The 53,461-nt window shown below is 69.7% G+C and carries 56 protein-coding genes (2 of these 56 cut by a window edge); 26 read left to right on the forward strand and 30 right to left on the reverse strand.

From position 1 onward, the window contains the following. A protein-coding gene (locus AC1RAA_RS19585) for a PepSY-associated TM helix domain-containing protein (protein WP_492730128.1) crosses the window boundary here: on the forward strand, nt 1–843 show its 3' portion. Its footprint begins 810 nt before the window's first position; only the last 843 of its 1,653 coding nucleotides appear in the window; its start codon lies off the left edge, out of view; it ends in the stop codon at nt 841–843. Next, nucleotides 843–1,190: a DUF3325 domain-containing protein gene (locus AC1RAA_RS19590; RefSeq protein ID WP_492730130.1), complete on the forward strand. Its 348-nt coding sequence runs from the start codon at nt 843–845 to the stop codon at nt 1,188–1,190. The genes AC1RAA_RS19585 and AC1RAA_RS19590 overlap by 1 nt, the downstream gene beginning before the upstream one ends. A gap of 7 nt (nt 1,191–1,197) precedes the next feature. Here AC1RAA_RS19590 and AC1RAA_RS19595 read toward each other — a convergent pair whose 3' ends face one another. From AC1RAA_RS19595 to AC1RAA_RS19610, 4 genes are read right to left on the reverse strand one after another with little or no spacing between them, the layout of a single operon-like run. Beyond that, the gene (locus AC1RAA_RS19595) at nt 1,198–2,589 is read right to left on the reverse strand and encodes an aminopeptidase P N-terminal domain-containing protein (protein WP_492730132.1); all 1,392 of its coding nucleotides are present in this window, start codon (nt 2,587–2,589) and stop codon (nt 1,198–1,200) included. A 6-nt stretch (nt 2,590–2,595) separates the two neighbouring features. Beyond that, entirely contained in the window at nt 2,596–3,540 is a 945-nt protein-coding gene (locus AC1RAA_RS19600) for a hypothetical protein (RefSeq protein ID WP_492730134.1), read from the reverse strand. Continuing rightward, nucleotides 3,537–4,265 (reverse strand): nucleotidyltransferase family protein, encoded by a 729-nt coding sequence (locus AC1RAA_RS19605; protein ID WP_492730136.1) that lies wholly within the window; start codon nt 4,263–4,265, stop codon nt 3,537–3,539. Before AC1RAA_RS19605 ends, AC1RAA_RS19600 begins: the two co-directional genes overlap by 4 nt. Nucleotides 4,266–4,279: 14 nt before the next feature. Further along, nucleotides 4,280–4,669, reverse strand: a complete 390-nt coding sequence (locus tag AC1RAA_RS19610; RefSeq protein ID WP_153281429.1) for an S-adenosylmethionine decarboxylase family protein — start codon at nt 4,667–4,669, stop codon at nt 4,280–4,282. Nucleotides 4,670–4,818: 149 nt separating this feature from the next. Here AC1RAA_RS19610 and AC1RAA_RS19615 point away from each other — a divergent pair, with 149 nt between their 5' ends. Beyond that, on the forward strand, nt 4,819–6,924 hold the full coding sequence (locus AC1RAA_RS19615) for a transketolase family protein (RefSeq protein WP_492730138.1): 2,106 nt from the start codon (nt 4,819–4,821) through the stop codon (nt 6,922–6,924). A 63-nt stretch (nt 6,925–6,987) separates the two neighbouring features. Beyond that, nucleotides 6,988–7,989, forward strand: coding sequence for a type I glyceraldehyde-3-phosphate dehydrogenase (gap, locus tag AC1RAA_RS19620; protein WP_056575024.1), 1,002 nt, complete (start codon nt 6,988–6,990; stop codon nt 7,987–7,989). A 70-nt stretch (nt 7,990–8,059) separates the two neighbouring features. Here gap and AC1RAA_RS19625 read toward each other — a convergent pair whose 3' ends face one another. The 3 genes from AC1RAA_RS19625 to AC1RAA_RS19635 all read right to left on the reverse strand — a co-directional run bounded on the left by AC1RAA_RS19625 (nt 8,060) and on the right by AC1RAA_RS19635 (nt 9,668). Next, a complete protein-coding gene (locus AC1RAA_RS19625; protein WP_492730140.1) occupies nt 8,060–8,659 on the reverse strand; it encodes a hypothetical protein in 600 nt (199 codons plus the stop codon). 15 nt (nt 8,660–8,674) lie between these two features. Beyond that, the gene (locus AC1RAA_RS19630) at nt 8,675–9,265 is read right to left on the reverse strand and encodes a hypothetical protein (RefSeq protein WP_492730142.1); all 591 of its coding nucleotides are present in this window, start codon (nt 9,263–9,265) and stop codon (nt 8,675–8,677) included. A 94-nt stretch (nt 9,266–9,359) separates the two neighbouring features. Continuing rightward, the gene (locus AC1RAA_RS19635; protein WP_062473527.1) at nt 9,360–9,668 is read right to left on the reverse strand and encodes a putative quinol monooxygenase; all 309 of its coding nucleotides are present in this window, start codon (nt 9,666–9,668) and stop codon (nt 9,360–9,362) included. A 208-nt stretch (nt 9,669–9,876) separates the two neighbouring features. Between AC1RAA_RS19635 and AC1RAA_RS19640 the strand changes: the two genes are divergently transcribed. Continuing rightward, nucleotides 9,877–10,167, forward strand: a complete 291-nt coding sequence (locus tag AC1RAA_RS19640; protein WP_062473524.1) for a YciI family protein — start codon at nt 9,877–9,879, stop codon at nt 10,165–10,167. A gap of 30 nt (nt 10,168–10,197) precedes the next feature. Here AC1RAA_RS19640 and AC1RAA_RS19645 read toward each other — a convergent pair whose 3' ends face one another. Then, nucleotides 10,198–11,271: a pirin family protein gene (locus tag AC1RAA_RS19645; protein ID WP_492730143.1), complete on the reverse strand. Its 1,074-nt coding sequence runs from the start codon at nt 11,269–11,271 to the stop codon at nt 10,198–10,200. Nucleotides 11,272–11,419: 148 nt separating this feature from the next. Next, entirely contained in the window at nt 11,420–11,836 is a 417-nt protein-coding gene (locus AC1RAA_RS19650; RefSeq protein WP_095747343.1) for a VOC family protein, read from the reverse strand. A gap of 165 nt (nt 11,837–12,001) precedes the next feature. On the opposite strand from AC1RAA_RS19650, the gene AC1RAA_RS19655 reads away from it, so the two are divergent. Beyond that, nucleotides 12,002–13,582 carry a CYTH and CHAD domain-containing protein gene (locus tag AC1RAA_RS19655; protein WP_492730145.1) on the forward strand — a complete coding sequence of 527 codons (1,581 nt, stop codon included), beginning with the start codon at nt 12,002–12,004 and terminating at the stop codon, nt 13,580–13,582. On the opposite strand, the gene AC1RAA_RS19660 is transcribed toward AC1RAA_RS19655, so the two are convergent. Genes AC1RAA_RS19660 through AC1RAA_RS19670 form a run of 3 tightly spaced genes read right to left on the reverse strand, consistent with a single transcriptional unit; the run spans nt 13,579 to nt 15,877 of the window. Then, the gene (locus AC1RAA_RS19660) at nt 13,579–14,418 is read right to left on the reverse strand and encodes a DUF6216 family protein (protein ID WP_159274190.1); all 840 of its coding nucleotides are present in this window, start codon (nt 14,416–14,418) and stop codon (nt 13,579–13,581) included. The two genes, AC1RAA_RS19655 and AC1RAA_RS19660, sit on opposite strands and share 4 nt — an antisense overlap. A 14-nt stretch (nt 14,419–14,432) precedes the next feature. Continuing rightward, complete coding sequence (locus tag AC1RAA_RS19665; protein WP_062473516.1) at nt 14,433–14,909, reverse strand: FKBP-type peptidyl-prolyl cis-trans isomerase; 477 nt, start codon at nt 14,907–14,909, stop codon at nt 14,433–14,435. Nucleotides 14,910–14,947: 38 nt separating this feature from the next. Beyond that, nucleotides 14,948–15,877 (reverse strand): LysR family transcriptional regulator, encoded by a 930-nt coding sequence (locus AC1RAA_RS19670; protein WP_492730147.1) that lies wholly within the window; start codon nt 15,875–15,877, stop codon nt 14,948–14,950. 139 nt (nt 15,878–16,016) lie between these two features. Between AC1RAA_RS19670 and AC1RAA_RS19675 the strand changes: the two genes are divergently transcribed. The 11 genes from AC1RAA_RS19675 to AC1RAA_RS19725 all read left to right on the forward strand — a co-directional run bounded on the left by AC1RAA_RS19675 (nt 16,017) and on the right by AC1RAA_RS19725 (nt 26,669). Beyond that, nucleotides 16,017–16,610 carry an NADPH-dependent FMN reductase gene (locus tag AC1RAA_RS19675; RefSeq protein WP_492730149.1) on the forward strand — a complete coding sequence of 198 codons (594 nt, stop codon included), beginning with the start codon at nt 16,017–16,019 and terminating at the stop codon, nt 16,608–16,610. Then, a complete protein-coding gene (locus AC1RAA_RS19680) occupies nt 16,607–17,461 on the forward strand; it encodes a pirin family protein (protein ID WP_492730151.1) in 855 nt (284 codons plus the stop codon). Before AC1RAA_RS19675 ends, AC1RAA_RS19680 begins: the two co-directional genes overlap by 4 nt. A 96-nt stretch (nt 17,462–17,557) precedes the next feature. Beyond that, the gene (locus AC1RAA_RS19685) at nt 17,558–18,763 is read left to right on the forward strand and encodes a M20 aminoacylase family protein (protein WP_492730153.1); all 1,206 of its coding nucleotides are present in this window, start codon (nt 17,558–17,560) and stop codon (nt 18,761–18,763) included. Between the two features lie 39 nt (nt 18,764–18,802). Beyond that, nucleotides 18,803–19,777, forward strand: coding sequence for a tripartite tricarboxylate transporter substrate-binding protein (locus tag AC1RAA_RS19690; protein WP_307695287.1), 975 nt, complete (start codon nt 18,803–18,805; stop codon nt 19,775–19,777). 448 nt (nt 19,778–20,225) lie between these two features. Next, on the forward strand, nt 20,226–21,368 hold the full coding sequence (locus AC1RAA_RS19695; RefSeq protein WP_095948363.1) for a branched-chain amino acid ABC transporter substrate-binding protein: 1,143 nt from the start codon (nt 20,226–20,228) through the stop codon (nt 21,366–21,368). A gap of 15 nt (nt 21,369–21,383) precedes the next feature. Next, nucleotides 21,384–22,319, forward strand: a complete 936-nt coding sequence (locus AC1RAA_RS19700) for a 4-hydroxyproline epimerase (RefSeq protein ID WP_492730155.1) — start codon at nt 21,384–21,386, stop codon at nt 22,317–22,319. Between the two features lie 11 nt (nt 22,320–22,330). Beyond that, on the forward strand, nt 22,331–23,434 hold the full coding sequence (locus AC1RAA_RS19705; RefSeq protein ID WP_492730157.1) for an NAD(P)/FAD-dependent oxidoreductase: 1,104 nt from the start codon (nt 22,331–22,333) through the stop codon (nt 23,432–23,434). Beyond that, a complete protein-coding gene (locus tag AC1RAA_RS19710) occupies nt 23,431–23,679 on the forward strand; it encodes a (2Fe-2S)-binding protein (protein ID WP_492730159.1) in 249 nt (82 codons plus the stop codon). The genes AC1RAA_RS19705 and AC1RAA_RS19710 overlap by 4 nt, the downstream gene beginning before the upstream one ends. Beyond that, the gene (locus tag AC1RAA_RS19715; protein WP_492730161.1) at nt 23,676–24,950 is read left to right on the forward strand and encodes an FAD-dependent oxidoreductase; all 1,275 of its coding nucleotides are present in this window, start codon (nt 23,676–23,678) and stop codon (nt 24,948–24,950) included. The genes AC1RAA_RS19710 and AC1RAA_RS19715 overlap by 4 nt, the downstream gene beginning before the upstream one ends. After that, a complete protein-coding gene (locus AC1RAA_RS19720) occupies nt 24,947–25,663 on the forward strand; it encodes a GntR family transcriptional regulator (protein ID WP_492730163.1) in 717 nt (238 codons plus the stop codon). The genes AC1RAA_RS19715 and AC1RAA_RS19720 overlap by 4 nt, the downstream gene beginning before the upstream one ends. A gap of 79 nt (nt 25,664–25,742) precedes the next feature. After that, nucleotides 25,743–26,669, forward strand: a complete 927-nt coding sequence (locus tag AC1RAA_RS19725) for a fatty acid desaturase family protein (RefSeq protein ID WP_492730165.1) — start codon at nt 25,743–25,745, stop codon at nt 26,667–26,669. A gap of 4 nt (nt 26,670–26,673) precedes the next feature. On the opposite strand, the gene AC1RAA_RS19730 is transcribed toward AC1RAA_RS19725, so the two are convergent. Then, nucleotides 26,674–27,564, reverse strand: coding sequence for an EamA family transporter (locus tag AC1RAA_RS19730; protein ID WP_492730166.1), 891 nt, complete (start codon nt 27,562–27,564; stop codon nt 26,674–26,676). A gap of 89 nt (nt 27,565–27,653) precedes the next feature. Between AC1RAA_RS19730 and AC1RAA_RS19735 the strand changes: the two genes are divergently transcribed. Beyond that, nucleotides 27,654–28,541, forward strand: a complete 888-nt coding sequence (locus AC1RAA_RS19735) for a LysR family transcriptional regulator (RefSeq protein ID WP_369630696.1) — start codon at nt 27,654–27,656, stop codon at nt 28,539–28,541. A gap of 12 nt (nt 28,542–28,553) precedes the next feature. Here AC1RAA_RS19735 and AC1RAA_RS19740 read toward each other — a convergent pair whose 3' ends face one another. The 5 genes from AC1RAA_RS19740 to AC1RAA_RS19760 form a co-directional block, all read right to left on the reverse strand. Further along, on the reverse strand, nt 28,554–28,877 hold the full coding sequence (locus tag AC1RAA_RS19740; RefSeq protein ID WP_492730168.1) for a hypothetical protein: 324 nt from the start codon (nt 28,875–28,877) through the stop codon (nt 28,554–28,556). 91 nt (nt 28,878–28,968) lie between these two features. After that, the gene (locus AC1RAA_RS19745; protein ID WP_167395080.1) at nt 28,969–29,139 is read right to left on the reverse strand and encodes a hypothetical protein; all 171 of its coding nucleotides are present in this window, start codon (nt 29,137–29,139) and stop codon (nt 28,969–28,971) included. A 94-nt stretch (nt 29,140–29,233) separates the two neighbouring features. After that, nucleotides 29,234–30,676 (reverse strand): ATP-dependent RNA helicase DbpA, encoded by a 1,443-nt coding sequence (gene dbpA / locus AC1RAA_RS19750; protein WP_070063311.1) that lies wholly within the window; start codon nt 30,674–30,676, stop codon nt 29,234–29,236. A 124-nt stretch (nt 30,677–30,800) separates the two neighbouring features. Further along, entirely contained in the window at nt 30,801–31,070 is a 270-nt protein-coding gene (infA, locus tag AC1RAA_RS19755) for a translation initiation factor IF-1 (protein WP_062482563.1), read from the reverse strand. Between the two features lie 553 nt (nt 31,071–31,623). Then, nucleotides 31,624–32,877 carry an MFS transporter gene (locus AC1RAA_RS19760; RefSeq protein WP_492730170.1) on the reverse strand — a complete coding sequence of 418 codons (1,254 nt, stop codon included), beginning with the start codon at nt 32,875–32,877 and terminating at the stop codon, nt 31,624–31,626. Nucleotides 32,878–32,963: 86 nt separating this feature from the next. Between AC1RAA_RS19760 and pdxR the strand changes: the two genes are divergently transcribed. Further along, entirely contained in the window at nt 32,964–34,430 is a 1,467-nt protein-coding gene (gene pdxR, locus AC1RAA_RS19765) for a MocR-like pyridoxine biosynthesis transcription factor PdxR (protein WP_492730172.1), read from the forward strand. 9 nt (nt 34,431–34,439) lie between these two features. Here the strand turns inward: pdxR and AC1RAA_RS19770 are convergent, their stop codons facing one another. Continuing rightward, on the reverse strand, nt 34,440–34,916 hold the full coding sequence (locus AC1RAA_RS19770) for an Lrp/AsnC family transcriptional regulator (protein WP_070063380.1): 477 nt from the start codon (nt 34,914–34,916) through the stop codon (nt 34,440–34,442). Nucleotides 34,917–35,036: 120 nt separating this feature from the next. Between AC1RAA_RS19770 and AC1RAA_RS19775 the strand changes: the two genes are divergently transcribed. After that, on the forward strand, nt 35,037–36,335 hold the full coding sequence (locus AC1RAA_RS19775) for an aspartate aminotransferase family protein (RefSeq protein WP_492730174.1): 1,299 nt from the start codon (nt 35,037–35,039) through the stop codon (nt 36,333–36,335). Here AC1RAA_RS19775 and AC1RAA_RS19780 read toward each other — a convergent pair. Further along, a complete protein-coding gene (locus AC1RAA_RS19780) occupies nt 36,332–37,384 on the reverse strand; it encodes a sugar phosphate isomerase/epimerase family protein (RefSeq protein WP_159274174.1) in 1,053 nt (350 codons plus the stop codon). The genes AC1RAA_RS19775 and AC1RAA_RS19780 overlap by 4 nt on opposite strands. A 105-nt stretch (nt 37,385–37,489) precedes the next feature. Here AC1RAA_RS19780 and AC1RAA_RS19785 point away from each other — a divergent pair, with 105 nt between their 5' ends. Further along, entirely contained in the window at nt 37,490–38,377 is an 888-nt protein-coding gene (locus AC1RAA_RS19785) for a gamma-glutamyl-gamma-aminobutyrate hydrolase family protein (protein ID WP_095948354.1), read from the forward strand. Between the two features lie 165 nt (nt 38,378–38,542). On the opposite strand, the gene AC1RAA_RS19790 is transcribed toward AC1RAA_RS19785, so the two are convergent. The 3 genes from AC1RAA_RS19790 to AC1RAA_RS19800 are packed head-to-tail and all read right to left on the reverse strand — an operon-like array spanning nt 38,543 to nt 42,588. Beyond that, nucleotides 38,543–40,057 carry a class I adenylate-forming enzyme family protein gene (locus AC1RAA_RS19790; RefSeq protein ID WP_492730176.1) on the reverse strand — a complete coding sequence of 505 codons (1,515 nt, stop codon included), beginning with the start codon at nt 40,055–40,057 and terminating at the stop codon, nt 38,543–38,545. Nucleotides 40,058–40,076: 19 nt separating this feature from the next. Beyond that, nucleotides 40,077–41,717 (reverse strand): acyl-CoA dehydrogenase family protein, encoded by a 1,641-nt coding sequence (locus tag AC1RAA_RS19795; RefSeq protein ID WP_492730178.1) that lies wholly within the window; start codon nt 41,715–41,717, stop codon nt 40,077–40,079. Between the two features lie 37 nt (nt 41,718–41,754). After that, complete coding sequence (locus tag AC1RAA_RS19800) at nt 41,755–42,588, reverse strand: thioesterase family protein (RefSeq protein WP_492730181.1); 834 nt, start codon at nt 42,586–42,588, stop codon at nt 41,755–41,757. A gap of 72 nt (nt 42,589–42,660) precedes the next feature. Between AC1RAA_RS19800 and AC1RAA_RS19805 the strand changes: the two genes are divergently transcribed. Continuing rightward, nucleotides 42,661–43,293 (forward strand): TetR/AcrR family transcriptional regulator, encoded by a 633-nt coding sequence (locus AC1RAA_RS19805; RefSeq protein WP_307582320.1) that lies wholly within the window; start codon nt 42,661–42,663, stop codon nt 43,291–43,293. A 9-nt stretch (nt 43,294–43,302) separates the two neighbouring features. On the opposite strand, the gene AC1RAA_RS19810 is transcribed toward AC1RAA_RS19805, so the two are convergent. From AC1RAA_RS19810 to AC1RAA_RS19820, 3 genes are all read right to left on the reverse strand, one after another. After that, nucleotides 43,303–43,479 (reverse strand): hypothetical protein, encoded by a 177-nt coding sequence (locus tag AC1RAA_RS19810; protein WP_167481182.1) that lies wholly within the window; start codon nt 43,477–43,479, stop codon nt 43,303–43,305. Nucleotides 43,480–43,573: 94 nt separating this feature from the next. After that, complete coding sequence (locus AC1RAA_RS19815; RefSeq protein ID WP_492730183.1) at nt 43,574–44,455, reverse strand: N-formylglutamate amidohydrolase; 882 nt, start codon at nt 44,453–44,455, stop codon at nt 43,574–43,576. Between the two features lie 12 nt (nt 44,456–44,467). Next, complete coding sequence (locus AC1RAA_RS19820; protein ID WP_062480391.1) at nt 44,468–45,430, reverse strand: tripartite tricarboxylate transporter substrate binding protein BugE; 963 nt, start codon at nt 45,428–45,430, stop codon at nt 44,468–44,470. A 109-nt stretch (nt 45,431–45,539) separates the two neighbouring features. Here AC1RAA_RS19820 and AC1RAA_RS19825 point away from each other — a divergent pair, with 109 nt between their 5' ends. Continuing rightward, nucleotides 45,540–46,475 (forward strand): LysR substrate-binding domain-containing protein, encoded by a 936-nt coding sequence (locus tag AC1RAA_RS19825; protein ID WP_492730583.1) that lies wholly within the window; start codon nt 45,540–45,542, stop codon nt 46,473–46,475. Nucleotides 46,476–46,488: 13 nt separating this feature from the next. On the opposite strand, the gene AC1RAA_RS19830 is transcribed toward AC1RAA_RS19825, so the two are convergent. Both AC1RAA_RS19830 and AC1RAA_RS19835 read right to left on the reverse strand, forming a co-directional pair. Next, complete coding sequence (locus AC1RAA_RS19830) at nt 46,489–47,469, reverse strand: tripartite tricarboxylate transporter substrate binding protein (RefSeq protein ID WP_492730185.1); 981 nt, start codon at nt 47,467–47,469, stop codon at nt 46,489–46,491. A 6-nt stretch (nt 47,470–47,475) separates the two neighbouring features. After that, a complete protein-coding gene (locus AC1RAA_RS19835) occupies nt 47,476–50,445 on the reverse strand; it encodes a DNA topoisomerase III (RefSeq protein WP_492730187.1) in 2,970 nt (989 codons plus the stop codon). Nucleotides 50,446–50,529: 84 nt separating this feature from the next. Between AC1RAA_RS19835 and AC1RAA_RS19840 the strand changes: the two genes are divergently transcribed. The 3 genes from AC1RAA_RS19840 to AC1RAA_RS19850 are packed head-to-tail and all read left to right on the forward strand — an operon-like array spanning nt 50,530 to nt 52,285. After that, nucleotides 50,530–51,258, forward strand: a complete 729-nt coding sequence (locus tag AC1RAA_RS19840) for an SET domain-containing protein (protein ID WP_492730189.1) — start codon at nt 50,530–50,532, stop codon at nt 51,256–51,258. Between the two features lie 2 nt (nt 51,259–51,260). Beyond that, nucleotides 51,261–52,076, forward strand: a complete 816-nt coding sequence (locus AC1RAA_RS19845) for a biotin--[acetyl-CoA-carboxylase] ligase (protein WP_062480383.1) — start codon at nt 51,261–51,263, stop codon at nt 52,074–52,076. An 8-nt stretch (nt 52,077–52,084) separates the two neighbouring features. Beyond that, on the forward strand, nt 52,085–52,285 hold the full coding sequence (locus tag AC1RAA_RS19850) for a sporulation protein (RefSeq protein ID WP_159274165.1): 201 nt from the start codon (nt 52,085–52,087) through the stop codon (nt 52,283–52,285). 5 nt (nt 52,286–52,290) lie between these two features. On the opposite strand, the gene AC1RAA_RS19855 is transcribed toward AC1RAA_RS19850, so the two are convergent. Both AC1RAA_RS19855 and AC1RAA_RS19860 read right to left on the reverse strand, forming a co-directional pair. Continuing rightward, complete coding sequence (locus AC1RAA_RS19855; RefSeq protein ID WP_492730192.1) at nt 52,291–53,016, reverse strand: HEAT repeat domain-containing protein; 726 nt, start codon at nt 53,014–53,016, stop codon at nt 52,291–52,293. Then, on the reverse strand, nt 53,013–53,461 hold the 3' portion of the coding sequence (locus tag AC1RAA_RS19860; RefSeq protein ID WP_062480377.1) for a sensor histidine kinase. It continues 994 nt past the right edge of the window; the window shows 449 of its 1,443 coding nt (coding positions 995–1,443); its start codon lies beyond the right edge, outside the window; the stop codon is at nt 53,013–53,015. The genes AC1RAA_RS19855 and AC1RAA_RS19860 overlap by 4 nt, the downstream gene beginning before the upstream one ends.

The following is a 53,461-nucleotide window of genomic DNA, read 5'->3' on the forward strand; positions in this document are numbered from 1 at the left end:
GTGGCGCAGGCCACGGCCCACTGGGACGGCGCGCCCGTGGGCCGCATCGTGGTGCACCAGCCCAACGACGCCAACGCCGTGGTCTCGCTCACGCGGGCCGAAGGCCGTCACCTGTCGTACGACCAGCCCAGCATGCAGTTCAACGGCACGACCGGCGCGCTCATCGGCAGCTTCGGCGACGTGCCCAAGGCCGCGGCCGAAACGCGCGGCGTGCTCTACGGCCTGCACATCGGCCGCTTTGCCGATCCGCTGCTGCGCGCACTGTTCTTCGTCTCGGGCCTGGCGGGCTGCCTGATGGTAGCCACGGGCCTCTTGCTGTGGGCCGTGAAGGAGCGCCAGAAATACGCCAAGACCCTCAAGCAGGGCGGACGCATCGGCTTCGGCCTGCGGCTGGTCGACGGACTGAACCTCGGTGCGATTGCCGGCCTGCCTGTGGCGATGGCCGCCTTCTTCTGGGCCAACCGCCTGCTGCCGGTCGACGTGGCCGGCCGCAACGAGGCCGAGATCCGCTGGTTCTTCATCGTCTGGGGCGCCACCGCCCTGCTGGGCCTGCTGCGCCCCACCCTGCGCATGTGGCAGGCGCAGCTTGCGCTCGGCGCGCTGCTGTTCGCACTGCTGCCGGTGCTCAATGCCTTCACCGGCCCCGCGCCGCTCACCGTGAGCCTGCGCAGCGGCCCGAGTTCGGTGGCGGGCTTCGACCTCGTGGCGATCGCGCTCGGCCTGGGGCTGGCGGGGGCGACCTGGCTGGTGGAGCGCAAGCGCCGCAAGGCTTTGGCGGCGCCCAAGAAAGCCGTCAAGCCAACGCCGCCGACCGAACTCGCCGCGTCGGGCCAGGGGTCGTGATGCCGCTGCTCGGGTTGGTGTTCGCCGCCTCGCTGGCCGGCTTCTGCGCGCTGAGCCTCGCGATGGACCGCCACAGCGAAGACGTCTTCGGCCGCGGCCACACGCCCGGCGCCTGGCGCCGATGGCTGCAGCTCGGGGGCGCGGCGCTGCTGTGCCTGTCGCTGTGGGCCAGCCTGGAGGCTGCGGGCGGGTCGGTGGGATGGGTGCTGTGGCTCGGAGCGCTGACTGCGGCGGCGCTGGCGACGGTCGGGCTGTTGAGTGGCTTGCCGCACCGCTTTCCGCGCATTGCCGCGGGCGCAGCGGTGCTCGCGATCGGGCAGGCGCTGTTCTGCGCGCTGCCCGCCTGATTCGCGCTCAGGCGCGCATCAACGCCTCGATCTCATCCGCCTTCACCGGCACCCCCCGCGAAATCAGTTCGCAGCCCGTGGCCGTGACGATCGCGTCGTCCTCGATGCGGATGCCGATGTTGTGGAATTTTTCGGGCACGCCCTCGCCGGGGCGCACGTAGATGCCGGGCTCCAGCGTCAGCACCATGCCCGGGTGCAGGATGCGGCTCGGGCGGTTCTTGATGAGTTCGTTGGACAGCGGGTCCTTGCGCTCGCTCACCTCGCCCACCTGCGTGGGTTCGACATAGCTGCCGCAGTCGTGCACGTCCATGCCCAGCCAGTGGCCGGTGCGGTGCATGTAGAACTGGAAGTAGGCGCGCGAGTCGATCACGTCGTCGACGCCGCCGACCTTGTTGCCATCGAGCAGGCCCAGGTCGAGCATGCCCTGCGCCAGCACCTTCACGGCCGCGTCGTGCGGGTCGTTGAAGCGGTTGCCGGCCTTGGTGGCGGCGGCCGAGGCGTCCTGGCTGGCCAGCACCAGGTCGTACAGCGCGCGCTGCGGGCCGCTGAATTTGCCATCGGCCGGGAAGGTGCGGGTGATGTCGCTGGCGTAGCCGTCGAGCTCGCAGCCGGCATCGATCAGCACCAGCTCGCCCTTGCGCACGGGCGCGGCGTCGGCGCGGTAGTGCAGCACGCAGGCGTTGGCGCCGGCCGCGACGATGGAGCCGTAGGCCGGGTACTGCGAACCGCCCAGGCGGAACTCGTGCAGCAGCTCGGCGTCGAGGTGGTACTCGCGCACGTCCTTGCCCTCGCGCAGCATGCGCGCCGACAGCTGCATCGCGCGGATGTGGGCGCGGGCGCTGATCTGTGCGGCGCGGCGCATGATGTCCTGCTCGTGCGCGTCCTTCACGAGGCGCATCTCGTCGAGCGGGCCGCACAGGTCGCGCTGCTCCTCGGGGCACAGCGCGCCGTAGCGCACGCGTGCGCGCACCGACTGCAGCCAGCCGTCGATGCGGGTTTCCAGGCCCTTGTGGGTGGCGAAGGGGAACCACACGGTGGAGCGGTTCTCCAGCAGCTTCGGTAGCTTGGCGTCGAGGTCGTTCATCGAGAAGGCCTCGTCCACGCCCAGCGCGGCGGGGGCAGCATCGGGGCCGAGGCGGTAGCCGTCCCAGATCTCGCGTTCCAGGTCTTTCGGCGCGCAGAACAGCGTGGCGCGGCCGTCGCCCGCCAGCACCAGCCACGCGTTGGGCTCGGTGAAGCCGGTCAGGTAGTAGAAGTAGCTGTCGTGGCGGAACAGGAAGTCGCTGTCGCGGTTGCGCTGGCGCTCGGGCGCGGTGGGAACGATGGCGATGCCGTCCTTGCCCAGTTGCGAAGCGAGGCGCGCGCGGCGCTCGGCGTAGATCGTGGTGTCATTGAGCATGGGATTTCACTTTCGATACGGTGCAAGTCCGGGGTCCGCGGGTACCAGATGCCGCCATGGGAACACATCCTGTGCAAAGTGGCTGACGTAGCCGCCGATCGTTGACTGGATGACCATGAATTGCAGCCGCTGCCGCACGCCCTGCAGCTGCTGCAGCTGGGCCAGGTCGAGGCAGGTGTTGCGCAGCCTCAGCACGCGCAGCTGCGCGCCCACGGGGCTGTGCAGCAAGGCCTCGTAGTCTTCGAAGGCCGTGATGCCGCCGGGTGTCCGGTCGGCCGGCCACGCCATCTGCTGCTCGGTGGACTCGGAAAAATCCAGCAGCCTGAGGCCCGGCAGCTGCGTTGCGGCGGCCAGGTGGCGGATGAAGTGCTGCGTGGCGAAATGGGCGCCGACGCACAGGCTGGTCAGTTGCGGCAGCGGCACGGCGAAGAAGTCGGCGTTCGGTGGGTTCGGCACTGTCAGCTCGCTCAGGTGCGGCGTCTTGCGCACCCAGCGCGCGATGTCGCCGCCTTCCTCGAGGATGCCGTCGCTGGTGCACACGAGCGACTGGTTGTGGTCCTCCGGCTGCGTCGGCTTGATGAACAGCGAGCGCAGGCGGGGAAACATCACCGGGCTCTCGAGCAGCGGCGTGAACATCCATTCGCGCGAGCCGTTGGCGCCGCTGTCGGGGCCGTTGAACGACAGCGAGGTGATGCAGTCGGCCACGTCCTGCCGGCTCAGGCAGGCCAGGGTTTCGTCGAAGGCGTCGCCCCAGGTGTCGCCGAAGTACTCGACGTGCCAGCCCTGGCGCATGGGCGCGAGGCTCAGGCGCGTGAAGTCGCTCACGTAGAGCGGCACGGTCAGCGGGTCTTCGGGCGCGCCGTCGTTGCGTTCGGCGGCGGTGGCCAGGGCCAGCTCGTGCAGGCGCTGCGGCAGCAGGCGCAGGGCGTCGGGCAGCGGCGCGAGCGTCATGCGCCCGCTGCCGGCGCGACCCCGGCGTTGAGTTGCTGCAGGCGCTGCGGCGTGCCCACGTCGGTCCAGTCGCCGGTGTAGAGCTCGGCGCTCACCTGCTGGTTGTCCATCGCGGCGCGCAGGATCGGTGCCAGCGTGGCCTTGATGCCGCCCGGGTTGCCTGCCGGGATGTCGCAGTACGGCGGTGCGAACAGCGCGGCGCGGTACAGGCCGATGGTCGAGAAGGTGTATTTGTCGGCCGCCTGGTTCAGCGCGAGCCCGTCGGCCGAGAGGCCGAAGTCGCCCTTGAGGTTGTGCGCCGGGTTCGGCACCAGCCACAGGTGGGCGAGCTTGCCGCTGGCCAGGAAACGGTCGACCGCGGCCTGGGTGAAGCGAAAGCCCGGTGCGAACACGTCGCCCGCCGCCACCCAGAACACCTCACCCAGCAGCGGCAGCGCGCGCACGATGCCGCCGGCTGTTTCAAGCGCGCCGCCGAAGTCGCGGCCCTCGTCGGAATAGGAGATGGACAGCGCGCCATGCCCCGCCAGCACGGGGTTCGCGTCGAACCGGGCGGCGACCTGCGCGCCGAGCCAGTCGGTGTTGACCACCAGTTCGGTGAAGCCGCCCTCGGCCAGCGCTTCCATCGGCCACTGCATCAGCGGCTTGCCGCGCACTTCGAGCAGGGGCTTGGGCGTGGTGTCGGTCAGCGGCCGCATGCGTTCGCCGCGGCCGGCGGCCAGGATCATCGCGCGCACCGCCATCACCGCACCGACCCGGCCACACGGCCGCGTTGCAGTTCGTTGCGCTCGCTGTGGCGGGGCTGGAACAGCGCCACCAGGCAGGCCATCAGCGCATGCGCCTTGGCCGAGTGGTCGGCGCCGAAGTTGCAGACGTACACGTCGAGCGTCACGCCGCGCTGCTCGGGCCAGGTGTGGATGCACAGGTGCGACTCGGCCAGCAGCAGCGTGGCCGTCACGCCGCCCGGCCCCTGCGGCGTGGCCGGAAAGCCGTGGACCAGCTTGCCCACGGCCTGCAGCCCGGCGGCGGCCACGGCCTTGGTGCAGACCTCGCCGAGCGCGCGCCCGTCGGTGAGCCATTGGAGGCCGCATTGGCAGTCGTGGAGATCGGCGGTGAGGTGCAGCCCTTGCATGGGGGGCAACTCTAGCAGCCGGGCCTGCGACACAAGAGAGCATCAGCGGGGTGTTGGCCCTGTATCGAGGCCGGGCGCGGCTCGCCCGGTAAAATCTCGGGTTCTCCCGTATCCCCCACCCACCCTTTTCCCCCGAAAGCCCACTGCCCATGGCAAACCAAGCCCTGATGGCCAACGCGATCCGCGCGCTGGCAATGGATGCCGTTCAACAAGCCAATTCCGGACATCCGGGCGCACCGATGGGCATGGCCGACATGGCCGTCGCCCTGTGGGGCGAGCACCTGCGCTACAACCCCGCCAACCCGCACTGGTTCGACCGCGACCGCTTCGTGCTGTCCAACGGCCACGCCTCGATGCTGATCTACGCGGTGCTGCACCTCACGGGCTACGACCTGCCCCTGGCCGAGATCAAGAACTTCCGCCAGCTGCACAGCAAGACCGCCGGCCACCCCGAAGTCGACGTCACCCCCGGCGTGGAAACCACCACCGGCCCGCTGGGCCAGGGCATCACCAATGCCGTGGGCTTCGCGCTGGCCGAGAAGCTGCTGGCCGCCGAGTTCAACCGCAAGGACCTGACCATCGTCGACCACCACACCTACGCCTTCCTGGGCGACGGTTGCATGATGGAAGGCATCAGCCACGAAGCCTGCGCCCTGGCCGGCGCCTGGCACCTGAACAAGCTGATCGCCCTGTACGACGACAACGGCATCAGCATCGACGGCCAGGTCAAGCCCTGGTTCATCGACAACACCGAAGAGCGCTTCAAGGGCTACGGCTGGAACGTCGTCGGCCCGATCGACGGCAACGACGCCAAGGAAGTGGCCAAGGCCATCGCCAAGGCCAAGAAGGAAGCCACCAAGCCCACGCTGATCGTCTGCAAGACCACCATCGGCAAGGGCAGCCCGAACCGCGCCGGCACCGCCAAGGCGCACGGCGAGGCGCTGGGCGCGGAAGAAATCAAGCTCACGCGCGAAGCCATCGGCTGGCCCTACCCCGCCTTCGAAATCCCGGCCGAGGTGTACGCCGACTGGGACCACAAGGCCGAAGGCGCCAAGACCGAAGCCGCCTGGAACGACACCTTCGCCGCCTACACAGCCGCGTACCCCGAACTCGCCGCCGAGTTCACGCGCCGCATGAAGGGCGAGCTGCCCAAGAACTTCCACCAGGTCGCGTTCGACACCGTGGTCGCCGCCCACACCAAGGGCGAAACCGTGGCCAGCCGCAAGGCCAGCCAGCTCGCGCTGGAAGCCTTCACGGCCGCGCTGCCCGAAATGCTCGGCGGCAGCGCCGACCTCACGGGCTCCAACCTCACCAACACCAAGAGCACCGCCGCGCTGCGCTTCGACGCCAAGACCGGCGCCGTCGTGCTGAACGCGCCCCCCGCACCGGTGGTGCCCCAGGGCGGCGAAGACGAAGCCGCACAAGGTGATGCCGTCGAGCCGCCGCACGGCGAGATCGGCCGCCACATCAACTACGGCGTGCGCGAATTCGGCATGGCCGCCATCATGAACGGCGTGGCGCTGCACGGCGGCTACATCCCCTACGGCGGCACCTTCCTCACCTTCAGCGACTACAGCCGCAACGCCATCCGCATGGCCGCGCTCATGAAGCGCCGCGTGGTGCACGTGTTCACGCACGACTCCATCGGCCTGGGTGAAGACGGCCCGACGCACCAGTCGATCGAGCACGCCGCCTCGCTGCGCCTCATTCCCAACCTGGACGTCTGGCGTCCGGGCGACACGGCCGAAACCTCCGTGGCCTGGGCTGTCGCACTGCAGAACGCCACGCGCCCGACCGCGCTGCTGCTGAGCCGCCAGAACATCGCCTACGCCGCCAAGAGCGACCTGGGCGACATCAGCCGCGGCGCCTACGTGCTGTCCGAGCCCGAGAACGTCGGCCTCAAGAACAAGAAGACGGCCGCCGTCATCATCGCCACCGGTTCCGAGGTGCAGCTCGCGCTGGCCGCCCAGAAGCTGCTGGCCGACAAGAAGATCGCCGTGCGCGTGGTGTCGATGCCCTCGACCACCACCTTCGACCGCCAGGACCTGGCCTACAAGAAGGCCGTGCTGCCCAAGAAGATCCCGCGCGTCGCGGTCGAAATGGGCTGCACCGACGGCTGGTGGAAGTACGGCTGCGCGGCCGTGGTCGGCATCGACAGCTACGGCGAGTCGGCCCCCGCGCCCGTGCTGTTCAAGCACTTCGGTTTCACGGCGGAGAACGTGGCCGCCACCGTGGAAGCGGCCCTGCGCGACTGAGCGTCGCGCGGTTCGTCCTTTTCCCGTCCGATCAAAAGTTTTTCAACCTTAGGAGCAAGTCAGATGGCTATCAAACTCGGTATCAACGGCTTCGGCCGCATCGGTCGCAACGTGCTGCGCGCAGCCGTGCAGAACTTCAAGAACGACATCGAAATCGTTGCCATCAACGACTTGCTCGAGCCGGAATACCTGGCCTACATGCTCCAGTACGACTCGGTGCATGGCCGCTTCAAGGGTGAAGTCACGGTCGAAGGCAACACGCTGATCGTCAACGGCAAGAAGATCCGCCTGACGCAAGAGCGCGACCCGTCGCAGCTCAAGTGGAACGAAGTCGGCGCCGACATCGTGCTCGAGTCGACCGGCCTCTTCCTCACCAAGGAAACCGCGCAGAAGCACATCGACGCGGGCGCCAAGAAGGTGATCCTGTCGGCCCCTTCGAAGGACGACACCCCCATGTTCGTCTACGGCGTGAACGACAAGAAGTACGCCGGCGAAGCCATCATCAGCAACGCCAGCTGCACCACCAACTGCCTGGCCCCGCTGGCCAAGGTGCTGAACGACAAGTGGGGCATCAAGCGCGGCCTGATGACCACCGTGCACGCCGCCACCGCCACGCAGAAGACCGTGGACGGCCCGAGCAACAAGGACTGGCGCGGCGGCCGCGGCATCCTGGAAAACATCATTCCGTCGTCGACGGGTGCGGCCAAGGCCGTGGGCGTGGTGATCCCCGAGCTCAACAAGAAGCTCACCGGCATGAGCTTCCGCGTGCCGACCTCCGACGTGTCGGTGGTCGACCTGACCGTTGAACTCGTCAAGGACGCCACCTACGCCGAGATCTGCGCCGAAATGAAGGCTCAGAGCGAAGGCGCGCTGAAGGGCGTGCTGGGCTACACCGAAGACAAGGTGGTGGCCACCGACTTCCGCGGCGACCCGCGCACCTCGATCTTCGACGCCGAAGCCGGCATTGCGCTCGACGGCACCTTCGTGAAGCTCGTGAGCTGGTACGACAACGAATGGGGCTACTCGAACAAGTGCCTCGAGATGGTGAAGGTCGTGTCGAAGTAAGACTTCGCGACTCCCACGAAAAACGCGCCCTCGGGCGCGTTTTTTATTGGGCGAGTGGTCGTCGAACGGCTCAGCGCAGCTTCTCGTTGCGCCGTATCTCGCTGCTGAGCTGCGCCGTCATCCGTGTGGCCGCGCGCCGTGCGGCCAGGCCGTAGTCGCCGTTGAACTCGCCGAACTCCGCCGTGCCGTTGCCGACCGCGCGCACGCGCGTGACTTCGGCGCCCGCGGTGTCGGTCACCACGCAGGCCACCTCGGCCGTGAAGGCGGTGGGCGGCCAGGTGATCCATGAGGACGAGCTCGAATCGGTCTTGATCTGCGGCGTGAACACCAGCGACACGCCCGCTGCCTCGTTGGCCTTGGCATCGCCGGCGGCGCGCAGCACGACCACGTTGCGGTAGACCGCGCGCAGCGCGTCGCGGATCGATTTTTCGAGGTCGCGGTACGGGTAGTAGCTCACGCGGTCGCCGCTGCCGCCGGCGGTGGTCACCTGCAGGTCGCGCTGCGCGTCGGTCATCACGTAGGCCACCTTCTTGGGAATGAGGTGGGCGGCCGACCGCGGCGGTGCGGTCTCGGTGATCATCGTGATCGGGTGGGCGCAGCCCGCCAGCAGCACGGCGGTTGCCAGCGCGGCGGCCAGCCAGGGCATCGGAGAAGTAAGAAGAAACGACATGGTGCTTCTCCGGCCTTACTGAGCAGGCGGCGCGATGGCCGCGACGAATTGCGGATCGGCATACACCTGCCGCAGCAGCGCCCGCACCAGCCGCGGGTACGCGGCCTGCCCGGCGGGCACGGCCACGATGTTGGCGTAGCTCGAATCGAAGGCGATCTCGCCGCGGTAGGTCTTGCGCAGCGTCTGCGCGGCGTTGCGCGTGACGGTGACTTCGACGTCCATGCGGCCCGAGCCGTTGATCACGCCCAGGTCGAGCTCGTTGACGAGGATGCGCGCCGCGATGCGGGTCGGCGCCTTGGGGTCGTAGACGGAGATCTCGCTCAGGTCGCGCATCAGCGCGTCTTCGAGGTACTGGGCGAAGGTGCCGCTGGGCGACACCAGCCTGGCGCGGCGCAGGCCCAGCGTGTTGATCCTGTCGTTGGGATCGGTGGGCTGCACCTTGGCCACCGCGACCTTGCCGGGGTTGTGGGCCTCGAGCCGGTCGAGCGCCTCGTAGTCGGCGGCATAGGGCGGTGCGCCGAGCTGTGCGCAGCCCGTGGCCAGTGCCGCCAGCAGGAGCGCGCCGGTGCGCCAGCGCAGACCCTGCGGTCTGGAGACGATCGCCATGTCTTGAACCCCCTCGTCCGAGATGTCTTCTTCTCCCCGGCGCGAGGGTAGCAGGCATCGCGCCGCGCGCGAAGGCGGCGGCGGTGCGGCAGGGTCAGATGGGTTCGAGCACGTGGATGCGCTTGCTCTCGGTGAGCTCCCTGGTCTGGGCGCTGAAGGCCGCCATGTGCGGCGCGACCGCGTGCGCCTGCAGGGCCGGCAGCGAGGCCCACTTCTCGATCACCACGAAGGTGTCGGGCCCGAAGCTGGCCTTCGACGGGGGAATGCCCTGCGCGTCGATCGTGGCGGCGTACTCGATGCAGCCCTCTTCGGCGAGCACGGCGGCGCGGTTGGCCTTGAAGGCTTCGAGCAGCAGGGCGCGCTGGCCGGGCTTGGCGGTGATGACGGCAACGACTTGGATCATGGAACAGGGTCTCCGGTGAAGTGACATGAACTGAGGAATGCAGCGACCGAATCTACGAGATCGCACGCCGGTGCGCAGGTCCGGTGGGCGACAAGGCCGGCATGCACATGCCGCATGCGACAGTTACCCGCGAGACACACTCTCGCCCCGCCACGGTCGTGGCGAGGTCATAGGATCGGGTCATCTTCCGCATCGACCTGCCTTTGCCATGTTCATCGTCACCCTGACCTACATCCGTCCGCTCGAGGAACTCGACGCGCTGATGGATGCGCATGTCACCTGGCTCAAGAAGCACTACGCCAGCGGCCTGTTCGTGGCCTCGGGGCGCCAGGTGCCGCGCAAGGGCGGCGTGATCCTCGCGCGCTCAGGCGACCGCGAGGGGCTCGAGGCGGTGCTGGCGCGCGACCCCTTCGTGCAGGGCGGCGTCGCGCGCACCGACGTGATCGAGTTCATCCCGAGCATGACCGCGCTGAGCGTCGAGGTGCTGCGCGGCTACTGAGAACCGCGCAGCCCCGGAAGCCGATGTAGATCAGGCTCCCGGCACTTCCTCGCGCCCGTCCGGGTGCCGCGCAAAGCGCGCGGCCTCGGCGCCATGCACCGGCGCCGGGTCGGCCCAGGGCCAGCCGCCGAACTGCGTGCGGCGGTAGTCGGCCATCGTCTGGGCGATCTCGGCCTGCGTGTTCATCACGAAGGGGCCGTACTGCGCCACCGGCTCGCCGATCGGGCGGCCCTGCAGCAGCAGGAACTCGCCGTCGCCTTCGGGGCCGTTGCACAGCTCCACCGCTGCGTCGGCGCGCAGCTCGATGGCCGCCGGCCCGTCCACGCGCCGACCCGCCACCTGCGCGGTCGCACCCTTGAAGAAATACAGCATGCGCCGCGTGCCCTCGCCAGCGGCGGGCGGCAGCGTCCAGCGCGCGCCGGGCGTCATGCGCAGCGTCCAGATCGCGAGGTCGGCGCCGGCCTGCGCGGCCCACGAATCGGGCGGCGGCGCGAGCGGGTCGATGGCCGCCTGGGCCTGCGCGTCATCGCGGCCGAAGCGCCCGGCGATCACCGCCACCTCGGTGCGGCCGCCCTGCGCGTCGTCCGAGGCGAAGCGCGGAATCGCCTCCGACCAGAACATCGTGAAGTGCGGCTCGGCCATCTTGTTCTTCGCCGGCAGGTTGAGCCAGATCTGGAACAGCTCCAGCGGATTCGGCGCGCTGGCGTCGAGCAGCGGGAACATCTCCGAATGCACGATGCCCTTGCCGGCCGTGAGCCACTGCACGTCGCCGCCGCCGAAACGCGCGGTGGCGCCCAGCGAGTCGGAGTGGTCGACCAGGCCCTTGCGTACGATGGTCACCGTCTCGAAGCCGCGGTGCGGGTGCGAGGGAAAGCCCGGCACCGTCTCGCCGTGGTACATGCTCCAGCCGTCCTTGCGGCTGAAGTCCTGGCCGATCTGGCGGCCGGCCAGCGAGGCCTCGGGGCCCATGCGGCCGTTGCCCTTCGGGTACGCGTCGTCGTGATAAACGCAGAACAGGAAGGGGTCCAACGTCTGCCACGGGAAGCCGAGCGGCTGGACCTGGACGATGGGAGACGCGCTGCGGTTGTCGTTGCTGTCGGACATGTCGGTATTCCTTGGTGAGGCAGGCACGGCCGCCATGCGGGCCGTGCCGGAACCAGGAATATCGGGGCGGCGCCGCCTTTCGGTAGGTGCCTTGCGCGCAACGATCAAGAGCGCATATGGAACGATGGGCATCGTCCGGCCCCCCCGTTCACTGCGAGGGCATCTCGGCGTTCGGGTCCATGTAGACCAGTTCCCAGATGTGGCCGTCCAGGTCCTGGAAGCCGTGGCCGTACATGAAGCCGTAGTCCTTCGGCTCGCGCGGCGTCGTGCCGCCGGCGGCCACCGCCTTGGCGACCAGGTCGTCGACCTCGGCGCGGCTCTCGCACGACAGGCACACCAGCACTTCGTTCTCCTTGCGGGCGTCGGCGATGCCCTGGTTCGTGAAGGTCTTGAAGTAGTCCTCCATCAGCAGCATCGCGTGGATGCTGCCCTCGTGGATGACCATGCAGGCGGCGTTCGCGTCGGTGAACTGCGGGTTGAAGGTGTAGCCCAGCGCGCCGAAGAAGGCCTTGCTCTTGTCGAGGTTCCGGACGGGGAGGTTCACGAAGATCTGCTTGGTGGCCATGGTGTCTTTCCTGTGTCGATGAAGGGTGAATGGGGTGTTTGCCGACGTCTTTGTGTACGCCGTCCACAAAAGATATCAAAGAAAATGGACGGTGTCCACATGATTTTTCGAAGCACCGGAAATCGGCCGGCACCACCTCGCTGAGGGGAAAAAAGAGCGGGCATCATGAACACCATGGAAATCGAGTTCAAGTTCTGCATTCCCGCCGGCCGCCTGAAGGCCGTCGAAGCCGCATTGCGGCGCGGCGCCGTCGTGCGCACGCGCCTGCAGGCCCGCTATTTCGACACCGCCGACCAGCGCCTCGTCGCCGACGGCATGGTGCTGCGGCTGCGCAAGGAGGGCCGGCGCTGGGTGCAGACCGTCAAGGCCGCCGGCGACAACGCGCTGCACCGGCTCGAGCACAACGTCGACCTGGGCACCGGCGCCGCCGCGCCCGCCATCGACCCCGCGCGCCACGCCGGCACGCCCGTCGGCGAGCGCTTGGCCCGCCTGCTGCAAGAGTCCGACGGCGGCGCGGTGCCGCTGGTCGAGCGCCAGTCGACCGACATCGTGCGGCTCACGCGCGACCTGCGCGTGAGCGGCCCGGGCGGCGCCGTCGTCGAGATGGCGCTCGACGTCGGCAAGGTCGTCGCGCACGCGGGCACGCCCGCGCAGCGCACCTCGCCCGTGTGCGAGCTGGAGCTCGAACTCAAGAGCGGCGGCGTGCAGGGGCTCGTGGCGCTCGCGCGGCGCTGGTCGCAGCAGCACGGCCTGTGGTTCAGCACCGTCTCGAAGGCCGAGCGCGGCATGCGCCTGCTGGCCGAACAGGAGACCGTGCCCGCCGTCAAGGCCGAAGCGCCGCGTTTCCCCACTCATGGCCGCGACGGCCGCGCCCTCCAGCAAGCCGTGGTCGCGTCGTGCCTGGACCAGATGCTGCCCAACGCCAGCGAGATCGCCGCGGGCAGCACCGACGAAGAGCAGATCCACCAGCTGCGCATCGGCATCCGCCGCCTGCGCACCGCGCTGCGCGAACTGGCGGGGCTCGATGCCGACACCAGCCGCTTCGATGTCGCCACCTGGGAGCCGCCGCTGGTCGACGCCTTCCGCGCGCTCGGCGAACTGCGCGACCGCGAACAGGTCGTGAAGCTCGCGCAGCCGCGGCTGCGTGAAGCGGGCGCGCCGGAGGTCGATCCGCTGGCGGGCGATGCCAGCGATGCGGCTGCCGCGCAGGCATCGACACCCGGCGACATCGTGCGCGCCGCCGCATTCCAGGACGTGCTGGTGTCGCTGATCGGCTTCACCGCCACCGCACCCGAGTCGACGGGCCCGACGCCGCTCGCCGCCGACGCGGCCCTTCAGCTGCTGCGCGAGCGGCTCCAGCGCCTGCACAAACAGGCCGTGCGCGACGGCCGGCGTTTCGAATCGCTCGCCACCGAACACCAGCACCGCGCGCGCAAGCGGCTCAAGCGCCTGCGCTACCTGGCGGAGTTCGCGGCGCCGCTGTTCGCCGAGGCGGAAGGCGGCAAAAAGAAGAAGGACGCGGCCGAGCGCTACCTGAAGGCCCTGCGCCCCGCGCAGGACGCACTGGGCGCGTTCAACGACGAGGCCGTGGCGCTCGCGCTGTACCGCGAAGTCGCATCGCGCGATCCGCGTGCGTGGTTCGCGGTCGGCTGGTTCAGCGCGCGCCGCGCGGCGGGTGCGAAGGCGTGCCGCAAGGCGCTGGAGACGATCGGCGACGCACCGAGGTTCTGGAAGAAGCGCGGCTAAGTTCCCAGATCCAGGCTCAACTGCGAGCCGGGGAGACTTGGATCGATGTTGCGCTTTGCCAGACTGTGAGCTGCGAACCCGGCGGCCCATGCAAACAGGCCGAGCCAGGAAATCCACAGCGTGAAGGCAACGAGCATGACAAGGGACCAGCGCTGCTCGCTCAAGGCCTTCTTCATGAACTCGGGCGTAGCCTCGGACTTCAGAAGATCGCAAAGAATGCTGACTTCCTGCTCACTGAAAGTCGTCCGTGAGGCGTTCTCACTTGCAGCTTGTGAGCATTGCGCCGCGTTAAGCGCAGGAGCGCCAAGGAGGGGCCAGAGCGGCTTCACTTCCGTAGGGCTCCCCCAGAAATACCGATCGGTGCTCTTGAGCGAGAGAAGGGATTGAGACGAGAAGAGGCCAATCACGCTGAAGAAGCCGACCGCCACGGCAATGAAGAACCCGGCCAGTCTCCATGCCTGAGAAAAGCGTGACGGCAGCTTGTGAATCCTTACCTGGCGAAGCTCCGTATCGAAGAGCTCGCCGCACACACTCAGCGTGCGCATCTGCACGCCATTCAGCTTGGTCCACTCGATCAGCTGATGCGCTTCTTTGAGGCTGGCGACCGGGACTCCCGCGAACATGCGAAATGAAATCAGGCTTGTTTGTTCGTCGACGAACGCGCGAACCTGCGGGTCCGAGATTTCCTGCTTGCCGTGGACCAGTTGCCAGAGGCGGCTCAGCAGCACATGCCGCGATTCGGTGCGCAGCACGACCCAGAGGAACGCCCCCGCGATCAGCAACGGCGCGATGACGCTGAAAACGCTGGAGATGTTGGAAGCGTTCGGGAAATCCATTGCCCGGGCGCTACTCAGTGATGGTGCCCATGCGCCCCATGCACATGCCGGTGCTCGATCTCCACCGGCAGCGCTGCGCGCACGTCCGTCACCTGCAGGCTGAACTTCAGCGCCTTGCCGGCCCAGGGGTGGTTGCCGTCGAGCAGCACGACCGGGCCCTTGATCTTGGTCACGGTGAAGACGTGCTCGGTGCCGTCGTCGAGCCGGCCCTGCAGCTGGCCGCCGACCTTCACGCCGGGCGGGAACTCGGTCTTGGGGATGGTGCGCACCAGCGCCTCGTCGCGCAGGCCGAAGGCGTCTTCGGGGGCGAGGTTCAGCGTGGTCTGGTAGCCCTTTTCCTGGCCGTCGAGCGCCTGCTCGATCTTGGGCAGGGTGTTCTCGTAACCGCCATGCAGGTAGGCCATCGGCTCGGGGCTGGCTTCGATGAGCTTGCCCTGGGCGTCGGCGACTTTGTACTTGAGGGTGACGACGGTGTCTTTTTCGATTTTCATGGCGGGCATTTTCTGTGGAAATCGATCCGCGTCCGAAGTCAGGTCATCCGCGCCCGCCACACATCCGGCAACGCCTCCTCCTCCCGCAGCTTCTGCGTCACCATCCCGATGAACGCCGACACCGCCCGCGGCAGGTGCTTGCGGCTCGGGTAGACCACGCTCAGCCCGTGCCCGGTGCGCTGGTACTGCGGCAGCACCGGCACCAGCCGCCCCGCCTCCACGTCGAGCCGTCCCATGGCCGGCGGCAGCAGCGCGATGCCCAGGCCGGCGATGGCGGCCTTGCGCAAGGCCTGCGCGGTGTTGCCGCTGAAGCGGCCGCCGACCTGTACTTCTTCTTCCTTCCCGCCGGGCCCGGTCAGGCGCCAGGTGGTGCGGCCGCTGGGGTGCGCGGGGGTCACGCAGTCGTGGTCGGCCAGCTCGCCCAGCGTGGCGGGCGTGCCGCGCGCGGCCAGGTAGGCGGGGCTGGCGACGAGGCCGTCGGTGCGCGGGCCGAGCAGCTGGCGGGCGACGTATCCCGAGTCGGCCAGGGCGCCGCCGCGGAAGGCGATGTCGATCTGCTCGGCGATCAGGTCGGCCTTGGCGTCGCTGAGCACGAACTCGACGCGCACCAACGGGTACGTGGCCAGGAAGTCGGCCACCCAGGCCATGGGGAAGAAGTCGAAGAAATCGGCCGTGGCCGCCACGCGCACGCGGCCGCTGGGTTCCTGGCTGCCGGTGATGAGCGCCTGCCCGGCCTCGACCAGCCCGTCGACCGCCTCGGCGCACTGTTCGTGAAACGCCTGCCCGGCGCCGGTGAGCGTGAGCTTGCGGGTTGAGCGCTGCAGCAGCCGGGTGCCGAGCTGCGCCTCCAATTGCTGGATGCGCCGGCTCACGGTGTTGGGCGGCAGGCCCAGCCGGCGGCCGGCCTCGGCAAAGCTGCCGTGGCGCACCACCTGCACGAAGACGGCGATGTCGTTGAGATCGAGCATGGCGGGGTCGATTCCTTCTCTTGGTGGACGAGTGCAATCCGACTCTACCGTCTAGTCGATCAATGCGTGCGTGCCTAACCTTCAGTCCATGGCCTTTCCGGCCTTCGACCACCCCATTTCATTCAGGAGCACGCACCCCATGACCGGACAGCAACAGCAACAACCCCGCATCGGCATCGTCATCGGCTCGACCCGCGAAGGCCGCTTCGGCGAGAAGCCCGCGCACTGGATCCACGAGATCGCGAAGCAGCGCACCGACCTGGCCTTCGAGCTGGTCGACCTGCGCGACCACCCGCTGCCCTTTTTCAATGAAGCCGGCGCGCCCGCCTGGGGCCCGGTGAAGAACGAGGCCGCGCAGCGCTGGCAGGCCAAGCTGGCGACCTTCGACGGGCTCATCATCGTCACGCCCGAGTACAACCACGGCCCGAGCGCGGTGCTGAAGAACGCGATCGACTGGGCCTACAAGGAGTTCATCCGCAAGCCGATCGGCTTCGTGGGCTACGGCGGCGTGGGCGCGGCGCGGGCGGTGGAGCAGCTGCGGTTGGTCGCGGTCGAGATGCAGATGGCGCCGGTGCGCCATGCGGTGCACATCGGCATGGTCGAGTTCCTGGGCATCTGGCAGCAGGGCAAGTCCTTCGACGACTTCCCGCACCTGGCGCAGTCGGCCACGGGCCTGCTCGACGACATGGCGTGGTGGACCCGCGCACTGAAGACCGCCAGGGAGGCCGCATGACCGCAGCCGTGGCAACAGACACCCGCGCCATCGTCTACCGCACGCGCGGCGCCAGGCACGGGCCGATCACGCGGCTCATGAGCCCCGGCGACCTGGGCGAATACCTCAAGCCCTTCGTGTTCCTCGACCTGTTCGGCTTCGATGTCGACGGCGGCCACAAGGGCTTCGGCCTGCACCCGCACTCGGGCATCGCCACGCTGACGTGGCTGATCGAAGGCAACACGCTGTACGAGGACACGACCGGCGAACAGGGCGTGCTGCGCGGCGGCGGCGTCGAGTGGATGCGCGCCGGCAACGGCGTGTGGCACACGGGCGCACCGGCGCCGGGCGTGACGCGCGTGCAGGGCTTCCAGCTCTGGGTGGCGCTGCCGGCCGCCGAAGAAAACGCGCCCGCGCAGAGCATCTACCTCGCGCCCTCGCAGGTGCCGCAGGAAGGCCCGGCGCGCGTGCTGCTCGGGCGCTACGGCGCGGCGCAGAGCCCCATTCCGGCGCCCTCGCCGATGAACTACCTGGCCGTGCAGCTGAAGGACGGCGAACGTTGGCGCTACACGCCGCCGGCCGGCCACGCGGTGGGTTGGGTGGCGGTGAACGCGGGCCGGCTCGACGCGGGCGACGGCACCGGCGGCCCCATCGGCACGGGCGAGCTCGCGGTGTTCGAGGAGTCCGGTGCGGCCATCGACGTCGTGGCGCGGGGCGACACGGCCTTCGTGCTCGGCTCGGCGGTCCCGCATCCGCACGAGCTGGTGATGGGCCACTACTCGGTGCACACGAGCCGCGCGACGCTCGACCGGGGCGAGGCCGAGATCCGCCGCATCGGCGCCACACTGCGCGCACAAGGCCGGCTCGCCTGAGCGACGAACCGCGCGTAAGCCAGCATGCGCCGCGCGGGCGGCTGCGCCAGAATCGTTCGCTTCTGTTTTTCGCGAACGATCCCGCAGCCGCCCGCCATGAATCTCGTCGACGCCTTCGCCGCCCACGCCACCCGTTTCATCGACATCCGGCGCGACATCCACGCGCACCCCGAACTCGGTTTCGAGGAGCACCGCACCTCCGAGAAGGTGGCGAGCCTGCTGGCCGAATGGGGCATCGAGGTGCACCGCGGCATCGCGGGCACGGGCCTCGTCGGCGTGCTGCGCAAGGGCACGGGCACGCGCTCCATCGGCCTGCGCGCCGACATGGACGCGCTGCCGCTGCACGAAGCCAACGAGTTCGCCCACAAGTCGACGAACCCCGGCCGCATGCACGCCTGCGGGCACGACGGCCACACGACGATGCTGCTGGCCGCCGCCTGGCACCTGTCGCAACAAGGGCCGGATGATTTCGACGGCACCGTGCATTTCATCTTCCAGCCCGCCGAAGAGATGGGCAAGGCCGGCGCCAAGAAGATGATCGACGAGGGCCTGTTCGAGCGCTTTCCGTGCGACGCGGTCTTCGGGCTGCACAACTTCCCCGTCGGCGACGTGGGCCGCTTCGCGCTCAATGAAGGCGCGCTGATGGCGTCGAGCAACACCTACAAGATCACCGTGCGCGGGCGCGGCACGCACGCCTCGATGCCGCACACCGGCATCGACCCGGTGGCCGCGGTGGTCACGCTGGCGCAGCAGCTGCAGACCATCGTGGCGCGCACCATTCCCAGCACCGAGCGCGCACTGCTGGCGGTCACGCAGCTGCAGGGTTCGGACGCGCCGAACGTGATTCCCGATGTGGCGACGGTGGGCGGCACGATCCGCACCTTTTCCATCGAAGCCATCGACAAGCTCGAGGCGCGACTGCGCGAAGTGGCGGCCGGCGTGGCGGCGGCGCATGGCTGCACGGCCGAGGTGTACTTCAACCGCTCTTCGCCGCCCACGGTGAACCATCCGGCCGAAGCACGTTTTGCCGCCGGCGTGATGCGCGAGGTGGTGGGCGACGACATGGTCACCGACAACTTTCCCGCCGTGATGGGCGCCGAGGACTTCGCGCACATGCTGCTCGCGCGGCCGGGCTGCTATGCGTTCCTGGGCAATGGCGACGGCGACCACCGGCTCGATGGCCACGGGCCCGGCCCTTGCATCATCCACAACACCTCGTTCGACTTCAACGACGAGATCATCCCGATCGGTGCCAGCTATTTCGTGAAGCTGGTGCAGCGTTGGCTGCCGTCGGGCACCTGAAAAACGACTTTTTTGTTGACGATGAAAGCGGCCACCTCGATGACTTTTCCCCTGTTCACCCGACGTTCGCTGGCTGCGCTTGCAGCCGCCGTGGCCCTGGGCGGCCTTGGCGCCGCGCACGCGCAGCAGCGCGTGATCCACATCATCGTGCCCTTCGGCACGGGCGCCGTGCAGGACACGGTGGCGCGCGCCTTCAACAACGAGCTGGGCGTCGCGCTCGGCGGCAGCGCCATCGTCGAGAACCGCGCGGGCGCGGGCGGCACGGTGGGCGCCGCGGTGGCGGCCAAGGCGCCGGCCGACGGCAACACGCTGGTGCTGGCGGCGGCCAGCCACAACATCGCGGGCTTCCTGTACAGCAAGCTGCCCTACGACCCGCTGAAGGACTTCGTCGGCGTGGCCAACGTGGGCAATGCGGGCTATGTGCTGGCGGTGGCCAGCGGCATGAACGTGGCGACCACGGCCGACTTCATCAAGGAGGTCAAGGCCAACCCCGGCAAGTACAACTACGCCTCGGCCGGCAACGGCAGTGCCACGCACCTGGCGATGGCGTCGTTCCTCGCGAAGGCGGGCCTGCAGATGACGCACATCCCGACCAAGTCGACCGGCGAGGCCGTGAACGAGGTGCTGGCGGGCCGCGTGCAGGCGGTGATCTCGTCGAGCATCGGCGTGATGGGCTTCCAGGACGACGCGCGCATGAAGCTGCTGGCCTCCACGGGCCAGTCGCGCAGCCCCTTCCTGCCGAAGCTGCCGACGGTGGGCGAGAGCGGCCTGCCGGGCTACGCCTTCGATTCGTGGATTGGCCTGCTGGCGCCGGCGGGCACGCCGAAGGCCGAGGTCGAGCGCATCAACGCGGCGGCCAACAAGGTGCTGGCCGATCCGGCGATCCAGGAACGCTTCAAGCGCCTGGGCGTGGAGCCGCGCAGCCAGAGTGCCGAAGCCTTCCAGAAGCTGCTGCGTGCGGATTGGGATGCGATGGGGGCGGTGGTGAAGGCTTCGGGGGCGAAGGTCGACTGACCTTTTGTTGTTGTCCGGGTGGGTGCTCCTGTTCGGGGCGCGTGCCCGGGCCACCGGGTACTTCCCTCCGCGAATGTCCCCCGGGGCTGCGCCCCTCCTCCTTGATTTCGCTGCGGGAAGCACCCAGTGTCCCGGGCACGGGACACGCTGCTGGTTCTCCGCTGATCAACCACCGCACTGACCCGATCACGTCGATGGGGTGCCTTGCGCAGCGAAATCAAGGGGGAGGCCGCAGGCCGGAGGACATTCGCGGAGCAAGGTGCCCCGTCGGCGGGATCGTCGCCCCGAACGGCCCGTTCGTTCACAGATATCACAGAACCCCAGCGACCGAAAGAGCGCTTGCCCCACAGATATCTACAAGATATGTACTTAATATATTTAAACTGAGACAGGTCTCCATGCACAAGGGCTCTGTCGTTTTTCATTGTTCCCAACCCTAGGAAGAAGCATGAAGTCACAAGCAGGCATGGTTTCCTCACTCAGTCTCGCGGGCCTGGTCGCCCTGGCCGTGGCCAGTCCCGCGCAGGCCCAGGAGCAGGTGGTCAAGATCGGCCACAGCGGTCCGCTGTCGGGTCCCAACGCCTTCGCGGGCAAGGACAATGAAAACGGCATCCGCCTGGCCATCGAGGAGCTCAACGCGAAGAAGCTCAGCGTCGGCGGCAAGACGCTGAAGTTCGAGCTGGTCTCCGAAGACGACCAGTGCGACGCCAAGACCGGCGTCAGCGTGGCGCAGAAGTTCGTCGACGACGGCGTCAAGTTCGTCATGGGCCCGTACTGCTCGGGCGTGGCCATTCCGGCCTCGCGCATCTACAGCGACGGCGGCACGCTGGTGTCCACCGTGGGCACCAACCCGAAGGTCACGCAGGGCGGCTACAAGAACCTGTACCGCATCATCGCCAGCGACAACCAGATCGGCGGCGCCATGGCCGTGTACGCGGCCAAGGAGCTGAAGGTGAAGAAGGTCGGCGTGATCGACGACCGCACGGCCTTCGGCCAGGGCCTCGCCGAAGAGTTCACCAAGGAAGCGAAGAAGCAGGGCCTCACCATCGTGGGCCAGGAGTTCACCACCGACAAGGCCGTGGACTTCACCGCCATCCTGACCAACATGAAGGGCAAGGCGCCCGAGGCGATCTTCTTCGGCGGCTACGCGCCGCAAGCCGCGCCCATGGCGCGCCAGATGAAGCAGCTGGCCGTGCCTGGCAAGCTGCTGGGCGGCGACACCGTGTGCAGCCCGGCCACCGGCAAGATCGGCGGCGACGCGGTGAACGACCTGGTGTTCTGCGCGCAGGGCGGCTCCATGCTCGAGAAGGCGCAAAGCGGCCCGGCCTTCAAGGAGAAGTTCAAGAAGCGCTTCAACGTCGATCCCGACGCGTACGCGGCCTCGTACTACGACCAGGTGCTGTTCATCGGCGAGTCGATGAAGAAGGCCAACGCCATCGACCCCGACAAGGTCGGCGCCGAGCTCTACAAGGCCACCTACAAGGGCGTGGCCGCCACCTACGCGTACGACGACAAGGGCAACATGAAGCAGGCGCCCATCACCGTCTTCACCTTCAAGAACGCGGCCCCCGTGCCCATTGCCAGCTACTGAGTGAGCCCCACACCCATGCAACGCATCCAGGTCATCGACTCGCACACGGGCGGCGAGCCCACGCGCCTTGTGATCGGCGGCTTTCCCGATCTGGGGAAAGGCTCCATGGCCGAGCGCCGCACGCTGCTGGCCGATCAACATGACAAGTGGCGCGCAGCGGCCGTGCTCGAGCCGCGCGGCAGCGACGTCGTCGTCGGCGCGCTGCTGTGCGAGCCGGTGTCGCCCGAGGCGGCGGCCGGCGTGGTCTTCTTCAACAACGCCGGGTATCTGGGCATGTGCGGCCACGGCACCATCGGGCTGGTCGCGAGCCTGGCGCACATGGGACGCATCGGCGTGGGCGAGCACCGCATCGAGACGCCCGTGGGCACGGTCACGACCACGCTGCATGCCGACGGCTCGGTGAGCGTGCGCAACGTGCCCGCGTACCGGCACCTGCACCAGGTGGCGGTCGAGCTGCCGGGCCACGGCACCGTGCGCGGCGACGTGGCGTGGGGCGGCAACTGGTTCTTCCTCGTGAGCGACCACGGCCAGCGCGTGGCGAGCGACAACCTCGCGGCGCTGACCGACTACACCGCCGCCTTGCGCAAGGCACTGGCGGCGCAGGGCATCACGGGCGCGAACGGCGCGGAGATCGATCACATCGAACTCTTCGCGAACGACGACGAAGGCGCCGACAGCCGCAACTTCGTGCTGTGCCCCGGCAACGCCTACGACCGCTCGCCCTGCGGCACCGGCACCAGCGCCAAGATCGCCTGCCTCGCGGCCGACGGCAAGCTCGCGCCGGGCGCGGTGTGGCGGCAGGCCAGCGTGATCGGCAGCGTCTTCGAGGCGAGCTACGCGATGGACGGCGACCAGGTCATTCCCACGCTGCGCGGCCGCGCGCACATCAGTGCCGAGGCCACGCTGCTGATCGACGACAACGACCCTTTCGGCTGGGGCATCCGCCTCTGACACCGGGGCGCATGGACGCGGACGTCATCGTCATCGGCGCCGGCATCGTCGGCGCGGCGTGTGCCCATGCGCTGGCGCAGGCCGGGCGCCGCGTGCGCGTGCTCGACGCGCGACTGGGCGGTGCCACCGGCGCGGGCATGGGCCACCTCGTGGTGATGGACGACAACGCGGCCGAGCTCGAACTCAGCCGCCACTCGGTCGCGCAATGGCGCGCCCTCGCGCCGCGCCTGGGCGCCGACTGCGCCTACAGCCCCTGCGGCACGCTCTGGATCGCGGCGAACGACGAGGAAATGGCCGAGGCCGAACGCAAGCAGCAGCGGCTGGGCGCACTCGGCATCGAGAGCCGGCTGCTGGGCGCGGCCGAACTCGCGCGCGCCGAGCCTGCCTTGCGCCCCGGCCTGTCGGGCGCGCTCGAAGTGCCGGGCGACGGCATCCTCTATGCGCCGAACGCGGCGCGCTGGCTGCTCGCGCAGCACGCGGCCTTGGTGCAGGTCGAGCACGCGAAGGTCGAGGCCATCGAAGACGACGGCACGCTGCGCCTGTCCGATGGCAGCCGCCGCACCGCGCCGCAGGTCGTGCTCGCCAATGGCATCGAGGCGACGACGCTGTGCCCCGAGCTGCCGATCCGCCCCAAGAAGGGCCACCTGCTCATCACCGACCGCTACCCGGGCACGGTGCGCCACCAGCTCGTCGAGCTCGGCTACGTGACCAGCGCGCATCACAGCGACGGCGACTCGGTCGCCTTCAACGTGCAGCCGCGGCCCACGGGGCAACTGCTGGTGGGTTCGTCGCGCCAGTTCGACACGACCGATCTGGCCGTGGAGGCGCCGATGCTCGCGCGCATGCTGCAACGCACGCTCGACTACCTGCCGGGGCTCGCCGACCTGAACGCCGTGCGCGCGTGGACCGGCCTGCGCGCCGCCTCGCCCGACGGCCTGCCGCTGCTGGGCAGGCACCCATGGCGCGAGAAGCTCTGGCTCGCCGCCGGGCACGAAGGGCTGGGCGTGACCACGGCGCCGGGCAGCGCGCACGTGCTCGCGGCGCTGATGACCGGCACGGCGCCCGATTTCGACGCCGCGCCGTATGCGCCGCGCGGCCTGCGGGAGAGGGCATGAGCGATCAGACCTTGCTGCACATCGATGGCCAGCCCGTGCGCGTGAAGGCGGGCAGCTCGGTCGCCGCCGCCTTGCGCGTGGCCGGCGGCATGGGCGCGGCGCGCACCTCGGTCACGGGCCAGCCGCGCGCGCCGTTCTGCGGCATGGGCGTGTGCCAGGAATGCCGCGTGCAGATCGACGGGCGGCGACGGCTCGCCTGCCAGACCGTGTGCGCCGAGGGCATGCGCGTGGAGACCACGGCATGAGCGGCGTCACGCTTGAAACCGGCGATGTGCTGGTCGTCGGCGCGGGCCCCGCGGGCATGGCCGCGGCCGTGGCGGCGGCGGCCAGCGGCGCGTCGGTCGTGGTGATCGACGACAACCCCGCGCCCGGCGGACAGATCTGGCGCGACGGCCCCGGCGCGTCGCTGCCCCCGGAGGCACGCCGCTGGCGCGAGGCGCTCGCACGCCACGCGAACCTGCGCGTGCGCAGCGGCACACGTGTGGTCGCTGCGCCTGCTGCGCATGAACTGCTGCTCGAAGACGCCGAGGGCGCGACACGCATGCGATGGACAAAGCTCATCCTGTGCACCGGCGCCCGCGAACTGCTGCTGCCCTTCCCCGGCTGGACGCTGCCCGGCGTGACGGGTGCGGGCGGCCTGCAGGCGCTGATCAAGGCCGGCCTGCCGGTCGAGGGCGAGCGCATCGTCATCGCCGGCAGCGGGCCCTTGCTGCTGGCCGCCGCCGCCACGGCCAAGGCAGCGGGCGCGCAGGTGCTGCGCATCGCCGAGCAGGCCTCGTTCGCCTCGGTCGCGGCTTTCGGTGCGAGCCTCGTGCGCTGGCCCGGCAAGGCCGTGCAGGCGCTCACGCTGGCCGATGCGCGCTACCGCACGGCGTCGCGCGTGGTCTCGGCGCAGGGCGCGACGCACGTCGAATCGGTGCGGCTGCGCCAAGGCGGCCGCGAGGTCGAGATGGCCTGCGACCGCATCGCCTGCGGCTTCGGCCTCACGCCCAACACGCAGCTGGGCCAGCTGCTCGGCTGCGCGCTGGCGGCGCCGGGGCTCGCGGTCGATGCGCTGCAGGCCACGAGCGTCGCGGGCATCTACGCGGCCGGTGAATGCACCGGCTTCGGCGGCAGCGAGCGTGCGCTGGTGCAGGGCACCATCGCCGGTCATGCGGCCGTCGGCGAGGCCGCGAAGGCCCGCACCCACGAACGCGAACGCGCCCGCTGGGACGCCTTCGCCGCGCAGCTGCACCGCCGCTTCGCGCTGGCCGACGACCTCAAGGCCCTGCCCCGGCCCGACACGCTCGTGTGCCGCTGCGAGGACGTGCCGTTTTCCGCGCTCTCGGCCTGCACCGGCTGGACCGATGCCAAGCTGCACCGCCGCTGCGGCATGGGCGCCTGCCAGGGGCGCGTGTGCGGCGACGCGGCGCAGTTCCTGTTCGGCTGGACGCCGCCTGCGCCGCGCCCGCCGTTGGTGCCGGTCCGCATCGAGACACTGGCCGGGCTTGCAGCCCCCGGCGACGCCCGACAATGACGGCCACGCATCCGCACACGCACGAGCACATCCACACCCCCACCATGGCCGCCCCGAAGACCGCTCCCCGACCCCCGCCCAAGCGCCGCGCGGCCGACCTGGCCTACGACGCCATCGAGGCGCTGCTGTCCACCATGCAGCTGGAGCCCGGCAGCCAGATCGTCGAGGCCGAGCTGGCCGAGCGCACGGGCCTGGGCCGCACGCCGGTGCGCGAGGCGCTGATGCGCATGGTGTCGATCGGCCTCATCGTGCAGCAGCCGCGCCGTGGCCTGCTGGTGTCGACCATCGACCTGGCCGACCACCTGGACGTGATCCAGACCCGCCGCGTGCTCGAGCAGCTGATCGCGGCCTGCGCCGCGCGCCGCGCCACCGCGCCGCAGCGCCAGGCCATCGTGCGCTGCGCCGAGGCCATGGTCGAGGCCGCCGGCCGCGGCGACCTGAACGACTACATGCAGGCCGACCGCGCGCTCGACCTCGTCACCCATCAGGCGAGCCACAACGATTCGGCGGTGAAGGCGGTGGTGCCGCTGATCGTGCAGTGCCGGCGCTTCTGGTACGCCTACCAGCACGAGGGCGAGATCGTCGAAGGCGCGAACGCGCACCTCGAACTGGCGCAGGGCATCGCCACCGGCGACGAGGCCGCGGCCATCGCGGGCGCCGAGCGGCTCATGGACTACCTCGAAGTCTTCGCCCGGAAAATCATCGACAAGTAGTCCGAAGGGCCTCGCCTGCCCGCGCCCACACCGGGGAACTACGCGTGATCTGCCGGCGCCTTCGCCGCATACTGGCCCGATGGCCGCTGCACCCCGCGCTCGACCCGAAGACTTCTTCGCCCCCGACGAGTGGCAATCGCTCACCGCACGCTCGTCCTGGCGAGGCCTGTGGCTGGTGGCGCACTGCTGGGGCGTGATCGGCGCCGCGATGCTCGTGGGCATCGTGTGGCCGTGGACGATTCCGCTCATGGTGCCGATCGTCGGCACGCGCCAGCTGGGCCTGTTCATCCTCATGCACGACGCCGCGCACGCGGGGCTGCACCGCAATCGCAAGGTGAACGACTGGGTCGGCTACTGGCTGTGCTCGCCCACGTTGCGCGACTACCGGCCGTATCACCTGCAGCACCACCGCTTCGTGCAGCAGACCGAAGACCCCGACCTCGTGCTGTCGGCGCCCTTCCCGATCTCGCGCGACTCGATGTGGCGCAAGGTCGTGCGCGACCTCAGCGGCCAGACTTTCTACAAGCAGCGCTTCGGCCACATCGCCGACGCCCTGCGCCAGCGTGCGCCGGGCGAATCGGCGCTGCGCGTGTTCGGGCGCGAACTGGCGAAGGACCGGCGTTTTCTCGTCGGCAACGGCCTGGGCCTGCTGGCCTTCGCCGTGGCGGGCTTCTGGTGGGCCTGGGTGGCGATGTGGCTACTGCCGATGGCGACCTGGCTGCCGCTCGTGAGCCGCGTGCGCAACATCGCCGAGCATGCGCTGGTGGCGCAGAACGAGGCCGATCCGCTGCGCCAGGCGCGCACCACGCACGCCGGCTGGCTCGAGCGCATCTTCGTGGCGCCCTACTGGGTCAACTACCACTGCGAGCACCACATGTTCACCAACCTGCCCTGCTGGGCGCTGCCGAAGGCGCACCGCCTGCTGCAGCGCCGGGGCGCGACCGCGCGCATGGAAGTGCAGCCGGGCTACCTGAGCCTGCTGCGCCGCGCCGCCCCTGTGGGCTGAAATCTCAGCGACTCGGTGCGGGCTGCACCGCCGCCACCGGCTGCGCACCGCGCTGCGCCTGCTGGCTCAGCCAGATGCTCGCGATCACGATGCCGATGCCCGCCATCTGCCAGCCCGACAGGCTTTGGCCCAGCAGCGCCCAGCCCAGGATCACCGCCGTCACCGGGCTCAGGAAGGCCAGCGGCGCGATCGCCGAGGGCTCCAGCCGCGCCACGCCGCGGAACCACACGATGTAGGTGAGCGCGGCGCCGACCAGGCCGAGCCAGGCGAAGCCGACCCAGTTCATCGCCGTGAGCGCCGGCAGCGGCGGTTCCAGCCACAGCGCCACCGGCAACAGCAGCAGGCCGCCGGCCGTCAGCTGCCAGGCCGTGAAGGTCAGCGCCGACACCGGCGGCTGCCAGCGGCGGCTGAGCACCGTGCCGAAGGCCATCGACACGGCCGCCGCGAGCGCCGCGGCGATGCCCAGCGCATCGAGCGTGGCGTTCGGCGTGAGCACCAGCAGCGCCACCCCGCCCATGCCGATCACGGCCGCCGCCACCGACAGCGCGCGCACCGGCGCGCCCAGCAGCAGGCCGGCGAGGAACACCACGAACAGCGGCTGCACCGAGGTGATGGTGGCCGCCACGCCGCCCGGCAGCCGGTAGGCGGCCAGGAACAGCATCGCCCACAGCACCGAGAAGTTCAGCGCGCCCAGCAGCAGGATGCGCCCCCACCACGCCCGGGGCGGCAGCTGGCGCACGATGAGCATCAGCAGCAGGCCCGCCGGCAGCGCGCGCAGCAGCGCCACCGTCAGCGGGTAGTTCGCCGGCAGCAGCTCGGTGGTCACGATGTAGGTGCTGCCCCAGACCGCGGGCGCGATCGCGGTGAGCAGGAGGTCGGTGGTGCGGGAGGTCATGGCTCGAATCTAGGGCGTTGACCCGTGGTTGTGAATGCTCGAATAATGAATTGATTCTTTACTGACAGTCGTCAATCGAGCGCCGGCCCATGGACCATCTCACCGCCCTCAAGGTCTTTCGCACCACCGCCGCGGCGGGCAGCTTCGCCGGCGCCGCGCGGCAGCTGGGGCTGTCGGCCGCGGCAGTCAGCAAGAACATCGCCGAGCTGGAGGCGCACCTGAAGGTGCGGCTGATCAACCGCACCACGCGCAGCATGAGCCTCACCGAGGCCGGCGCAGCCTACGTCGAGCGGCTCGCGCGCATCCTCGACGACCTGGACGAGGCCGACGCCGCGCTGGCGCCCGTGGGCGCGAGCCCGGGCGGCGTGCTGCGCGTGAGCGCGCCGCTGACCTTCGCGCTGACCTGCATCTCGCCGCACATCCCCGCCTTCATGGCGCGCCACCCCAACCTGCGGCTCGAGCTGAACCTGCAGGACACCCGCACCGACCTGATCGGCGAGGGCTACGACCTCGCGATCCGCGGCAGCGACCGACTGGAAGATTCGAGCCTGGTCGCGCGCGAACTCATGACCATGACCCACGTGCTGTGCGGTGCGCCCGGCTACTTCGCGGCCCACGGCCGGCCCGCCGCGCCCGAAGACCTGAAGGCCCACGAGTGCGTGCAGTTCACGCTGTCGGGCCACGCGAACAAATGGACCTTCCGCCGCGCCGGGCGCAGCGTGGCGGTGCCGATCGACGGGCGCTACAAGGTCAGCTCCAGCATCGCCGTGCGCGACGCGCTGCTCGCGGGCTTCGGCCTGAGCCTGGTGCCGCGCATCTATGTCGAACAGGAGCTGGCGGCGGGCCGGCTCGAAGCCGTGCTCGCCGACTGGGAGGCCGACCGCACGCCGGTGTACGCCGTGTACCCCTCGCGTCACCTGGCGGCGAAGACGCGCGCCTTTGTCGACTTCCTGCTGGAGCGGTTCGCGGCGCGGTGAGGCGCGCGGGGGCTAGTCGCCCGCCGGTTCGGCGATCTCGGGCGCTTCCCACCCCAGCAGCTCGGCCAGCCGCTGCACGATCCAGCCGGCCTCGGGCACCGACACGCCCGATTCCGGCGTCACCAGCCCCGCGTGGATGCGCCGCAGGATCTCGCTTTCGACCGGCACCTCGGTGTGGTGCTGGATCTGCGCATGGCCCACGAGGTGGCCGGCGAGGTCTTCGCAGATCTCGTAGCGCGCGCGCACCACGTCGATCGGCTCGCTCAGGCGCTGACGCGTGTCGCTGTAGACCGCGAAGAACGAGGGCGGGATGTAGATCTGGTTGTCGTCGGACATGGCAGCGCGTGATGCAGGGCAGGCCCCAATGACAAAACGCGCCCGGGGGCGCGTTCGTCGTGGCTCCGAAGAAAGAGCCGCGGGGGCTGGATCAGCCGCCCTTGCTCGGGCGCTTGCCCGGGTTCTTCTTGCTGCGCGTGGCGGTGCCGCGCTCGAGGCTGATCTTCTGGCCGCCACCGTTGCGCGGCACGGTGTAGCCGGGCATGGGCGTCGGCTTCGGGCTGGCAAGACGGTCGGCTTCGGTACGGATTTTCTTGGGCATGGAAAGCTCGGATAAAAAAGATGTTCGACCCCCGATTAGGCCACATCGGCAGATTTCGTCTGCCAAGCGCCCAAACAGGAGCATGGGAGGGATGTCAGGTCGACTGCGGTGTCAGCAGGCGCACCTTGACGCTCTTGCCCTTCACGCGGCCGTTGCCGAGCTTGCGGGCGGCTTCTTCGGCAATGCCGCGGTCCACCGCGACATAGGTCGAAAACTCGTTGACGTTGATCTTGCCGACCTGGTCCTTGGTGTAGCCGCAGTCGCCGGTCAGCGCGCCCAGCACGTCGCCGGCGCGGATCTTTTCCTTGCGCCCGCCGACGATCTGCAGCGTGGCCATGGGCGGCGTGAGCGGTGCGCCCTTGGCGGGCGTGAGCTCGGCCAATGGGTGCCATTCGGACTCGCGGCCCTGCAGCAGCTCGATCTTTCCGACGAAGCCCATCTCGTTCATGCTGGCCAGGTTCAGCGCCAGCCCTTCCGAGCCGCCCTGCTGGCCCACGCGGCCGGTGCGGCCCACGCGGTGGATGTGGATTTCGGAGTCGGGCGTCACGTCGACGTTGATCACGGCTTCGAGCTGCGCGATGTCCAGGCCGCGCGCCGCCACGTCGGTGGCCACCAGCACCGAGCAGCTGCGGTTGGCGAACTGCACCAGCACCTGGTCGCGCTCGCGCTGCTCCAGCTCGCCGAACAGCGCCATCGCGCTGAAGCCCTGCGCCTGCAGCACGTCGACGAGGTCGCGGCACTGCTGCTTGGTGTTGCAGAAGGCCAGCGTGCTCACGGGACGGAAATGGTCCAGCAGCAGGCTCACGGCGTGCAGCCGCTCGCTGTCCTTCACCTGGTACCAGCGCTGGCGGATCTTGCTGCCTTCATGCTGGGCCTGCACCGTGATCTGCTCGGGGTTCTTCATGAACTGCTGCGCGAGCTTGGCGATGCCTTCGGGGTAGGTGGCCGAGAACAGCAGCGTCTGGCGTTCCTTGGGGCACTGGCGCGCCACCTTCACGATGTCGTCGAAGAAGCCCATGTCGAGCATGCGGTCGGCCTCGTCGAGCACCAGCGTGTTGAGCGCCGAGAGGTCGAGGTTCTCGCGCTCCAGGTGGTCCATGATGCGGCCCGGCGTGCCCACCACGATGTGCGCGCCGTGCTCCAGGCTGGCGATCTGCCCGCGCAGCGCGACGCCGCCGCACAGCGTGACCACCTTGATGTTTTCTTCGGCGCGCGCCAGGCGGCGGATCTCGGTCGTGACCTGGTCGGCCAGTTCGCGCGTGGGGCACAGCACCATCGCCTGGATGGCGAAGCGGCGCGGGTTCAGGTTGGACAGCAGCGCCAGCGCGAAGGCGGCGGTCTTGCCGCTGCCGGTCTTGGCCTGGGCGATCAGGTCCTTGCCGAGCAGGGCGGGCGGCAGTGCGGCGGCCTGGATGGCCGTCATCTGCGTGTAGCCGAGCTGGGTGAGGTTGGCCAGCATCTGGGGCGACAGCGCCAGCGTGGCAAAGCCGTGGGGTTCGGCCTGGAGGCCGCCGGCTGGGGAGGTGGTGGAGTTCATCGTTCGGCAGCCGGAGACAGACAGACAGGAAAACGCAAAGGGGAAAAAGTGACGGCCCGGAAAAGACAAAGGCCTTGCAGGGCCCCCTCCGGGAGGGCGCTCTGCAAGGCCGGCCGGGCGTCGCTCAGCGGCGGGGCGTGTTGTTGCCCGAGTTGGTCGGCGGAGGGCCGCGGCGTTCCAGGTGACGGAACGTGATGCGGCCCTTGGTCAGGTCGTAGGGCGACAGCTCGAGCGAGACCTTGTCGCCGGCCAGGATGCGGATGTGGTGCTTGCGCATCTTGCCGCCGCTGTAGGCGATCAGCTGGTGGCCGTTGTCGAGCGTGACGCGGTAGCGCGAGTCGGGCAGGACTTCGGTCACTGCGCCGTTCATTTCGATCAGTTCTTCCTTGGGCATGTGTGATTACCTCTGAATCGTTCGATGTGTGTTGGAGATGAAGATGGGCGTGTTGGTTTCAGTCGGCCGGCGGGTCAGCCGGCGTCCAGGAATCTGTCGTTGCGGTGCGGGAAGCAGAAACCTGCCCACCGCGATGCTGTTGCGAAAGTGTCCATGAAGCCTGGGGCGCTGCGTGCCGGTGCGGGGCGCGCAATGCCGAAAAATTAGTGAGAACGGACGCGCCGCACGCGCGATTCGCTTCAACAGGAACGAAGGCAGTGGTGGCATTCATGGGCGCCCGGTCTGGCGCTCCAACACACTGTGAAAGCCGGCGTGGCCCGAGGGCTGGAAACGAGAAGCCTGATGAATCCTGGATCCCGGATTCAGATGGCAACGCAGATCGGCCGGCGGGGGTGACGAAATTCTTCGTCGTGGTATCGAAACGAACCCGACATTATAGCTTGCAGGGCATGACAGTTGCTTGTCTTAAAAACAACGCCCGCATGAAAAAGGCCCCGAAGGGCCGTCCATTCTGCCAAGTCAGCTATTGAAAATATAGCAACCCGCCGCAGGATCAGGCGCAGGCCGGCGCCGATGACGCCGCAGGCGCGGCCGACCGGGCCCGCCGCGCCGCGCGCCACAGCAGCACCAGCCCCGCCAGCTGGGCGGCGGCGCCCACCCAGCCCACCGCGCTCACGCCGAACCACGCGATGGTCGCGCCGCCCAGCCCCGAGCCCGCCGCGATGCCCAGGTAGACCGCCGAGGCGTTGAGCGACAGCGTCATCGGTGCGCGCTCGGGCGCCAGGCGGATCAGCCGCACCGCCTGCGCCGGGCCGAAGCCCCAGCCCGCGAAGCCCCACAGCGCCGACAGGCCCACGATCAGCGGCAGCGCCAGCCCGCGCGGCAGCATCTGCGCGGCGAACGAGAGCCCGCCCATGATCACCACCAGCGCCAGCGCGAAGCCCCGCGCCATGCGGTCGGCGCCGAAACGGTCGGTGGCCCAGCCGCCGGTCGCGGTGCCCAGCGCCGCGGCCACGCCGATCGCGAAGAACACCGCGCCCACGCCCTCGGCCCCGAAGCCCAGCGTGTGGCCGAGGAACAGCGCGATGTAGGTGTAGAAGCTGAAGCCGCCCGTGGCCCACAGCACGGTGGCCAGCAGCGCCGGCGCCACGCCGGGTTCGCGCGCCACGGCGAAGGCCGAGGTGCGCGGGGCCGCGTCAGTGGGGGCCTGCGCCAGCGTGCGCGGCAGCCCCACGAACAGGCCCCAGGTGGCCAGCGCCGCCACCGCGGCGATCAGCAGGTAGGCCGTGCGCCAGCCGCCCCAGCCCGCGATCCAGGCGCCCAGCGGCACGCCGAGCGCCACCGCCACGGTGCCGCCGCCGGTCACGATGGCCAGCGCCCGGCCGCGCAGCGCGGGCGACACCATCGCCGCCGCCACCGCGCTGGCCGTCGGCAGGAACACGCCCGCCACCAGCCCGAGCGCGATGCGCGCCAGGGCCAGCTGCGCGATGCCGTGCGCCATCGAGGCCGCCGCCGTGAGGCCCGCGAACGTCGCCAGGCTGGCGATGAGCAGCGGGCGGCGCCCGAAGCGCGCGAGCAGCGCGGCCATCAGCGGCGAGCCGATCGCATAGCTCAGCGCGAACAGCAGCACCAGCTGGCCGGCCTGCGCGGCGCTGACCTGCAGGTCGGCCGCCAGCACCGGCAGCAGGCCGGCGACCATGAAGCTTTCGGTGCCGATGGCGAAAGCGCCCAGTGCGAGCCAGGCCAGGCCCAGCGGCAGGCGTTCGGCCGGCGGTTGTTGCTGTGAGGTTTCAGGAGCGGTGTGCATGGTGAAGGACTCCATGGGCGGTGTTCCAAGGCCTCCAGAATAGGATTGCAGGCGGCTCTTCAAAAGAACCACAATCGGCAAAGATCATGGAGCCACTTTTCGAGCTTGCCCTGCGCCTGCCGGTCGCCGGTTCGCGCGACCTGCTGCGCGCGCTGCACCGCCAGCTGCGCGACGCCATCCTCGACGGCCGGCTGCAGCCCGGCGCCCGCCTGCCCGCCACGCGCGCGCTGGCGCAGCGGCTGGGCGTGTCGCGCAACACCATGCTGGCGGCCTACGACCTGCTGCTGAGCGAGGGCTACCTGCTGGCGCGCCCGGGCTCCGGCACCTTCGTGGCCGACACGCTGCCCGCATTGCGGCGCGGCCGGGCCGCGCCCAAGGAGGCGGGCGCCTCGCCCCGGCGCGATCCGCGGCTGGTGCCGCTGAACGTGCCCGGGGCCGACCTCGCCCCCACGCTGCAGCCGCGGGCCGCGCGCGACGACTTCCGCGTCGGCCTGCCCGACGTCGGCGCCTTTCCGTTCGACATCTGGCGCCGCCTGTCCGACCGCGCGCTGCGCCGCGTGGCGCGCCAGACCGCCGACTACGCCGACCCCCAGGGCCAGGGCGCCCTGCGCGAGGCGATCGCGGCGCACGTGTCGTTCACGCGCGCGGTCGGCTGCACGGCCGACGACATCGTGGTCACGGCCGGCGCGCAGCAGGCCTTCGGGCTGCTGGCGCGCATCCTGGTGGTGCCGGGGCGCACGGTGGTGGCGGTCGAGCAGCTGTTCTATCCCTCGCTGCGCGAGGCCATGCTGGCGGCCGGCGCGAAGGTGGTCACGGTGCCGACCGACGACGAAGGCCTGTGCGTGGACCGCATCCCGCCCGAGGCGCGCGTGGTCTGCGTGACGCCCTCGCACCAGTTTCCCACCGGCGTGGCCATGTCGCCGCCGCGCCGGGCCGCCCTGCTGGCCTTTGCGCGGGCGCGCAACGCCGTGCTCATCGAGGACGACTACGACAGCGAGTTCCGCTTTGCCGGCCGCCCGCTCGACGCGCTGCAGACGCTCGACCGCGCCGGCTCGGTGTTCTACGTCGGCACCTTCTCGAAGAGCCTGTTTCCCGCGCTGCGCCTGGGCTTCGTGGTGGCGCCGCCCTGGGCCCGCGCGGCGCTGGTGCGGGCGCGCGAGCTGGCCGACTGGCACGGCCCGGTGCTCGGGCAGGAGGCGCTCGCGGCCTTCATTGCCGAAGGGCATCTGGCGCGCCACATCCGCCGCATGCGCAAGCTGTACGGCGCACGGCGCAGCGCCCTGCTCGACGCGCTGGCGCGCCACGGCGCGGGCCGGCTCGAGGCGATCCCGTCCGATGCCGGCCTGCACCTGTCGGCGTGGCTGCACGGCGGCGCACGCGACCATGTGGTGGTCGAGCGTGCCGCGGCGGCCGGCATCACCTTGCCGCCGCTGTCGCGCTTCGCGCTCGATCCGCAGGCGCCCGACGCGCCCAACGGGCTGGCCTTCGGCTTCGGGTTGATCGCCGAGCCGCAGATCGACGGCGCGATCCGGCGGCTGGTGCGCCTGCTGTAGCGCGTCGGCTCAGGCGCTGTCCAGCGGCAGCCGCGTCGTGAACTTGGTGGTCGACAGCACGATGTCGCTCGAGTAGTTCTCCAGCTCCAGCGCGTCGCCCAATTGCTCCTGTGCGAAGGCCTGGTAGTCGGGCAGCGAGCGCGCGCAGATCACGAGCACGAAGTCGGTCTCGCCGGCCACGCAGTGGCACTGCAGCACCTGCGGCAGCGCATGCACCTTGCGCTCGAAGGCCTGGATCGCCTCGCGCGTGGTGCTGCGCAGCGACACGCGCGAGATCACCAGCACCGGGAATCCCACGCGCGCGGCATCGAGGATGGCTACTTCTTCGCGGATCACGCCCGCGCGCCGCAGCCGCTGCACGCGCTTGAGGCAGGCCGAGGGCGAGAGGTTCACGCGCTCGGCCAGCGTCTGGTTCTGCAGGCCCGCGTCGGCCTGCAGTTCGGCCAGGATGCACTGGTCGATGCGATCGAGGGTGCCGGTTTTCATGGTGCCGCCAGTGTGGCGCAAGGTGCGCGCAATCGGCTTCGTTTTCGGGCCCGCACAACGACACCGGATTTCGCGGCCGATGGCTACGCTGGGGCTCCCCCGACGAACAAGGAGCATCCGATGGCCGAAGGCGCAACCTACGACCCCGTGGTCAGCAAGCATCTCGTGCGCTACGGCATGGGGCTGAGCCCGCATGTCATCGTCAAGGCGCGCGGCGCCACGCTGTGGGATGCGCAGGGGCGCGAGATCCTCGACTTCACCTCGGGCCAGATGTGCGCCACCATCGGCCACAACCACCCGCGCATCGTCGCGGCCATCGAGAAGGCCTGCGAGGGCGCGCTGCACCTGTACAGCGGCTTCGTCGGGCCGGCCGTGCCGGCGCTGGCCGGGCGGCTGGCGGCGATGCTGCCGTCGTCGCTGTCGAAATCGCTGTTTTTATCGACCGGCGGCGAGGCCAACGAGGCTGCCGCGCGCATGGCCCGCGTGGCCACCGGCCGCTACGAGATCGTGGGCCTGAACGGCGGCTGGCACGGCGTGAACGGCGGCATGGCCGCGCTCACCTTCGCGGGCCGGCACCACGTGGACTACGGGCCGCGCAAGCCCGGCACCATGTCGATCCCCGCGCCGAACTGCTACCGCTGCCCCATCCGCCATTGCCGCGACGCCTGCGACACCACCTGCCTCGATGTCGGCTTCGACATGGTCGATGCGCAGTCCAGCGGCTCGCTCGCGGCCTTCATTGCCGAGCCGGTGCTGAGCTCGGGCGGCGTGATCGTGCCGCCCGCCGGCTACTTCCCGAAGCTGCAGGCCAAGTGTCGCGAGCGCGGCATGCTGCTCATCCTGGACGAAGCGCAGACCGCCTTCGGCCGCCTGGGCAGCAACTTCGCGTTCGAGCAAATTGGCGTGGTGCCCGACTTCCTCACCGTCTCGAAGACGCTGGGCGGCGGCCTCGCGATCGGTGCCACGGTCACCAGCGAAGCGATCGAACAAGATTGCCATGAGAAGGGCTTCGTGCACGTCACCTCGCACGTGTCCGACCCGCTGCCGGCCGAGGTCGGGCTGGCGGTGCTCGACGTGCTCGAGGAAGAAGGGCTCAACCAGCGCGCCGCCGCCATGGGCGAGCGGCTGAGCCGGGGCCTGGCCACGCTGAAGGCGCGGCACGAGGTGATCGGCGACGTGCGCGGCCACGGCCTGCTGCAGGGCGTTGAGCTGGTGAAAGACCGCGAGACCCGCGAACCCGACGCCGAGCGCGGCCGGGCCATCACCGAGGCCTGCATGGCGCGCGGCCTGAGCATGAACATCGTGGCCGTCGGCGGCATGGCCGCGGTGTGGCGCATCGCGCCGCCGCTGAACGTGAAGCCGGAGGAAATCGATCGCGGCCTCGCGATCCTCGACGACGCGATCCGCTCGACGAGTTAGATCCCGAGCATCCGCCGGTTCGCCGCCACGTCCGCCCCACCGGCCGCGAAGTCGTCGAAGGCGCGGTCGGCCACGCGGATGATGTGGTCGCGGATGAACGTGGCGCCTTCGCGCGCGCCGTCTTCCGGGTGCTTGATGCAGCACTCCCATTCGAGCACCGCCCAGCCCGGGAAGTCGTACTGCGCCATCTTCGAGAAGATGGCCTTGAAGTCGACCTGCCCGTCGCCCAGCGAGCGGAAGCGCCCGGCGCGGTTGATCCAGCTCTGGAAGCCGCCGTACACGCCCTGCTTGCCGGTCGGGTTGAACTCGGCGTCCTTCACGTGGAAGAGCTTGATGCGCTCGTGGTAGTGGTCGATGTAGGCCAGGTAGTCGAGCTGCTGCAGCACGAAGTGGCTCGGGTCGTACAGCAGGCAGGCGCGCGGGTGGTTTCCCACGCGCTCCAGGAACATCTCGTAGCTCACGCCGTCGTGCAGGTCTTCGCCGGGATGGATCTCGTAGCCCACGTCGACGCCCACGGCGTCGAAGGCATCGAGGATCGGGCGCCAGCGGCGCGCCAGCTCGTCGAAGGCTTCCTCGATAAGGCCGGCCGGGCGCGGCGGCCACGAATACAGGTACGGCCAGGCCAGCGCGCCCGAGAAAGTCGCGTGCGCCGTGAGCCCGAGGTTGGCCGAGGCCTTGGCCGCGTGGTGCAGCTGCTGCACCGCCCACTGCTGGCGTGCGACGGGGTTGCCGCGCACCTCGGGCGCCGCAAAACCGTCGAAGCCCGCGTCGTAGGCCGGGTGCACCGCGACCAGCTGGCCCTGCAGGTGGGTCGAGAGCTCGGTGATCTCCAGGCCGTGGCCGGCCAACGTGCCCTTGATCTCGTCGCAGTAGGTCTTGCTCTCGGCGGCGCGCTTGAGGTCGATGAGGCGCGTGTCCCAGCTGGGGATCTGCACGCCCTTGTAGCCGAGGCCCGCGGCCCATCCGGCGATGGCGTCGAGCGAGTGGAACGGGGCCGTGTCGCCCGCGAACTGGGCCAGGAAAATGCCCGGCCCCTTGATCGTCTTCATGCGTGTCTCCTGATGCGCCGCACAGCATACTTCGGGGGTTCGGCTGACACACGACCGAAGTTCGATGGGCGCACAATGAACTTTGTCCACAGGGAACCCATCGACATGTCTCAGCCTGTCGCCGCCCGGCTCAAGATCGGCTTGTCCGCCTGCTTCTCGCACGCCGACCCGGCCCGCTCGCTTTTCACGAACAAGACGCTGCAGTACGTCGAACAATCGATCGCCCACTGGCTCATGTCGGCCGGCGCGATGGTGGTGATGGTGCCCTGCCCCACGGGCGAGACGGCGCGCGGCGACACCAAGCTGTCGCACTACGCCGAGTGGCTCGACGGCGTGGTGATGCACGGCGGCGCCGACGTCTGGCCCGGCAGCTACGGCGAGGAGCCCCTGAAAGACGCCTGGATCGGCGACCAGATCCGCGACCTGTACGACCTTGCGCTGGTCGAGGCCTTCGAGCAGGCCGGCAAGCCGATCTTCGGCGTGTGCCGGGGCCTGCAGCTGATCAACGTGGCCTTCGGCGGCACGCTCTACCAGGACATCGAGGAGCAGCACGGCCACCCCGAGACGCTGCGCCACCGCGACCCGGTGACCTACGACCAGAACTTCCACCAGATCGAGATCGTCGAAGGCACGCGCCTGGCGAAGCTGTACCCCGAGGTGCGCACGGCGCGCGTCAACAGCATCCACCACCAGGGCATCAAGGGGCTCGCGCCCGGCTTCGAGATCGAGGCCTGGAGCCTGCCCGACCGCGTGCCCGAGGCGATCCGCCGCCGGCCTGAAAAGGGGCGCGGCTACATCGCGGCGACCCAGTGGCACCCCGAGTTCCACAAGTACGGCAGCACCGAGACCGTGGACGACACACCGATCCTGCACGACTTCCTGTGGGCCTGCGCCACCGCCCGCGTGGCACCGCGCACCAGCATGCGCGAGATGCAGGGGCGCATTCGCAACCGGGCGGCGCGGTTGCTGCGGCAGGCGCTGCTGCGGCGCTGAGTGTTGCTGTTCGGGGCGCGTGCACAGGCCACCGGATACTTCCCTCCGCGAATGTCCCCCGGCCTGCGGCCTCCTCCTTGATTTCGCTGCGGGAAGCACCCAGTGTCCTGCGCCCGCTGAGCGCTGTCGTTGTGCCGGTCGATCAACGACTGCACTGCCCAACGCTCACGCCGCGTCGCGCAACAGGTGCTTCAGCAGCTTGCCCGTCGCCGTGCGCGGCAAGCTCTCGCGCACTTCGAAGATGCGCGGGATCTTGTAGCGCGCCAGCCGGTCCTCGAGAAAGCGCACCAGCTCGCGCGCCTCCAGTGCGCGCCCGCCGCGCGCCACCAGCACCGCCGTCACGGTCTCGCCCCACTCGGGGTGCGGGCGGCCGATGACGGCCACGTCCTGCACGTCGGGGTGGGCGCCCAGCGCATCCTCCACTTCCTTCGAATAGACGTTCTCACCGCCCGTGATGATCATGTCGCGCAGCCGGTCGACGATGAACAAAAAGCCGTCCTCGTCCACCCGCGCCAGGTCGCCCGTGCGGTACCAGCCTTGGGCGTCGAAGGCCTCGGCGCTCGCCTGCGGGTTGTCGAGGTAGCCCTGCATCACGGCCGGCGAACGCAGGTGGATCTCGCCGACCTCGCCCGCGCCGCAGCGCCGGCCGTCGGGGTGGTGCACCTCGATGGCCACGCCGGGCACGCCCGCACGGCCGATCGAACCGGCCTTGGCGATCGCGTCTTCCGGGTAGAGCACCGTGCCCAGCGGGCCCGATTCGGTCATGCCGTAGACCTGCACGAAGCGGTCGCTGCGGTAGCTGTGGGCGAGCTTGCGCGCCATGTCGGCACCGAGCGGGCCGCCGCCGTAGGCCCACAGGCGCATCGCGCTGAAGTCGTAGCGCTGCACGTCGGGCACCACCGACAGCGGCGCCAGGAAGGCGATGGGCGCGCCGAAGGTGAAGGTGATGCGTTCTTCGGCCAGCGTGTCGAGAAAGGCCTTGGGCGCGTACTCGCGCAGCAGCACCACGGTGCCGCCCATGAGCAGCGTGCCCAGCAGCCAGTTGTTGAGCGGCGACGAATGCCACACCGGCATCGCGACCAGCGCGCGCTCGTTGCGCGACAGCGACATGCCCGCCGCCGTGCACACCGCCGCCATGAACACGTTGCGATGGCTGTGCAGGCAGCCCTTGGGCTTGCCCGTGGTGCCCGAGGTGTAGAGCACCTGGGCCAGCGTGTCGGTGCCGGGCGCCGGAGCCTCATCGCCGAGCGGCGCGGCCTGCGCCGCCAGGTCGTCGAACATCGGCAGGCCGTCGGCGCCGCTGTCGGTCGCGAGCCAGTCGCAGCGGTGCGCGATGCGCGCGGCGATCTGCGTGGCGAGCGTGCCGTCGGCCACGCACAGGCGCACGCCGGCGTGGGCCAGCACGTAGTCGATCTCCGGCGCCTGCAGCTTGTGGTTGACCGGCACCACGGCCGCTCCGAGGCGCCAGGCACCGAACATCGCGGCGACGAAGCCGACCGTGTTGAAGCACAGCAGCGCCACCTTGTCGCCGGCGCCCACGCCCTGGTCGCGCAGCACGGTGGCGGCGCGGCGCGAGAGCTCGGCGAATTCGGCGTAAGTCCAGGCGCGGCCTGCGGCGCGCAGGCATTCGTGGGTGGGCTGGGTGCGGGCGTGCTGGTCGAGCAGGGAAACGAAATCCATCCGGGTTGTCTCCGCGTGCTCAGTGCCAGGCGGCGCGCACCAGCGCACCGGGGTCGCTGGTGCCGGCGCTGATGCCGGTTACCGGGCCCCAGTCGGGATCGAAGCGGCTGGACACGAACGCGGCCGCCGCGAGCGGGCTTGCGTGCTGCAGCATCAGGCCGGCCTGCGCCGCGCGCACCAGCCGTTGTGTGAAGCGGCGCGCCTGGCGTTCCAGGTCCTGCGGCGCCAGCTGCACCATCTGGCGCAGGGCCTGCACCTCGGCCTGCAGGCGCGCTTCGCCGGCGGTCACGTCCTGCAGGTGGTCGAGCACGAGGTGCGCGTCGTCGGGGTTGCGCGACACGGCGCGCAGCACGTCCAGGCACATCACGTTGCCCGAGCCTTCCCAGATCGAGTTGACGGGCGCCTCGCGGAACAGGCGGCCCATCGGGCCGTCTTCCACATAGCCGTTGCCGCCGAACACCTCCATCGCCTCGCCGGTGAGCGCCACCGCGCGCTTGCAGTTCCAGAACTTGGCGGCGGGCGTGAGCAGGCGGCGCCAGGCCGTGTCCAGCGGCGCGGGCGAGCCGAAGCGCGCGGCCAGCTCCATCGCCAGCAGCGTGGCGCTTTCGGTTTCCAGCGCCATGTCGGCCAGCAGCTCGGTCATCACCGGCTGGTCGACCAGCGCCTTGCCGAAGGCAAAACGGTTGCGCGTGTAGTGCAGCGCCTGCGCGAAGCCCTGGCGCATGAAGCCGGCGCTGGCGAGCGCGCAGTCCAGCCGCGTCACGGTGGCCATCTCGATGATGGTCGGGATGCCGCGGCCCTCGTCGCCCACGAGCACGCCCCAGGCCTCCTTGAACTCGACCTCGCTGCTGGAGTTGGAGCGGTTGCCGACCTTGTCCTTCAGGCGCTGGATGTGGATCGCGTTCTTGCTGCCGTCGGGCCGCCAGCGCGGCACGAAGAAGCACGAGGAGCCGTGCTCGTCGGTCTTGGCCAGCACCAGGTGGCCGTCGCACATGGGCGCCGAGAAGAACCACTTGTGGCCGGTGATGAGGAACTCTTCGCCCCACGGGCCGCTGCCGGCCGGCACGGCGCGCGTGGTGTTGGTGCGCACGTCGCTGCCGCCCTGCTTCTCGGTCATGCCCATGCCGACGGTCATCGAGGTCTTGCCTTCGAGCGGGATGTCGCGTGGGTCGTGCACGTGGGCGGCGAGCTTGTCGCGCAGGTCGGCGTACAGCGCGGCGTTGCGGCGCATCACGGGGATGCAGGCCTTGGTCATGGTGGTCGGGCAGGTGGAGCCCGACTCGATCTGGCTGTGCATGTACAGCGAGGCGCCGTAGCCCACCCAGGCCGAGGGCCGCTCGTCGAAGAACGGCAGGTTGGCGATGCCGTTGCGCCGCGCGATCGACATCATGGTGTGCCACGCGGGGTGGAACTGCACGCTGTCGATGCGCGTGCCGGTGCGCGAGTGCGTGTGCAGCTCGGGCTCGTGGCGGTTGGCGTCCTCGGCGGCGCGCAGCGTGGCCTCGGCGCCGTACTCGGCGCCCTGGCGCACCAGCTCGTCGTCGCGCCAGGCGGCGCCGCCGCGCCCCACCGCGCCGCGCAGCGCGGGGTCGCTGGTGTAGACGTTGTAGTCCTTGAGCTCGGGGACCTGGTTGTCGGGGTGGATGCCGGGAATGGTCATGGCGTTGTCTCCGTGAATCGGTGAAAAAGGGACGTGTTCAGGCGGCGGCGCGTTCGCGCACCACCAGCGTCTGGGTCGCAAGGCCGATGAGGCCGCGCGTGTCGTACAGGTGGGACACGGTGAGGCCCGCGCCGCCGGCGTGCATCTCGGTGCTGGCGCGCAGGCCGATCCACTCGCCTTCGGGCACGCGAAACAGGTTCAGGCTGAGGTCGGCGTTCGAGAACAGGAAGTCGGCGGGCGACAGCACCCAGCTCAGCCCGTTGCCGAAGTCGGCCGCCGCCGCCGCGCGCATCGCGGGCGAGGTGGCCACGCCGCGCACCAGCGGCACCGCCAGCCGGAACCACGCGGCGCCCGCGCCGGGCTGCGCGATGTCGCCCTGCGCCAGGCGCGATTCGACGGCGGTCTGGTGGAACGAGAGGCCGTCGGGCAGGCCGGGAATGCGCAGGCGCTCGGTGCAGTCTTCGGGCAGCGGGCGCAGTTCGCGCGGCGCATCGCCCGCGGGCAGGGTCGTCGGCAAGGTCAGTGGCGAGGTCTTCAGCAGCAGCGCGTGCGCACGGGCCACCACCGTGTCGCCCGCGAGCAGGTCGATGCCCACGCGCATCGTGGCGCGCGAGGCCTGCGACTGCGTGCGCGTGACCAGCGGCGCCACCGGCACCGGCTTCACCAGTTCGAGCGTGAGCCGCGCCAGCTGCCAGCCGGGGCCGGGCGCCGCGCGTTCGGCGATGTGCGCGAGCAGCGCGGCGGGCGCGCCGCCATGCTGCGCGCGCGGGTCCCACGGGCCGCGCGAGAGCGCGTCGGGCAGCCACGCATCGCCCTCGCCGGTGTAGACGGCGGGGGGCGTTGTCTCGGGGGCGCGGTCGGGCGAGGTCATTGCAGAATGCCTTTCGATGGGATCAAAAATTCTAGGAACAACCCGCCCGCGAGGTGTTCGGGTTCGGCGGCCATGACCGGCGCCCGCGCACCCGCCGCCGCCCCGAGGAGGAAGCCGCGCCAGTCCCGCGCGCGCCACACCTCGCAGGCGCTGCAGGAAGCCTTTGTTCGGCTTTTGGTCGAGAAGGGCTACGCCGCCATCACGATCCGCGAGATCGTGGCCGTGGCGGGCACGGGCCTGGGCAGCTTCTACGAATACTTCGAGAACAAGGAGGACCTGGCGCGCGTGTGCCTGCACCTGCGCTCCAAGGCGCTGCTGCTGGACATGCGCGCGGTCGTGGCCGCGAACGAAGGCCGGCCGTGGCGCGAGATCGTCGACGCGGTGATCGATGCGCAGCTCGACGCGCACCGCACGCAGCCTGTGGCCTGGGGCGCGCACTACCTGCTGGAGCGGCACCTCTCCAGCCCCGAGGCCTACCGCAAGATGTACGACCGCTTCGTGGCCGAATGGGTGGGCGTGCTGGACGCGGCGGGCGACGTGAAGGCCGACGCCCCGCAGAAGAAGGAAGCGGCGCGCGTGTGCCAGACCATCATCTACGGCCTGGTCGCGCACACCCACATCGGCACGGGCGGGCGGCCCGACCTGCAGACACTGTCACGCCAGCTGCGCGATGCGCTGCGGGGCTACCTGGCGACGGTCGCCTGAGGCTCTCGCTCAGCGCGACGACTTGTTCGTCGTGCCGCTGACGCCAGCGTCGATGGTGCCGAACACCGTCACGCCGCTGCCCGATGAAGACGTGGAGGAAGAAGACGGCGACGGCGCGGTGCCGGCGCAGCCCGAGACCAGCAGACCGGTCGCAAGGACGGCGAGGGCGGCAAGGATCGACTTCACGGCAGGACTCCAGAAACTAAGGACGTCCCACTATAGGCCGGGGCCCCCGGCCGCCCTGTAACAAAGACACCAGCCCCTGCAGGGGCTGCGTCGTTCAGCCTGCCACGCGCGGGTCGGTCGCCAGCAGCATCTCGACCATCGATCGCAGGTCGGCCTGCAGCCGCGTCGCGCCGGCCTCGTCGAGCGCCAGCGTGGCCTCGTCCATGTAGAGCTTGCGGTTGATCTCGACCTGGATGCTGTGCCGGTTCGCCGCCGGGTTGCCGTGGCGGCGCACCAGCTCCACGCCCTTGTACGGGTGGTTGTAGTCCACGCTGTAGCCGCATGCGCGCAGGTGTTCGCACAACTTGTGCGACAGCGCCGGGTCGGCCGTGCTGCCGTCGCGGTCGCCGATCACGAAGTCGGCGTGCGCCAGCCCCGGGAAGTCGGTGGCGTGGCTGCCCGCAATGGCGGGCATCGAGTGGCAGTTGATGTGGATGCTGTAGCCGTGCCGCGCATGCGCGTCGTCGATGGCCTGGGCCACCGCCGCGTGGTACGGGCGCCAGCACTGGTCGATGCGCTGGTGCACCTCGGCCACCGTGAGCGGCCGGTCGTAGATCGGCAGGCCCTCGTCGGTGAGCTTCCAGATCAGGCCCTTGCCCAGGCGCACCTTGGACAGCACGCGCGGGTCGGTCGACACCGGCTCGGTCCACGGGCCGTCGAGCATGGTGGTGTCGACCTCGGTCATGTCGCGATTGGCGTCGAGGTAGCTGCGCGGAAAGTGCGCCTCGATCCAGGCGGCGCCCATGTCGCTCGCGAAGGCGTAGAGCTTCTCGACGTGGGTGTCCTCGGCCCGGCGCAGCGTGGCGAGGTCGCACACGGGCCGGAAGTCCTCGGGGTAGACGGTGCCGCTGTGCGGCGAGTCCAGCACCAGCGGGGTGTGCCCGGCGACGCTGGTCACCTGGGCGCGGGTTTGAATCAGTTTCAGGACTGGATGCATAGGCGGTGTCGGTCAGTCCAATCGGATGCGCGCGAAGGCGGCCACCTTCTTCATCTTCTCGATCTCGCTCGCGATCTGCTTCGTGAACTCGGCCGGCGTGGTGCCCGAGGCGTACAGCCCCTGCAGTGCCAGGCGCTCGCGCACCGCGGGGTCCTTCAGCGCGGTGGCCACGGCCTGCTGCATGCGCAGCACCAGCTCGGGCGGCGTGCCGGCGGGCGCGATCATGCCGAACCACGAGGGGTCGTTGCTGGCCGCGTAGCCCAGCTCGCCATACGTCGGCACCTCGGGCAGCACGTCGAGGCGGCCGCTCCAGGACACGGCCAGCGCCTTCAGCTTGCCGGCCTTCACGTGCGGCAGCGACGAGGCCACCTGGTCGAAGTACACCGGCACCTGGCCTGCGAGCACGTCGTTGATGGCCGGGCCCGCACCGCGGTAGGGGATGTGCACCATCGAGGTTCCGGTGCTGCTCTTGAACAGCTCGCCCCACATGTGGCCGATGGTGCCGTTGCCCGGCGAGGCGTACGACACCTTGCCGGGGTTGGCCTTCAGGTACTTCACGAGTTCCGCGAAGCTGCCGACCGGCAGCACGGCCGGGTTGATGACGATCACGCCCGGCGCCTTCACCAACTCGGTCACGGCGGCAAAGCCCTTGATCGGGTCGTAGGGCAGCTTCTGGTACACGGCCGGGTTCACGCCGTGCGTGGACAGCGTGGCCACGCCGAAGCTCAGGCCGTCGGGCGTGGCGCGCGCCAACTCGGCCATGCCGATCGAGCCACCCGCGCCGGCGCGGTTGTCGATCACCACGGGCTGCTGGAGGATCTTGGCCAGGGGCTCGGAGAGCACGCGGGCCGTGATGTCGGTGGCGCCGCCGGGCGGGAAGGGCACGACCAGGCGGATCGGCTTGCCTTGGGCAAAGGATATTCCTGGGGCGAAAGAAACGGCAGCCAGGGTGGAGAGGAAATGACGACGTTGCATGAGGGTTCTTCCAATGGAACGATGAGTGAATGTGCAAAGCTGCAGCTCACCTGAAGCAAAGGATATACCCGATATCATTCCAATCTGGAATGACTTGATGGGCTCCCCCATGCCGCTGCGACGCCTCAACCCGCCCCTAAACCTGCTGCGTGCCTTCTCCACCGTGGTGCGCTTCGGCGGCGTGTCGCGCGCGGCCGAGGCGCTGCACCTCACGCAGGGCGCGGTGAGCAAGCAGGTGCAGGAGCTCGAGCGCTGGATCGGCGCGCCGCTGTTCGAGCGCAGCCGCAAGCGCCTGGCGCTCACGCCCGCCGGCGAGCGCTACGAAAAGGCGGTGCGCGCCCTGCTGGCGCAGCTGGAGGCGGCCACGCTGGAGCTCATCACCAGTGGCGACGGCGGCGGTGCGCTGCATTTGTCGACCCTGCCCACCTTCGGCGCCAAGTGGCTGATTCCGCGCCTGCCCGACTTCCAGCAGCGGCACCCGCAGATCACGCTGCATTTCGTGCCCTTCGTGCACGGCTACGACTTCGAGCGGCCCGAGCTCGACTGCGCCATCCTGTTCGGCGACGGCCACTGGCCCGGCGCGCGCTCGCACTACCTCGCGGGGCAGGACGTGGCGCTGATCGCCCCGCGCGCCGCGCAGGCCGAGGCCCCCATCCGCACGCCGCAGGACGTGGCGCGCTGCACCCTGCTGCGCCATGTGAGCGTGCCGCAGTCGTGGCTGCACTGGAGCGAGGCGCACGGCGTGCGCGGGCTCGACCCGCTGGCCGGGCTGCAGTTCGACCAGTTCCAGACCATGATCCGCGCCGTCATGGCCGGCATGGGCGTGGCGCTGGTGCCGCGCTGCCTGGTGCAGGACGAAATTGCGTCGGGGCTGGTGGAAGAGCCGCTGCCCGACGGCGGCTACCGGGGCAGCGAGGGCTACTGGTTCTGCTACCCCGAGGGGCGCGGCCAGCTGGCCACGCTGGATCACTTCCGCCACTGGCTGCTGGCCGAGGTCGACCGCAGCGGAGAGGCGACCGTGCTGCCGCCGGCAGCGCCGGCCTGAGCCGCTAGTCGGGTTACTCGGGCTTCGCGCCCGACGCCTTCACCGCCGCACCCCAGAGCCCGATCTCGCTCGCCACGAAGCGGTCGAACTCGGCGCCGCTCGTCGGCGCCGGCTCGGAGCCCCGGTCGCGGATGAAGCGCGCCATCTGCTCGCTCTTCAAGATGTCGGTCACTTCGTGGTTCAGCCGCGCCACGATCTCGGGCGGCGTGCCGCGCGGTGCCATCAGGCCGAGCCAGCCCACGGCTTCGAAGTTCTTCGTGCCGGCCACGCCGCTTTCGCGCACGGTGGGCACCTCGGGCAATTGCGACGAGCGCGTGGCGGAAGTCACCGCCAGCGCAACCGCCTTGCCCGCCTTGATGTGCGGCAGCGCGGCCGTCACCGAGTCGACCATCAGCGGCACCTGGTTGCCCAGGAAGTCCGCCTGCGCCGGCCCGCTGCCCCGGTACGGAATGTGCGTGATGAACACATGCGCCGCCGATTTGTACATTTCGCCCGACAGGTGCTGCGTGCCGCCGATGCCGGCGCTCGCGTAGCTCAGCTTGCCGGGCTCGGCCTTGGCGCGCGCCGTGAGCTCGGCCAGCGTGCGGATGCCGCTTTCGGGCGTGGCCAGGAACACCAGCGGCACCTTCGCGATCAGCGAGATGCCGACGAGGTCCTTGCGCGGGTCGAAGCCCGGCTTGGCGTAGAGCGTCTGGTTCACCGCCATCGCGCTGCCCGCCACCACCAGCGTGTAGCCGTCCGCCGGTGCGCGCACCACGAACTCGGTGCCGATGTTGCTGCCCGCGCCCGCCTTGTTGTCGACGATCACGGGCTGGCCCAGCCGCTTGCCGAGCTGTTCGGCGAGCGCGCGGGCAAAGATGTCGGTGGCCTGCCCGGGTGGGAAGGGCACGACCAGCTTGACGGGCTTGTCAGGCCACGCGGCGGCCTGGGCCAGGCCCGCGCCGCCCAGCAGCATCGCTGCACACAGGGCGGTGGCGAGGTGTCGGCGCTGCATGCGTCGTCAGGCTGCGTCGGGCGCCGAGAGGTGCTTGCCCACGATGCCCGCGAGTTCGAACATCGTCACCTGGTCCTTGCCGAACACGGGCTTGAGCTTGGCGTCGGCGTTGATCGCGCGCTTGTTGGTTGCGTCCTGCAGGCCGTTGGCCTTGATGTAGTCCCACAGCTTCTTGATGACCTCGGTGCGCGCCACCGGTTCGGCGCCGATCACCGCGGCCAGCGAGTCGCTGGGCTTGAGGCCCGCGCCCGGCTTGCGCGGCTTGGCCGCCTTCTTCTCGGCCGGTGCCTTCTTGGCGGCGGGCGTCTTCTTCGCCGCGACCTTCTTGGCCGCCGCGGTCTTGGCGGCAGGCTTGCCGAAGGTCTTGCGCGGCGGGAACTTGTTGCCGCCTTCGCGCGGTGCGAACTCGAAGGTCACCTTGCCTTCTTCGGCGTTCCACGTGAGGAAGGCCTTGAAGGCGCGGCGCGTGCGCATCGAGACGAACTTGTCGAGCAGGTCGGTCTTGCCGGTGGCCAGCAGCTTCTCCATCTGGTCGCGCTCCACCGGCTGCTGCAGGATGATCTTGCCGGTCTTGAAGGTGCAGCTGGGGGTCGGCTGCTCGTTCGTCGGCACCGACTTCTCGCAGACGTAGTTGCTGCCGTGATCGAACACCGGCGCGCCGCAGACCGGGCACGGGCCCACGGTGTCCTGCTGGCTGAAGTCGACGATCTCGCCGCTGTCTTCGTTCTTGTCGTCGCCGAAGTCGAACTCGAGCTTCCAGTTCTTGGCTTCTTCCCCGTCGTACTTGAGGATGATCTCGGCGGTGAAGGGCCAGCCCGCCTTGGAGCGGAAGCCCTCGAGCGGGCCGATGTGCTTGTTGGCCAGCAGCTGCTCGGCCTCGGCCACCTCGAAGGTGCGCCCCGCCGGCGACTTGCCGAACGAGAAGCCGCAGGCGTCCTCGCCCGTGCCGCTCTTGCCGGTGCAGCCGTAGCGGCGGTAGTTTTCCTTCACCACGCCGCCGCAGTTCGGGCAGGGCGTGGCGAGCGTGGCGTAGTCGCCGGGCACGGTGTCGCGGTCGTACTCCTTGGCCTTCTTGACGATGTGCTCCGTCATCTCGGCGATCTCGCGCATGAAGGCGTCGCGGCTCAGGGCGCCCTTCTCCATCTGCGCCAGCTTGTACTCCCACTCGCCCGTGAGTTCGGCCTTGGACAGTTCTTCCACGCCCAGGCCGCGCAGCAGTGTCATGAGCTGGAAGGCCTTGGCGGTCGGAATGAGCTCGCGGCCCTCGCGCAGCATGTACTTCTCGGCGATCAGCCCTTCGATGGTGGCCGCGCGCGTGGCTGGCGTGCCCAGGCCCTTTTCCTGCATGGCCTCGCGCAGCTCGTCGTCGTCGATGGTCTTGCCGGCGCCTTCCATGGCGCCCAGCAGCGTGGCTTCCGAATAGCGTGCGGGCGGGCGCGTCTTCAGGCCCTTGAGGTCGGCCGACTCGTTCTGCACGATCTCGCCCGGCTTCACCGGCACGAGGCGCTTGCCGTCCTTGTCGTCTTCCTTCTCGTCGTCCTGGGCTTCCTTGCCGTAGATGGCGAGCCAGCCCGGCTTCACCAGCACCTTGCCGTCGGTGCGGAAGGGGTACTTCTTGCCGCCCTGCTCGACCGTGCTGATGCGCGTGGTCACCTGGTGCTCGGCGCTCGGGAAGAACACCGACAGGAAGCGGCGCACCACGAAGTCATAGAGCTTCTGCTCGGCCTCGCTCAGGCCGCTGGGGGCCTGCAGCGTCGGGATGATGGCGAAGTGATCCGACACCTTGGCGTTGTCGAAGATGCGCTTGTTGGGCTTGACGTAGTTGCCGTCGACCGCCTGCTGCGCGAACGGCGCCAGGTGCTTCATGCCGCTGCTGGCGAGCATTTCCATGGTCTGCTTGACGACGGGCAGATAGTCTTCCGGCAGCGCGCGCGAATCGGTACGCGGGTAGGTCAGCGCCTTGTGGCGTTCGTACAGGCTCTGCGCCAGCGCGAGCGTGGTCTTGGCGCTGAAGCCGAAGCGGCCGTTGGCCTCGCGCTGCAGCGAGGTCAGGTCGAACAGCGCGGGCGAGGCCTGCGTGGTGGGCTTGCTCTCTTCGGTGACCGTGGCGGGCTTGCCGCGCGAGGCGTCGGCGATGGCGCGGGCTTCCTGCTCGGACCACACGCGGTCGGCGCGCTGCTCGGCGTCGGGTTCGCCGTTGGCCAGAAGCGGCGCGTTGGCTTTCTTCCAGTCGGGGTTGAACCACTTGCCCGGGTACTGGCCGGCCTCGGCCGCGAAGCTGCCGTGGATTTCCCAGTACTCGCGCGAGACGAACTTGCGGATCTGTTCTTCGCGCTCCACGACGACGGACAGCGTCGGCGTCTGCACGCGGCCCACGGTCGTGAGGAAGAAGCCGCCGTCACGCGAATTGAACGCGGTCATGGCGCGCGTGCCGTTGATGCCCACCAGCCAGTCGGCCTCGGAGCGCGAGCGCGCGGCGTCGGCCAGGCCCTGCATCTGCTTCTCGGTGCGCAGGGCGTCGAAGCCGTCGCGGATCGCCTGCGGCGTCATCGACTGCAGCCACAGCCGCTTCACCGGCTTGCCCAGCGGGCTCTTGCCGCCGGCGTACTGCTCGATGAGGCGGAAGATCAGCTCGCCCTCGCGGCCCGCGTCGCAGGCGTTGATGAGCTGCGTCACGTCCTTGCGCTTGGCCTGCTTGACCACGGCGTTCAGGCGCGTCTTGGTCTTGTCGACCGGCTTGAGGTCGAAGTGCGGCGGGATCACCGGCAGGTTGGCGAAGCTCCACTTGCCGCGCTTGACGTCGAATTCCTCCGGGGCCTGGATCTCGACCAGGTGGCCCACGGCGCTGGTCACGACGTAAGTGTCGTTCTCGAAATGCTCGTCATGTTTGTCGAACTTGCCGGCCACCGGCGTGAGGGCCCGGACGATGTCCTGGGCCACCGACGGCTTTTCTGCGATTACCAAAGTCTTTGTCATCTGAGGGCTCTCTATACTCTGCGGCTTCCGCGTGCGCACGCGCGCACACGCATGTGTGCATATTCAACCTAACAGACTTCGGCGATGCCTTCCAAATCCCCACTTTCCGCCGGCCGCGACAAGGAAGCCGCCCCCGTGACCGAGCCCGAGGCGCGATCCGCCGCCACGCGCTCCGGTGGCCGGCGCATCCAGATGCGCCGCTCGGACGTCCATGGCAACGGCGTGTTCGCCCTGCAGGACCTGGCCGAAGGTGAAACGCTGATCGAATACAAGGGCGAGGTCATCAGCTGGAAAGAGGCGCTGCGCCGCCATCCGCACGACCCGACCCAGCCGAACCACACCTTCTACTTCCACATCGACGACGGCCGCGTGATCGACGGCAATGTGAAGGGCAACGACGCGCGCTGGATCAATCACTCGTGCGAGCCGAACTGCGAGGCCGACGAAGTCGATGGGCGCGTTTATATCAAGGCCCTGAGAAACATCGCCGCCGGCGAGGAACTGAACTACGACTACGGCCTGATCATCGACGAGCCGTACACCGAGAAGCTGCTGTCCGAGTTCCCGTGCTGGTGCGGCTCCGAGATGTGCCGCGGCACGCTGCTGACGCCCAAGGACGAGGACGAGGAAAAAGACAAGAAGAAAAAGAAGAAGGCCAAAAAGAAGGCCGAGAAGAAGAAGGCCAAGGCCAAGGAAGCGAAGAAGGCTGAAAAGAAAGCCGAGAAGAAAAAAGCGGACAAGAAGGCCGACAAGAAAAAGGCCGACGGCAAGAAGAAGTCCAAGGGCGACGCCCCGGCCGCCGCCGGAGACTGACGATGGGCACGACGCCGGCCAGCGCCTGGTTCGAAGACCGGATCGCCGCGACGGTCGCGCCGCTGCTGCCCGGCTTCGCGGTCGAGGCCGTGGCCGAAATCGATTCCACCAACACCGAGCTGATGCGCCGCGCGCGCGCCGGCCGCACCGACCCCGTGCTGCTCGTGGCCGAGCGCCAGACGGCGGGGCGCGGTCGCCTCGGCCGCCCGTGGCAGAGCGCGCAGCAGCCCGAGGCGCCCGCCTCGCTCACCTTTTCGCTGGGCATGCCGCTGGCGCCGGCCGACTGGTCGGGCCTGTCGCTGGCCGTGGGCGTGAGCGTGGCCGAAAGCCTCGACCCGACGGGCGCGCACCAGGTCGGCCTCAAGTGGCCCAACGACATCTGGGTGAACGACCGCAAGCTGGTCGGCATCCTCATCGAGACCGCGATGCCGCAGACCGCCCGGCCCGATGCCGCGCGCTACCTCGTGGTGGGCATCGGCATCAACATCGGCCCGCGCGAGGGCGACGGCATGCGCACGCCGCCGGCCTGGCTGCGCCAGTGGCAGCCCGACGCGTCCGCGCCCGAGGTGCTGCTGTCGCTGGCCGAGCCGCTGGTGCGCAGCGTGCTCGCCTTCGAGGCGCAGGGCTTCGCGCCCTTTGCCGAACGCTTTGCGGCGCGCGACGTGCTGCGCGGGCGCGAGGTGACGCTCAGCGACGGCACCGCGGGCCTGTGCGAAGGCGTGGCCTGGGGTGGCGAGCTGCAGGTGCGCACCGACGCCGGCCTGCAACTGATCTCCAGCGACGAAGTGAGCGTGCGCCCGCGCGGCATGTCTTTCTGAGCGAGGGCATGAAGCTGCGCCTGGTCCTCATCGCCCTGCTCGCCGCCAACGCGGGCTACTGGCTGTGGACGCGCGGCGACCTGGCCGGCTTCGGGCTTGCGCCCGCGGCGCTCGACGAGCGCGAGCCGCAGCGCATGGCGCGGCAGATCCACCCCGAGTGGGTGCAGATCCGCAAAGAGGCCAAGCCTTCGGGCACGCCCGCGCCCTGACCCGGTCAGGCCGCAGCAGCGCGCGCGAACATGCGCCGCGCCTTGGCCAAGGCGGCCTGCAGCTTTTCTTCGGACGGCGGCTCGTGCGAGCTCGAGCTCAGGCCGAATTTCTTTCCCGCGATTTCCTGCACCGCGACCAGGATGCCGCCCAGCACGGCTGGATCGGTCTCGGTGTCGAGCGCCTGGCGCAAGGGCTCGAGCGCCTTGGGTGCGGCGCTGCGGCGGTTGAACACGATCTGCATCAGCGCGCTCGCGGCCCATCGGCGGTTCGTGGCGACGACGTCGTGCGCGAGCAGCGGCGCGACCTTGGCGATGTCCGTCGTGCCGCCGAGCCAGCCGATCACCCACAGCCCCTTGCAGCGCAGCTCGTCGTGCGGCGATACGAGCGCGGCGCGCGCGAGGGCCGCAGTCTCTTTCAGGCGACGGCCCTTGCGATACTTGAAGCCGCCGAGCAGCTGCAGCACCGTGGCCTGCATCGCCGGGTCGGGCTCGCGGTCGAACTGCGCGAGCAGGTGGTCTTCGGCTTCGTCGCCGCGCTCGCCGAACTTGCGGCAGAGCCAGTCGTAGAGCTCGCTGTCCATGCCGGTGTCGTGCAGCAGCGCGTAGTGGAAGGCGAGCGCCTCGGCTGAATCCTGTTCCAGCAGATCGGCGCCGAAGTCGAACATGTCCGACACGTCGGTGTCGAGGCGGATTTCCAGGAAGCGTTGGCGCAGCGTGTCGAGCGGATTCATTCGGAAGGGGCCTCCTCGAAGCGCACGGTGAAGAGCGCGCCCGGCGGGTGCTTGCCGGGGTGCGCGTCTTCGAGCTTGACCCGTGCGCGGTGCTGGTTGGCGATCTCTCGCACGATCGGCAGGCCCAGCCCGGAGCCGTCGGCCTCGTTGCCGAGCACGCGGTAGAAGGGCTCGAACACCAGCTCGCGGTCGGCCTCGGCGATGCCGGGGCCGTTGTCTTCCACCTGCACCAGCTGCACGTGACCGAAGGGGTCGGCCAGCACGCGCGCCGTGACCACGCCGGGGCGCTCGGGCGTCGAGGGCGTGTAGTTGAGCGCGTTGTCGACCAAGTTGCGCACCAGCTCTTTCAGCAGCGTCGGGTTGCCGTCGACCATCACACCGGGCGCGCCGGCCTGGACGCCGTCGTAGCCGAGGTCGATGCGCTTTTCGATCGCGCGCGGCACGG

The organism is Variovorax sp. GW823-FHT04F07, assembly GCF_058795995.1.

Excerpts from the sequence above, each read along its gene's own strand:
- AC1RAA_RS19590 (WP_492730130.1), top strand. The coding sequence starts at position 843 with ATGCCGCTGCTCGGGTTGGTGTTCGCCGCCTCGCTGGCCGGCTTCTGC.
- AC1RAA_RS19595 (WP_492730132.1), bottom strand. The coding sequence starts at position 2,589 with ATGCTCAATGACACCACGATCTACGCCGAGCGCCGCGCGCGCCTCGCT.
- AC1RAA_RS19600 (WP_492730134.1), bottom strand. The coding sequence starts at position 3,540 with ATGACGCTCGCGCCGCTGCCCGACGCCCTGCGCCTGCTGCCGCAGCGC.
- AC1RAA_RS19605 (WP_492730136.1), bottom strand. The coding sequence starts at position 4,265 with ATGATCCTGGCCGCCGGCCGCGGCGAACGCATGCGGCCGCTGACCGAC.
- AC1RAA_RS19610 (WP_153281429.1), bottom strand. The coding sequence starts at position 4,669 with ATGCAAGGGCTGCACCTCACCGCCGATCTCCACGACTGCCAATGCGGC.
- AC1RAA_RS19615 (WP_492730138.1), top strand. The coding sequence starts at position 4,819 with ATGGCAAACCAAGCCCTGATGGCCAACGCGATCCGCGCGCTGGCAATG.
- gap (WP_056575024.1), top strand. The coding sequence starts at position 6,988 with ATGGCTATCAAACTCGGTATCAACGGCTTCGGCCGCATCGGTCGCAAC.
- AC1RAA_RS19625 (WP_492730140.1), bottom strand. The coding sequence starts at position 8,659 with ATGTCGTTTCTTCTTACTTCTCCGATGCCCTGGCTGGCCGCCGCGCTG.
- AC1RAA_RS19630 (WP_492730142.1), bottom strand. The coding sequence starts at position 9,265 with ATGGCGATCGTCTCCAGACCGCAGGGTCTGCGCTGGCGCACCGGCGCG.
- AC1RAA_RS19635 (WP_062473527.1), bottom strand. The coding sequence starts at position 9,668 with ATGATCCAAGTCGTTGCCGTCATCACCGCCAAGCCCGGCCAGCGCGCC.
- AC1RAA_RS19640 (WP_062473524.1), top strand. The coding sequence starts at position 9,877 with ATGTTCATCGTCACCCTGACCTACATCCGTCCGCTCGAGGAACTCGAC.
- AC1RAA_RS19645 (WP_492730143.1), bottom strand. The coding sequence starts at position 11,271 with ATGTCCGACAGCAACGACAACCGCAGCGCGTCTCCCATCGTCCAGGTC.
- AC1RAA_RS19650 (WP_095747343.1), bottom strand. The coding sequence starts at position 11,836 with ATGGCCACCAAGCAGATCTTCGTGAACCTCCCCGTCCGGAACCTCGAC.
- AC1RAA_RS19655 (WP_492730145.1), top strand. The coding sequence starts at position 12,002 with ATGAACACCATGGAAATCGAGTTCAAGTTCTGCATTCCCGCCGGCCGC.
- AC1RAA_RS19660 (WP_159274190.1), bottom strand. The coding sequence starts at position 14,418 with ATGGATTTCCCGAACGCTTCCAACATCTCCAGCGTTTTCAGCGTCATC.
- AC1RAA_RS19665 (WP_062473516.1), bottom strand. The coding sequence starts at position 14,909 with ATGAAAATCGAAAAAGACACCGTCGTCACCCTCAAGTACAAAGTCGCC.
- AC1RAA_RS19670 (WP_492730147.1), bottom strand. The coding sequence starts at position 15,877 with ATGCTCGATCTCAACGACATCGCCGTCTTCGTGCAGGTGGTGCGCCAC.
- AC1RAA_RS19675 (WP_492730149.1), top strand. The coding sequence starts at position 16,017 with ATGACCGGACAGCAACAGCAACAACCCCGCATCGGCATCGTCATCGGC.
- AC1RAA_RS19680 (WP_492730151.1), top strand. The coding sequence starts at position 16,607 with ATGACCGCAGCCGTGGCAACAGACACCCGCGCCATCGTCTACCGCACG.
- AC1RAA_RS19685 (WP_492730153.1), top strand. The coding sequence starts at position 17,558 with ATGAATCTCGTCGACGCCTTCGCCGCCCACGCCACCCGTTTCATCGAC.
- AC1RAA_RS19690 (WP_307695287.1), top strand. The coding sequence starts at position 18,803 with ATGACTTTTCCCCTGTTCACCCGACGTTCGCTGGCTGCGCTTGCAGCC.
- AC1RAA_RS19695 (WP_095948363.1), top strand. The coding sequence starts at position 20,226 with ATGAAGTCACAAGCAGGCATGGTTTCCTCACTCAGTCTCGCGGGCCTG.
- AC1RAA_RS19700 (WP_492730155.1), top strand. The coding sequence starts at position 21,384 with ATGCAACGCATCCAGGTCATCGACTCGCACACGGGCGGCGAGCCCACG.
- AC1RAA_RS19705 (WP_492730157.1), top strand. The coding sequence starts at position 22,331 with ATGGACGCGGACGTCATCGTCATCGGCGCCGGCATCGTCGGCGCGGCG.
- AC1RAA_RS19710 (WP_492730159.1), top strand. The coding sequence starts at position 23,431 with ATGAGCGATCAGACCTTGCTGCACATCGATGGCCAGCCCGTGCGCGTG.
- AC1RAA_RS19715 (WP_492730161.1), top strand. The coding sequence starts at position 23,676 with ATGAGCGGCGTCACGCTTGAAACCGGCGATGTGCTGGTCGTCGGCGCG.
- AC1RAA_RS19720 (WP_492730163.1), top strand. The coding sequence starts at position 24,947 with ATGACGGCCACGCATCCGCACACGCACGAGCACATCCACACCCCCACC.
- AC1RAA_RS19725 (WP_492730165.1), top strand. The coding sequence starts at position 25,743 with ATGGCCGCTGCACCCCGCGCTCGACCCGAAGACTTCTTCGCCCCCGAC.
- AC1RAA_RS19730 (WP_492730166.1), bottom strand. The coding sequence starts at position 27,564 with ATGACCTCCCGCACCACCGACCTCCTGCTCACCGCGATCGCGCCCGCG.
- AC1RAA_RS19735 (WP_369630696.1), top strand. The coding sequence starts at position 27,654 with ATGGACCATCTCACCGCCCTCAAGGTCTTTCGCACCACCGCCGCGGCG.
- AC1RAA_RS19740 (WP_492730168.1), bottom strand. The coding sequence starts at position 28,877 with ATGTCCGACGACAACCAGATCTACATCCCGCCCTCGTTCTTCGCGGTC.
- AC1RAA_RS19745 (WP_167395080.1), bottom strand. The coding sequence starts at position 29,139 with ATGCCCAAGAAAATCCGTACCGAAGCCGACCGTCTTGCCAGCCCGAAG.
- dbpA (WP_070063311.1), bottom strand. The coding sequence starts at position 30,676 with ATGAACTCCACCACCTCCCCAGCCGGCGGCCTCCAGGCCGAACCCCAC.
- infA (WP_062482563.1), bottom strand. The coding sequence starts at position 31,070 with ATGCCCAAGGAAGAACTGATCGAAATGAACGGCGCAGTGACCGAAGTC.
- AC1RAA_RS19760 (WP_492730170.1), bottom strand. The coding sequence starts at position 32,877 with ATGCACACCGCTCCTGAAACCTCACAGCAACAACCGCCGGCCGAACGC.
- pdxR (WP_492730172.1), top strand. The coding sequence starts at position 32,964 with ATGGAGCCACTTTTCGAGCTTGCCCTGCGCCTGCCGGTCGCCGGTTCG.
- AC1RAA_RS19770 (WP_070063380.1), bottom strand. The coding sequence starts at position 34,916 with ATGAAAACCGGCACCCTCGATCGCATCGACCAGTGCATCCTGGCCGAA.
- AC1RAA_RS19775 (WP_492730174.1), top strand. The coding sequence starts at position 35,037 with ATGGCCGAAGGCGCAACCTACGACCCCGTGGTCAGCAAGCATCTCGTG.
- AC1RAA_RS19780 (WP_159274174.1), bottom strand. The coding sequence starts at position 37,384 with ATGAAGACGATCAAGGGGCCGGGCATTTTCCTGGCCCAGTTCGCGGGC.
- AC1RAA_RS19785 (WP_095948354.1), top strand. The coding sequence starts at position 37,490 with ATGTCTCAGCCTGTCGCCGCCCGGCTCAAGATCGGCTTGTCCGCCTGC.
- AC1RAA_RS19790 (WP_492730176.1), bottom strand. The coding sequence starts at position 40,057 with ATGGATTTCGTTTCCCTGCTCGACCAGCACGCCCGCACCCAGCCCACC.
- AC1RAA_RS19795 (WP_492730178.1), bottom strand. The coding sequence starts at position 41,717 with ATGACCATTCCCGGCATCCACCCCGACAACCAGGTCCCCGAGCTCAAG.
- AC1RAA_RS19800 (WP_492730181.1), bottom strand. The coding sequence starts at position 42,588 with ATGACCTCGCCCGACCGCGCCCCCGAGACAACGCCCCCCGCCGTCTAC.
- AC1RAA_RS19805 (WP_307582320.1), top strand. The coding sequence starts at position 42,661 with ATGACCGGCGCCCGCGCACCCGCCGCCGCCCCGAGGAGGAAGCCGCGC.
- AC1RAA_RS19815 (WP_492730183.1), bottom strand. The coding sequence starts at position 44,455 with ATGCATCCAGTCCTGAAACTGATTCAAACCCGCGCCCAGGTGACCAGC.
- AC1RAA_RS19820 (WP_062480391.1), bottom strand. The coding sequence starts at position 45,430 with ATGCAACGTCGTCATTTCCTCTCCACCCTGGCTGCCGTTTCTTTCGCC.
- AC1RAA_RS19825 (WP_492730583.1), top strand. The coding sequence starts at position 45,540 with ATGCCGCTGCGACGCCTCAACCCGCCCCTAAACCTGCTGCGTGCCTTC.
- AC1RAA_RS19830 (WP_492730185.1), bottom strand. The coding sequence starts at position 47,469 with ATGCAGCGCCGACACCTCGCCACCGCCCTGTGTGCAGCGATGCTGCTG.
- AC1RAA_RS19835 (WP_492730187.1), bottom strand. The coding sequence starts at position 50,445 with ATGACAAAGACTTTGGTAATCGCAGAAAAGCCGTCGGTGGCCCAGGAC.
- AC1RAA_RS19840 (WP_492730189.1), top strand. The coding sequence starts at position 50,530 with ATGCCTTCCAAATCCCCACTTTCCGCCGGCCGCGACAAGGAAGCCGCC.
- AC1RAA_RS19845 (WP_062480383.1), top strand. The coding sequence starts at position 51,261 with ATGGGCACGACGCCGGCCAGCGCCTGGTTCGAAGACCGGATCGCCGCG.
- AC1RAA_RS19850 (WP_159274165.1), top strand. The coding sequence starts at position 52,085 with ATGAAGCTGCGCCTGGTCCTCATCGCCCTGCTCGCCGCCAACGCGGGC.
- AC1RAA_RS19855 (WP_492730192.1), bottom strand. The coding sequence starts at position 53,016 with ATGAATCCGCTCGACACGCTGCGCCAACGCTTCCTGGAAATCCGCCTC.